Source organism: Streptomyces sp. NPDC029169, from assembly GCF_055563935.1.
Window position 1 is genome coordinate 1 of sequence record NZ_JBVHXA010000009.1, and the last position, 56004, is coordinate 56004.

The window sequence follows — 56004 nt, forward strand, 5'->3', positions numbered from 1 at the left end:
TTGTGCCCGGTGTCGACGTGCAGCAGCGTGAACGGCACCGGCGCGGGCGCGAACGCCTTCAGCGCCAGGTGCAGCATGACGATGGAGTCCTTGCCACCGGAGAAGAGGATCACCGGCCGCTCGAACTCGCCCGCCACCTCACGGAAGATGTGGACAGCCTCGGACTCGAGCGAGTCCAGGTGCGACAGCGCGAACGGGCTGTCGGTCTCCTCATGAACATGGGCAACGGTCGTCATGCCAGGCCCCTCTCGCTGAGCAGCGCGTACAGCTGCGCCGCGGACTCCTGCACGGTCTGGTTCTGGGACTCGATCCGCAGATCCGGGTTCCGCGGCTCGTCGTACGGGTCGTCGACCCCGGTGAGACCGCTGATCACGCCGGCGGCCTGCTTGGCGTAGAGCCCCTTCACATCGCGTACGGAGCACACGTCCACCGGAGTGGCGACGTGCACCTCGACGTAGGGGGTGCCCTCGGACTGGTGGCGCTTGCGGACGGCCTCGCGGCTGTCCTCGTACGGGGCGATGACCGGGACCAGGACCTTCACGCCGTTCGAGGCGAGCAGCTCGGCGACGAAGCCGATCCGCTGCACGTTGGTGTGCCGGTCCTCGCGGCTGAAGCCGAGGCCCGCGGAGAGGAACTCGCGGATCTCGTCGCCGTCGAGCACCTCGACCCGGTGGCCCGCGCCGCGCAGCGTGCCGGCGAGCTCGTACGCGATGGTCGTCTTGCCGGCGCTGGGCAGGCCCGTGAGCCAGATGGTGGCACCGGTCACGTGATTCTCCTGGGAGGTCTCTGTGGTGGTCATCAGCCGTGCAGCCCGCATTCGGTCTTGGCCCGGCCGGCCCAGCGGCCGGCCCGGGCGTCCTCGCCCTCCGCGACGCGGCGGGTGCAGGGCGCGCAGCCGACGGAGGCGTAACCGTCCATGAGGAGCGGGTTGGTGAGGACGCCGTGCTGGGCGACGTACGCGTCGACGTCGTCCTGCGTCCAGCGGGCGATGGGGGAGATCTTGACCTTCTGCCGCTTCTCGTCCCAGCCGACGACCGGGGTGTTCGCCCGGGTCGGGGACTCGTCGCGGCGCAGCCCCGTCGCCCATGCGCGGTACGCGGTCAGGCCCTCTTCGAGCGGCTTGACCTTGCGCAGCGCGCAGCACAGGTCCGGGTCGCGGTCGTGCAGCTTCGGGCCGTACTCGGCGTCCTGCTCGGCGACCGTCTGGCGCGGGGTCAGGGTGATGACGTTGACGTCCATCACCGCGTCGACCGCGTCGCGGGTGCCGATGGTCTCGGGGAAGTGGTAGCCGGTGTCGAGGAAGACGACGTCGACCCCGGGCATGGCGCGCGAGGCGAGGTGGGCGACCACCGCGTCCTCCATGGAGGACGTGACGCAGAACTGCTTGCCGAAGGTCTCGGCGGCCCACTGGAGGATCTCCAGCGCGGAGGCGTCCTCCAGGTCGCGACCGGCCTGCTCGGCGAGCGCCTTCAGGTCGGTGTCCTCGGTGATGGTCTGAGCGGTCGTCATATCTCTTCCCTTCCAGCGGAGTTGCTCGAAGTGCCCGGGGCGAGGAGCCCCAGGAACTTCAGCTGGAAGGCTCGACTGCATGCCCGGCATTCCCAGGCGCCGTGACCTGTCTCATGCGGGAACAGGTCCTCGTCGCCGCAGTACGGGCAGTGGAACGGTGCGGCGCGCTCGCTCATGAGAGGGCCTCTTCCGAGGCCCGCGACGCCCAGGTGGCGAAGCGCTCGCCGTCCTCGCGCTCCTCCTGGAAGCGCTTGAGGACCCGCTCGACGTAGTCCGGCAGCTCGGCCGAGGTGACCTTCAGGCCACGGACCTTGCGTCCGAAACCGGCCTCCAGGCCGAGGGCGCCGCCCAGGTGGACCTGGTAACCCTCGACACGGTTGCCGGCGTCGTCCAGGACCAGCTGGCCCTTGAGACCGATGTCCGCGACCTGGATACGGGCGCAGGCGTTCGGGCAGCCGTTGATGTTGATGGTGATCGGCTCGTCGAACTCGGGGATGCGGCGCTCGAGCTCGTCGATGAGCGAGGCGCCGCGCGCCTTGGTCTCGACGATCGCCAGCTTGCAGAACTCGATGCCCGTGCAGGCCATCGTGCCGCGCCGGAACGGCGAGGGGCTGACCCGCAGGTCCAGGGACTCCAGGGCGGAGACGATCGACTCGACCTGCGCCTCCTCGATGTCCAGGACGATCATCTTCTGCTCGGCGGTGGTACGGACCCGGCCCGAGCCGTGCGCCTCGGCGATCTCCGCGATCTTGGTGAGCGTGGTGCCGTCGACCCGGCCGACGCGCGGGGCGAAGCCGACGTAGAAGCGGCCGTCCTTCTGCCGGTGGACGCCCACGTGGTCGCGCCACTGGCCGGCCGGCTGCTCGGGGGCGGGGCCGTCGGTCAGCTTGCGCTTGAGGTACTCGTCCTCCAGGACCTGGCGGAACTTCTCCGGGCCCCAGTCGGCGACGAGGAACTTCAGCCGGGCGCGGGTGCGCAGCCGGCGGTAGCCGTAGTCGCGGAAGATCGAGATGACGCCCTCGTAGACGTCCGGGACCTCGTCGAGCGAGACCCAGGTGCCCAGGCGGACGCCCAGCTTGGGGTTGGTGGAGAGGCCGCCGCCGACCCAGACGTCGAAGCCGGGGCCGTGCTCGGGGTGGTTCACGCCGACGAAGGCGATGTCGTTGATCTCGTGCGCCACGTCGAGGAGCGGCGAGCCGGAGACGGCCGACTTGAACTTGCGGGGCAGGTTGGAGAAGTCCTTGTTGCCCACGATCCGGCGGTAGATCTCGTCGATGGCCGGGGTGCCGTCGATGATCTCGTCCTCGGCGATCCCGGCGACCGGGGAGCCGAGGATGACACGCGGGGTGTCACCGCAGGCCTCGGTGGTCGACAGGCCGACGGCCTCCAGACGGTTCCAGATCTCGGGGACGTCCTCGATCCGGATCCAGTGGTACTGGACGTTCTGCCGGTCCGTGAGGTCGGCGGTGCCGCGCGCGAACTCCTGGGAGATCTCGCCGATGACCCGCAGCTGCTCGGTCGTCAGCCGGCCGCCGTCGATGCGGACCCGGAGCATGAAGTACTCCGCGTCCAGCTCCTCCGGCTCCAGGACACCCGTCTTGGTGCCGTCGAGGCCCTCCTTGCGCTGGGTGTAGAGACCCCACCAGCGCATCCGGCCCCGCAGGTCGTTGGGGTCGATCGAGTCGAATCCACGCTTGGAGTAGATCGTCTCAATGCGTGTCCGCACATTGAGACCGTCATCGTCCTTCTTGAACTGCTCATTGCCGTTCAGCGGGGTGAAGTGCCCCACGGCCCACTGGCCCTCGCCACGGTGACGGCTCACCTTGCGGCGGGGCGTAGCGGGTGCGGGGTTTTCCGGGGTGGCGGCCATGGCGTTTTGTCCTTCGGGACTGCGGGAGGGCGGCTCTGACCTGCACACTCGTACGTGGGTCAGGGGATGGCGCGACGGTGCGCAGCAGGGGCGGTCTGAAAGGTGCTCGGGGCGGTGCTGGTTCTCTCAGCGCGCCGAACACATGGCGCTGGACATGCGGCCGAGGTCGACGTGCCGCCGACTCACCAAGGCAATTCCAGTTCCAGACATGACGGAAGCGTGTCACGGGACTTTGGACCCAGTCCAGCTTCGTCCGAAATGTGGACACGACTGTCCCGGATGGCGAGACGCTGTGTCGTGGGTCACGTTCCCGGGCCCTCCCGCGGGCCCGGGAACGTGAGGTGCCGTTCGAGGATCAGGCGTGCGCGCCGGGCCAGGGGCCGGGGGCCTCGGACTCCTCGATCTCCTCCACCTTGGTGTCGAAGAGCCGGAAGCCCCGGCGCAGATAGTTGTCCATCGCGTGCGGCCCGTCCAGCGAGCACGTGTGCAGCCACACCCGCCGCGTCGCCTCCCGCTCCGGCCAGCGCTCGGCCAGGTCCCAGGCGCGCTGGACTCCGTACGAGAGTAGATGCCCACCGATCCGGCGGCCCCGGAAGGCGGGGATCAGCCCGAAGTAGACGATCTCCACGACACCGTCGTCCTGCGGGTCCAGCTCCACGTACCCGGCCGGCGTCCCCTTCTCGTACGCCACCCAGATCTCGGCCCCGGGCTTCTCGACGATCTCCTGCCACTGCTTGTACGTGAGCGACAGCCGGTCGTTCCAGCGGATGTCGCCGCCGACCGCCGTATAGAGGAAGCGGCTGTACTCGGGCGAGGGCACCTCGGCGCGCCGGATCGTGACGTCCTCGCCCTCCGGCGGGGTCGCGGGCCGCAGATCGGACGGCGAGGTCTGCTCGAGGGACCAGGTGGTGAGAGTGATGCGCATGCCCCCATGCCATCACGCGCCCCCACCGACCGCCCAGGGGCCCCACCCGCCCGCCCAGGACCCCCGGGCGCCCCTGTCGCAGCTCGCACAGGAGCGTGCCCGGTATGTGGACAGGTGCTCAGTCCGTGGACGCCGCCGGTGGGAGTTCGCCCGAGCCGCGTTCGATCAGGGTGACCGGGACCGTGTGCGTCGTCGCGCGGGAGCGGTCGCCGCCGAGGCGGGCGAGGATCTGCTCCGCCGCCGCGCGGCCGATCGCCGCCGGGTCCTGGGCCACGACCGTCAGGCCCGGCTCCAGGACCGCCGCGAGCGGCAGGTCGTCGAAGCCGACCAGGGCGACATCGCGCCGGCCCGCCTCGGCCAGCGCGGGCACCACCCCGAGCGAGGCGAAGTTGTTCGCCGCGAACACGGCCGTCGGGGGGTCCGCGAGGGCGAGCAGCCGCCGTACGGCGACACCGGCGGCGTACGGGTCGTGGGCCGTGACGACGAGCGCCGGGTCGTGGCCGATCCCGGCCGCCTCCAGCGCCGACCGGTACCCCCGCTGTCGCGTCTTGCGCGTGTAGAGGGTGGCCGGCCGGTCGCCGATGAAGGCGATACGGCGATGGCCGTGCGCGATCAGATGGGCCACGCCCAGCCGTGTCCCCTCCTCGTTCGCGCTGACGACCGCGTCCGCCGCGAGCCCCGTGCCCGGCCGGTCCACGAACACCACCGGAAGACCGCTCTCGCGCTCCCGGCGCAGGAAACGGTGGTCGCTGCCCGCTGCCGGGACGACGAGCAGCCCGCTGATCCGGCGCGCCAGGAACGTGGTGATGAGCGCGTGCTCCATCGGCTCGCGCTCGCCCGACGACCCCATGAGGAGCGTGAGCCCCCGGTCCCGTACGACGTCCTCGACGCCGCCCGCGACCGTGCCGAAGAAGGGGTTGCCCATGTCCGGCACGACCAGGCCGACCGTCGAGTCCCGCGAACCGACGCGCATGTTGCGGGCCATGAGATTGGGGCGGAAGCCCAGCTCCTCGACGACCGCGAGGACCTTCTCGCGGGTCGCCGCGGAGACCGGACCGTCCTCGTTGAGCACCCGGGACACGGTCTTCGGGGTCACACCGACCCGCTCCGCCACATCGGCCAGCGTGGGCCGCCGGCTGCTCCCCATGGTCACCGTTTCTCCGTCGTTCTCCGTCGTCGCCTCAGCCTCGTTCGCTCACGACGGTACCGCCGTCCGCGCCCTCCACGGTGAGAGCCCCGGTCATGATCGCCACCACCTCCGCCATCGAGTGGTCCGAGGGCCGGATCTGCGCCACGCGGCGGCCCAGCCGCTGGACGTGGATCCGGTCCGCGATCTCGAAGACGTGCGGCATGTTGTGGCTGATGAGGACGACCGGCAGGCCACGGTCCCTGACCCGTCGGATCATGTCCAGGACCTGCCCCGACTCCTTCACGCCGAGCGCGGCCGTCGGCTCGTCCATCACCACCACGTGCCGCGCCCAGGCGACCGCGCGGGCCACTGCCACGCCCTGCCGCTGACCGCCCGAGAGCGTCTCCACGGCCTGGGTCAGCGACCGGAGCCCGATCTTCAGATCGGCCATGTGGGCGGCGGACTCCTCCCGCATCCGCTTGTTGTCCAGCATCCGCAGCACCGAGCCGAGCGGGCCGCGCCGCCGGACCTCGCGGCCCAGGAACATGTTGCTCGCGATGTCGAGCGAGGCCGCGACCGCCAGATCCTGGTAGACGGTCTCGATGCCGTGCCGGCGCGCGTCCACCGGATCCCGGAACCGTACGGGCTCCCCGTCGAGCTCGATGGTTCCCTCGTCGGGCTGGAGTGCCCCGGTGAGCGCCTTGATCAGGCTGGACTTCCCGGCGCCGTTGTCCCCGATGACGGCGAGCACCTCACCGGGCATCAGATCGAAGTCGGCGCCGTCGAGCGCGGTGACCTGGCCGTAGCGCTTGACGAGCCCGCGGGCCTTCAGCACGGGTACGGGAGTGGTCATCGGCGGACCTTCCTGCGGGAGAACTGGTCGACGGTCACGGCGAGGATGACGAGGCCGCCGGTGATCAGGGTCTGGTAGATCGAGCCGACGCCCATCAGCTGGAGCCCGTTGCGGAACACGCCCACGATGAGCGCCCCGACGAGCGTGCCGAGGACGGCCCCGCGCCCGCCGAACAGGCTCGTGCCGCCGAGGACGACGGCCGTGATCGCGTCCAGGTTGTCGGTCTGGCCGGCCTTCGGGTCGCCGACGCCGGTACGGGAGACGAGGAGCAGCGCGGCGACCCCGTAGATCACCCCGGCGAGGGTGTAGATGCCGAGCTGGAGGCGGGTGGTGCGGATGCCGGTGAGCCGGGCGACCTCGGGGCTGTTGCCGAGTGCGTAGGTGTGCTTGCCCCAGGCCGTCTGACCGAGGAGGTACGCGAAGCAGAGGAAGAGCGCGATCGTGAGCACCGAGCCGTACGTGATGTCGGTGCGGCCGAGCGGGAAGGTCTCGCCCAACCCCGTGAGCATGCCGGGGAGTTGGGTGATCGTCTGCTCGTCCGAGTAGATGTGGGTGAGCGCGAAGGCGACGTTGAGCATGCCGAGCGTCACGATGAACGGCGGCAGCCTGACGAAGGTGACGAGTGCGCCGTTGGCGAGTCCGAAGAGGGCGCAGACGCCGATGCCGGCGGTGATCGCGAGGAGGGGCGGGAGGGTCCCGTCGGCGGCGAGCTTGGCCATCACGATCGTGCCGAAGGCCATCACGGCGCCGCAGGACAGGTCGATGCCGGCGGTGAGGATGATCAGGGTCTGGCCGAGGGCGAGGGTGCCGACGACCATCACCTGCTGGACGACGAGCGAGAGGTTGCCGCCGGAGAGGAACTGCTCGCTCTGGAAGGAGAAGAACGCGCAGGCGACGAGCAGCGCGACGAGCGGCCCGGTGGTGGGGTGGGTGAGCAGACGGCCCGCTGTGCGGCGGGTCCCGGGCGCTACCGGCGGTGCGGCGGCGGGCGGTGCGGTGGTCGTGGTCAACGGTGCGTGCTCCTTGTGCGGAGGGCGGATGAGGTATGCGGCAGGCGCGGCCCGGGGGGGGGGGGGGGGGGGGGGGGGGGGGGGGGGGGGGGGGGGGGGGGGGGGGGGGGGGGGGGGGGGGGGGGGGGGGGGGGTGGCGGGGTGGTGTGTGGTGTTGGTGGTGTCTGCTTTTTTTTTTTGGGGGGGGGGGGGGCGCCCCCCCCCCCCCCCCCCCCCCCCCCCCCCCCCCCCCCCCGGCCCCGGTCCGGTGGGCGAGGGCGGTGGGTGTCGTCGGGTCTGCCTGCGGCCGGTGGGCGTGGGCGGTGGGTGTCGTCGGGTCTGCCTGCGGCCGGTTGGCGTGGGCGGTTCATGGCGTCCGGTCGGGCCGCGGGCCGGTTCGTGCGGTCTCGCGGCGCCGGAGGGCCGCCGCGTCAGCCCCAGCAGTTCTCCAGGCCGTACACCGTGTCCTTGGCCGGGACCGCCGAGGTGGGCGTGTCGGTGATGAGCGTGACGCCCGTGTCGACGTACCCCGTCGCCTTCGTGCCGTCCTTGGCGTACGCGAGGACCGCGTCGACGCCCTTGGCGGCCATGAGCAGCGGGTACTGCTGCGACGTGGCCGCGATCCGCCCGGACTTGACGGCCTCCGTGCCGGTGCAGCCGCCGTCCACCGAGACGATCAGGACGTCCTTCTCGCGGCCCTTGGCCTTCAGCGCGGTGTACGCGCCCAGCGCGGCGGGCTCGTTGATCGTGTAGACGATGTTGATGTCGGGGGCCTTCTGCAGGCAGTTCTCCATGGCCGTCTGGCCCTTGGCCTGGTCGCCGCCGGTGTCCTGGGAGCAGACCACCGCCGGGTCGCCCGCCGTGATGCCGAAGCCCTTGAGGAAGCCGTCGTGGCGCAGCTGTCCGACGGCGACACCGGGCGCGAGGTCGAGCGTGGCGATCTTCGCCGGCTTCCCGGCCGTCGCGGCCTTGGCGTACCGGCCGATCAGCTCACCGGCCTTGAGGTTGTCGGTGGCGAAGAGCGCGTCGGCCGCGTCCTGCGGATCGGTCGGGCTGTCGAGCGCGATGACGAGCACGCCCTTCTTCCGGGCCTGCTCGATCGCCGGGACGATCGCCTTCGAGTCGTTCGGGGTGATCAGGATGCCCTTGACCCCGGAGGCGACCATGTTCTCGATCGCGGTGACCTGGCCCTCGTTGTCGCCGTCGAACTTGCCTGCCGCCGTGGAGAGTTCGGCGCCGGACTTCTTCGCCGCCTGCTCGGCGCCCTCCTTCATCTTCACGAAGAACGGGTTGGTGTCGGTCTTGGTGATCAGCCCTACCTTCACCGGGCCGCCGCTGCCGCCGGCGCCGGCGGAGCCCTTGGCCCCCTCGCCGCAGGCGGTGAGCAGCAGCGCTCCGGAGACGACGGTGACAGCGAGCGGGAGTGCGGTGCGGAAGGTGCGGAAGGTGCGCTTCATGGCGCGGCTCCTCGAGGACGCAGGGGGTGTCATCGTTGACTTATGTCAACGTTGACATCGACTGGCCAGGATGATGGACTCCGCCGCGAGAAACGTCAATGCCCCCTACTCGTCACGAGTTGGCAACGGAGGCTTCCGGATGAGCCGCTGGAAAGCACCGCAACTGACCGTCATCGCGGCCCTGCTCGTCGCCGCGACCACCCCGTTCGGCGCGGTCGTCACCGCCCACGCCGCACCCCACCACCGCCTGGCCACCGGCCCGGTCAACCCCGGTTTCGACACCGGGGATCTCACCGGCTGGACGGTCACCGAGGGCACCGCCTTCGGACCCGCCGCCGTCACGACCACCGACACCTACTGGGGCGGCCCCTTCCACCACCGGGGCAGCCACCACCTCTGGGGCTTCGCCGCCGCCGGCGACGACGCCACGGGCACCCTCGACTCCTCGACCTTCGCCGCCCCTTCACGGATAAGCTTCCTCGTCGGCGGCGGCTGGGACCCCGAACGCCTCTACGTCGCCCTGGTCAGGGACAGCGACGACCGGGTGCTGCTCAAGCAGACCGGCCCCGAGGACGAGGCGTACGTCAGGATCGTCTGGGACACCTCCGCCTGGCGCGGCCAGGCCGTCCACCTTGAAGTCGTCGACCGGAAGACCGGCGGCTGGGGACACCTCAACCTCGACGACGTACGCACCGGTGACGCCGCCGTCCGGGACGACAACGGCCTCTCCTTCCGCGTCCTCGGCCAGGCCAACCAGCCAACCTCGACCTGGGACTTCGGCGCCGACCCCCTTCGGCCGCAGTTCCACTACACGCCCTACCAGGGCTGGATCAACGACCCCAACGGCGTGATCCAGTGGCGTGGCCGTCACCACCTCTTCAGCCAGCATTACCCCGATGCCCCCAAGTGGGGCCCCATGCACTGGGCCCATGCCGACGGACCCGACGCCGTCCACTGGCGCGAGCTGCCCGTCGCCTTCACCCCGCCGCCCCGCGCGACCCCCACGGACAACAGCGGGATCTTCAGCGGCAGCGCGGTCGACGACGAGGGCACGCTGACCGTCGCGTACACGAAGTTCACCGACACCGGCGCGCACCCCGGCGCGACCCCCGAGACGGTCGCGATCGCCACCAGCACCGACGGCGTGACCTTCACCTCCGGTACCGAGGTCATTTCCCAGGCCCCGCCCGGCTCGTCCGCCGGATTCCGCGACCCCAAGCTCTTCCGCGACCCGGTCGACGGCCGCTGGAAGATGGTCGTCGGATCCGGCGACGGCGGACGCGGGAAGGTGCAGCTGTACGCCTCCGACGACCTGCGCAGCTGGACGTACACCGGGGTCCTCGCCGAGGGTGACGGTACGACCGGCGCGATGTGGGAGTGCCCGGACCTGTTCCCGCTCGACGGGAAGTGGGTCCTGCTCTACTCCACCAACGAGGGCGGGCAGTCGCTCCAGCGGTACGCCGTCGGCACGTACGACGGCAGCGGCTTCCGCGCGGAGCGGCACGGGGTCCTCGACGGCGGCGGCGACGTCTACGCGGCGCAGAGCTACCGCGACGACGCCGGGCGGCGGCTGATGACCGCCTGGATGAGCGACTGGAACGTCAAGGAGCCCACCAGGGTGGGTGGTTGGGCCGGGGCCCAGTCCCTCCACCGCGAGCTGTTCCTGGGACCCGACGGGCGCCTCGGTCAACGCCCTGTCGCGGAGGCCGCCTCGCTGGCCGAGGGTAAGCCCGTCACCGTCACCGACAAGACGGTGAGCGGCGGTTGGCGACTGGGGCGGGGCGAGACGGCGCGCGTCAAGGCCGTGCTCGACCTGGGGAGGACCACCGCCGACACGGTCACCCTGCGCCTCAAGTCCTCCCCCGCGGAGGCGACCGTCCTGCGCTACGAGAAGTCGAGCGGCACGCTCTCCCTCGACACGACCGCCGCCGGTTACGGCACGCGCGCGACGTACCGCACCCATGCCGAGCCGCGCGCGGACGGCACGCTGGCCCTCGACATCTTCGTCGACCGCTCGTCGGTGGAGGTCTTCACCGGAGACGGCGCGGCCCTCACCGCCCGGGTATACCCGCGCTACCGCGAGTCCGACGCGATCGAGTTCACGACGGAGGCCGGCGAGTTGCACCTGAAGAGCGCCTCCTTGACCCCGCTGGGTTCCGCCGTCCTGCCCGACTGACGGGCAAGCACCCCCCTGGCCGCAAGGCCCCTACCGAAAGGTCTTCCGCATGACCGCGACCCGCCGCCCCGTGGCCGTACTCGGCGAATGCGTCGCCGACGCCTTCCTCGCACCCGGCGCTGCCGACGCCGCCGAGGGGCCGGGCCTCCGGCTCGACGTGCTGCCCGGCGGCGGGCCGGCGAACACCGCCGTCGCGCTCGCCCGCCTCGGCACCCCCACCCACTTCCTCACCCGGCTCTCCGGCGACGTCTTCGGCGGTCTCTTCCGCCGCCGGCTCAGCGAGTCCGGCGTACGCATCGACCTCTGCCCCGACGCCGCCGAGCCCAGCACCCTCGCGATCGCGGGCCTCGGCCCCGACGGCGCGGCCGAGTACTCCTTCCACGCCGAGGCCACCGCCGACTGGCAGTGGACGCGTCAGGAACTCGCGCCCGTACGCGGCCTCGACCCCGCCTGCCTGCATACCGGTTCGCTGGCCCTGGTACGCGAGCCGGGCGCCGCCGCCGTCGAAGACCTCCTGGCCGAGCTGCGCCCCACCACCACGATCTCCCTCGACCCCAACGTGCGCCCCCTGCTCGTCGCCCCCGAGCGCTACCGCGCCCGGCTGCCGCACTGGTGCGCCCTGGCGGACATCCTCCGCCTCAGCGAGGACGACCTGGCGCACCTCCACCCCGGCACCACCCCCGAGGCGGCCTGCGACACCTGGCACCGGGCGGGCGTCCCGCTCGTGGTCGTCACCCTCGGCGCGGCCGGCGCGCTCGTCTCGTACGACGGCGTCCGCGGCCGCCTCCCGGGCCCGCCGGTCGACGTCGTCGACACGGTCGGCGCGGGCGACGCCTTCACGGCCGGTCTCCTCCACCGCCTCCACACGGCCGGCGCGCTCGGCGGCCGACTCGACACCCTCGATCGCCGGACCCTGGACGAGGCCGTCGCCTTCGGCACCCACGTCGCCGCGGCCACCTGCGCCGTACGCGGCGCGAACCCACCGCGTGCGGAGGACCTAGCGACCGCGGTCTAACATCCCATCAGGGGGATGTGATGCGCATCACTGGAACGCCTCGGGTCCGGCGGACAAGACCGGGTGTGGATTCTTCCCTGCACGACCGCATCCGGGCGGGAGACCCCGAGGCATTCCGTGAACTGTTCGGCGATCACGCCCAACTGGTCCACCGCCATGCCGTACGGGTGACAGGCGACTGGGCCCTCGCCCAGGACATCGTCTCGCTGACCTTCCTGGAGGCCTGGCGGCTGCGGCACAGGTTGCGCGACGAAGCGGGCGGTCCGAGACCCTGGTTGATGGGCATCGCGACGAACGTACTGCGCAACACGGCCCGCGCCGCGCGCCGGCACGAGCGCGCGCTGTCCCGCGTGCCGGTACGGGACACCGTTCCGGACTTCGCCGAGGAACTGGTCGACCGCATGGCGGACGCCGAGCGGCTGGCGGCCGCCCGGCGCTCGCTCGCCCGCCTGAGACGGTCCGAGCGCGAGGTCTTCACCCTCTGCGTCTGGGCCGGGCTCGGCTACGCGGAAGCCGCCGAGGCCCTGGGCGTTCCCGTCGGCACGGTCCGGTCACGGCTCTCCCGTGCCCGCACCCGGCTGCGCAAGCTCGTCGCGGTGGAGCTGAGGGAAGCGGGCCGGGGCGGGACCGGAGCGGACACGGAACCCGTGGCCGGGAGCGGACAAGTACGGGGTGGCCGCACCGATGCGGCCCGGTCGACCGAGGAGTGGAACCGATGACGCTCAATCCCTGGCGGCGGCAGGAGCCGCTCGACCACGAGGAGTTGGCCCGGCTGCTGCCGGCCCCGGGCGACCCGGTGCTGTCGGACGACCGCCGATCCACGCTCGAGGAGCATCTGATGCGAGAGATCCAGCAGCAACAGGCCCCCCGCTCACGGCGACGCCCGGTCCTCGTCGCCGCTTCCGTCGCGCTCGTCGTCCTGACCGGCGGCGCCCTGGCCGCCACCGTCCTCCTGGAGGACGAGCCCGCCTCGGTGCGCGACAGCGTCCGCTGCTACAGCGCGGCGAAACTGGGCGACACCCCGCACACGACCACGGCGATGGCCGACCGCCCCGGCGGAGCCCCGGCCACGGACATCAGCGCCACGGTCGCCGCCGCGATCGGCGCCTGTGCCGGGCTCTGGGAGGCGGGCCTCATCCAGCACGGGAAGCTCGGCGAACCGACGGTCGCTCCGGGGGAGCCCCTCGTCATCCCCTCCGCCACACCAGGGGAGGGGAAGGTGCCGCCGCTGACGGCCTGTGTCCTGGACAACGGTGAGGCCGCCGTCCTGCCGGGCGACGACCGTACCTGCCAGAACCTGGGACTCCCGCGCCTCGCCGACCAGCGGCCCTGAGGTTCGTGTCCGGAAAGTCTGGCTAGCCGGCTAGCCGGCTAGCCGTCCGCCTGCCGCGCGCGGGTCGCGCGCACCGCGGGGGCCGTCGAGTGGGGGAGGAGGTCGGCGGGGTGGGGAGGGCGGACGAGTTCGACGGCGACCTCCTCGCTGAAGCGGTACGGGCGGTGGGCCAGCACGCTTGCCAGGTTCCGGCGGATCCGGGACATCTCCGCCCGTACCGTCACCGTCCGCGTCCGGTCGCCGAACACGTCCTCCGCCAGCTCCGCCGCCGTCCGGCCGTCGCGGTGCAGGGCCAGGACATACAGCAGTTCGGCGTGGCGCGGGCTCAACTCGTGGGTCCAGCTGCCCGCCGCCCCCGACACCGTCAGCGACCAGCGGCGCGGCCGGCTCAGGTCGAGGACCACCCGGCTCGCCGCCTCCGCGCCCGCCCGGTCCTCCTCCACCCGCAGCAGCCAGCCCCCCGGCAGCGGCTCCACCGCGCACATGCCGAGCGACGGCAGCCACACGCGCCCGGCGCGGAAGGACTTCGGCAGCGCGATCCGGTCCACCGGCGCCATCCCCGTCACCGCCGCCATCCAGCCGTGCGCGTCCACCGCGACCGCGCGTCCGCCCACCCGGCACAGGATCGGCGCGGCCACCGAGCGCAGCCGTTCGATCGACCGCCGATGGCGGTCGCGCATCTCCGCCTCCGCGAGCTGGGCCACCGAACCGACCAGCGCGAGCGTCGACGGATGGAAGCTGGACGCCGGTCCGCTCACGTCCACGATCCCGAGCAGCCGCTGGTCGCGCGGATCGTGGACCGGCGCCGCGGCGCAGGTCCAGTTGTGCAGTGTGTGGACGTAGTGCTCGGCCGAGTGGACCTGGACGGCCCGCCTCATCGCCAGCGCCGTCCCCACCGCGTTCGTCCCGGTGGTGTGCTCGGTCCAGGCCGCGCCCTCCTCCAGACAGATGCCGTTGGCCTGCCGCAGCACCGAGAGGTTGCCCTCGCGCCACAGCACCCGGCCCTGCTCGTCGGTCACCACCATGATCTGCATCGAGGCGTCCGCGATCCCCGTCAGCATCGTGCTCAGCGTGCGCATCACCTCGCCGAGGACCGTCGTGCGCCGCCGCTGCTCCAGCTCGTCCCGCTGGAGCAGCACACTGCTGGTGCCCTGGTCCGGGTCCAGGCCGAGCCGGAACATCCGCTGCCAGGAGGCGTCGATCACCGGCCGGGGCGCGATCGGCGGCGTGCGGCCGGCGAGTGTCTCCTCCCGTACGCGGTGCAGCAGCCGGGTCGCCTGGGCGGCGTCCATGGCGGCGAGCCGCTTCATGTCGAGCCGAGTGTTGTTCAGCTGAGTGTTCTTCATCGGTCTCTCCCAGCCACCCGCGGTGCTGTATCGGTTCAGCGCATCTCGGAGTCCTGGTGCACCATCGTGCCGTCCGGTGCGCCCCGGCAGAGCCCGATTCCGCTAATCCTGCAACCCTTTGCAACTCTGGAAGCAACCGCTGTCATGCGTGAGGGTGGTGCGAGCGGCGGGTGGTGCCGTGTCGGCGCAGCACCACCCTCCGCTTCAGCGCTTCAAACGCTTCAAACGCTTCAGCGCTTCAACGCGCGCGGCCCGGCTCAGACCTCCGCCCGCGCCCGCTCCACCACCGCGCCCAGATCGAGCGTCGACGGCAGCGTCCCGAACGCCGTGCCCCAGTCGCCGCCGAGCCGCGAGGCGCAGAACGCGTCCGCCACCTCCGCCGGCGCCCACCGCACCAGCAGCGACCCCTGCAGCACCAGCGCCATCCGCTCCACAAGGCGTCGCGCGCGCCCCTCGATCCCGTCCAGATCGGCCAGCTCGGTCAGCATCCCCTTGATCGCCCCGTCCAGCCGGTGATCCGCGCCCCGCGCCTTCCCGACCTCCGTCAGGAACGCGTTCAGCGCCATCGGCTCCCTCTGCAGCGCCCGCAGCACGTCCAGCGCCTGGACATTGCCGGCGCCCTCCCAGATCGAGTTGAGCCCCGACTCGCGCAGCAGCCGCGGCATCCCCGACTCCTCCACATAGCCGTTGCCGCCCAGGCACTCCAGCGCCTCCGCCACCAGCGGCGTGCACCGTTTCGTCACCCAGTACTTCGCCGTCGGCACCGCGATCCGCGCGAACGCCCGCTCCGCCTCCGTATCGGCGTCGTACGCCGCCGCAAGGCGCATCCCGAGGACCGTCGCCGCCTCCGACTCCAGCGCCAGATCGGCCAGCACATTGCGCATCAGCGGCTTCTCGATCAGCACCCCGCCGAACGCTCGGCGGTACGCGGCGTGGTGCACGGCCTGCGCGACCGCCTGCCGCATCAGCGCCGCCGAGCCCAGCACGCAGTCGAGCCGCGTCGCCGCGACCATCCCGATGATCGTGCGGACCCCGCGCCCCTCGTCCCCGACGCGGCGCGCCCAGGTCGTCCCGTCGAACTCGACCTCGGCGGAGGCGTTCGACCGGTTGCCGAGCTTGTCCTTGAGCCGCTGGATCGCGAACGCGTTGCGCGTACCGTCCTCCAGGACCCGCGGCACCAGGAAGCAGGTCAGCCCTTCGGGAGCCTGCGCGAGGACCAGGAAGCCGTCCGACATCGGCGCCGAGCAGAACCACTTGTGCCCGGTGAGCGCGTACGCGCCGTCCTCGGCCAGCGGCCGCGCCTCCGTCGTGTTCGCCCGCACGTCGCTGCCGCCCTGCTTCTCCGTCATCCCCATCCCGAAGAGCACCCCGGACTTCTCCGCCGGCGGCCGCAGCCCCTGCTCGTAGACGTGCGAGGTCAGCAGCGGCTCCCACACGGCGGCCAGCTCCGGGTCCGTACGCAGCGCGGGCACCGCGGCGTGCGTCATCGACAGCGGGCAGCCGTGTCCCGCCTCGACCTGCGTCGTGAGGACGAAGCCCGCCGCGCGCACCACATGACCACCCGGACGGCCCCACGCGTCCGTCAACCCGGCGCCCACCGCCCGGCCGAGCAGCCGGTGCCAGGCGGGATGGAACTCGACCTCGTCGATCCGGTGGCCGTACCGGTCGTGCGTCCGCAGCCGCGGCGGGTACGCGTTCGCCAGCTCACCCCACTCCTGCGCCTGCGCCGATCCGGCGGACCGGCCGAAGTCCGCCAGTTCCTCGCGTACGGCCGTGAAGACCTCCGGCGCCAGATGGCGCTCCACCGCCTCCGCGAGGGCCCGGTCCGCCGAGAACACGTCGTATCCCACCAGGGGCGGAGGCTGGTTGGTCACGGTGTGGGTGCTGGCTGCCATGCCGATACGGTAAGGAGGTGCAGGCAGCAAACGAAACACCCGAGCCTCGGCCCGGGGGCAGACTCCACCGGGCGCGAGTCCTCTACCGCAACGTCTCGAAGCGGAAGATGGTCTGGCTGCTCCTGAAGGACACCGTCAACTCGTGCATCGAGTACCGCATCCTCGGCCTCGCCGCCGAGGCCGCGTTCTTCACCCTGCTGTCCCTGCCCCCGCTGCTGCTCGGAATGATCGCCCTCCTCGGCTACGCCGACGACTGGACCAACACCGACACGGTCGCCAGCATCGAGGAGAACATCCTCAACGCCGCCCGGACGGTCCTCTCCGACCGGGGCGTCCGCGAGATCGCCAAGCCGCTCTTGGACGACGTCACTCAGGGCACCCGGCCGGAACTGGTCTCGCTCGGCTTCGCCATCGCCCTGTGGTCCGGCTCGCGCGCCGTGAACGTCTTCATCGACACCATCACGGTGATGTACGGGCTCGACGGGATCCGCGGCATCGTCAAGACCCGGCTCCTCGCCTTCCTCCTCTACATCGTGGCGCTGCTCATCGGCGCGGTCGTGCTGCCGCTCGCGGTGGTCGGGCCCGACCGGGTGGTGGAGCTGATCCCCTGGGGCACGGAGGTCGTCTCCGTCCTGTACTGGCCGGTCGTCATCCTGCTCTCGATCGCGTTCCTGACCACGCTGTACCACGTGTCCGTGCCGGTCAGGTCGCCGTGGATCGAGGACATCCCGGGCGCGCTGGTGGCCCTGGGGATGTGGGTGCTCGGCAGCTTCCTGCTGCGGATCTACCTCACCAGCCAGGTCGAGGGCCCGACGATCTACGGCTCCCTGGCCGCGCCCATCGCCGTCCTTCTGTGGATCGGCATCTCAGCCTTCGCCGTGCTCGTCGGCGCGGCGGTGAACGCGGCGATCGACCGCGTCTGGCCCTCGGTCGCCACGGCCGCGGCCCGCGAGGCCACCGACCGCGCCCGCGCCGCCCAGGCCGCCGACCTCGTCGCCCGCGTCCGCGCGGAGGCGGACGAGGTGGACGAGGACGACCCGGACATGCCGTCCGAGTTCCCCGAACGCTGGTCCCGCTTCCTCCCCCCGGACGACGTGAAGGCCCGCCTGCACTCGGGGTGGGAGAAGGACTGACCGCGGGCGCGTAGAACCGGCACGGGATCTGCGCGGGGGCGGGGAGGGGCGTCGGCGCAGGACCCCGCGCGGAGGCGGCGCCCCGGCCCCTCTGCCGCCGGTTGCTTGCCGCCGGGCAGCCCGGGGGCGAGACGGCCGGAGCCATGTGTCTCGGCGCGCGGCAGCCGCACCGTAGGGCGCTGGACACGTTCGGCTACGGGCCCAGGACCCTGGCCCGGATCCTCCGGCTCCAGCGCGCCCTCGCCTGCGCATCGGGCGCGGTCGTCGGGGGCGGACGTACGCTGAGAACGGACCGTCCCCCGACGGAGGTGCCGGCATGACCGCATCGGCCATTCCCCCGGGGCCCGGGGCCACCGCCTGGGCACCCGAGACGGTGACCACCGAGCCGTACAACGCCCAGACGCCGATGGCCGCGCTCGCCGATCCGCTGACGCCCGCGGACGCCCTCTTCGTACGCGATCACTTCGGCGTCCCGACCACGGACGTCGCCCGCTGGCGGCTGCGCGTCGACGGCGCCGTGACCGCGCCGCTCACGATCGGCTACGAGGAGCTGATCGCCCTCGGCCGCCCCGGACGCAAGGAGTTCGACGTCGTCCTGGAGTGCGCGGGCAACGGGCGCGCCCTGATGAACCCCCGCCCGCCGGGCCTGCCCTGGCGAGAGGGCGCGGTCGGCTGCGCCCGGTTCGCGGGCGTGCCCTTCCACGTCGTCGCCGAACAGGCCGGCGTCGACCCGGCCGCGGTCGAGTTCGTCTTCACGGGAGCCGACGCCGGCACCGTCCACGGGCGCCGGGCGGCCTTCGAGCGCGCGCTCCCGCTCGCCGAGGCCCTGCACCCCGACACCCTCCTCGCCACGCACATGAACGGCGAGCCGCTCGCACCCGGGCACGGCGCCCCGGTCCGGCTCGTGGTCCCCGGCCGGTACGCGGTCGCCGACGTGAAGTGGCTGGTCGGGGCGCGAGCCGTCACCGAACCCTTCACCGGCGTCTTCCAGACCGAGGAGTACGTCTACATCGCCTCCGACGGCACCCCCGACGGGCCCGTCGAGGCCATCCGCGTCAAGTCGCTGATCACCGCGCCCGAACCGGACGAGGACCTGCGCCGCGGTGCGGAGACCGTCGTACGCGGCCGGGCCTGGTCCGGCGCCGGACGGACCGTCGGCCGGGTCGAGGTCCGGGCCGAGGACCAGGACGCCATCGGGCCGGACGGGCGCGCCCCCGACGCGGAGTGGCACGACGCCGAACTCGAGCCGCCCACCGGCCCGTACGCCTGGACGGGCTGGTCGTACCGGTGGACGCCGCGCCGCCCCGGCCGCTACCGGCTGCTGGCCCGCGCGACCGACTCCCACGGTGCCACCCAGCCGGAGCGCGCCCCGTGGAACGCCCAGGGCTACGGCTGCAACCCGGTCGCCTCGGTCGAGGTGGTCGTCGTCTGAGTTCCTGTCCGCCCCAGGGGAACACCATGGACACCACGCACACGATGGACATCGAGATCACGACCACGGCCTCGCTCGGAGACACCAGTTACCTCCTCGTCAGCGGCGACGAGGCCGCCCTCGTCGACCCGCAGCGCGACAGCTGGGACCTCGTCGAGTCCTGTACGTCCAGGGGGGTACGGATCCGGTACGTCCTGGAGACGCACGTGCACAACGACTACGTCTCCGGCGCCCTGGAGGTCCGCGCCGCCACCGGCGCCACCGTGGCCGGACCCGCCCGCGCCTCGTACGCCTTCGACCACCTTCCGCTGGCGGAGGACGACGAGATCACCGTCGGGGACGTCGTCGTACGGGCCATGGAGACGCCCGGGCACACGGCGGAGCACACCGCGTACCTGATCGTCGAGAACGGCCGCGACACCCCGGCCGCCGTGTTCACCGGAGGCAGCCTCCTCGTCGGCGGATCCGGACGCACCGACCTGTCCGGCGCCGACCGCGCCCGCGACCTCACCCTGGCCCAGTTCCGCTCGCTGCGCCGCCTCTCGCTGCTGCCGGACACCACCCGCGTCCTGCCGACGCACGGCGCGGGCAGCTCGTGCGCGGCCGGGCCCGTGTCCCAGGGCCGGACGACCACGATGGGCGCCGAGCGGCGCACCAACCCCGCGCTCGGTGCGAGCGACGAGGAGGAGTTCGTACGGGACCGGCTCACGGGCCTGCCGCCGTACCCCGCGTACTACCACCACATGGCGCCGATCAACCGGTCAGGACCCGCGGTGCTCGGCGGCGTGCCCGCCGTCCGCCCGCTCTCGGTGAACGAGGTGGAGGGCCTGGTCGGGGGCGGCGCGCAGCTCGTCGACGGGCGCGACCGCCGGACGTTCGCCGAGGCCCATCTGCCGGACTCCCTCTGCGACGAGCTGGACGAGCGGTTCGCGAGCCTGGTCGGCGAGATCGTGCCGTTCGGCACGCGGCTCGTCCTCGTCCTGCCCGAACCCGCCGAGGAGGCCGCCGAGGAGGCGATGGTCCAGCTCCTGCGGATCGGCTACGAGAACGTCGCGGGTCATCTGTCCGGTGGCGTCGAGGCGTGGCGGGAGGCGGGCCGGCCGGTGCGCTCCTTCCGTACCGCCGCCGCGGCCGAGCTCGCCGGACGGCTCGACGACCGCTGGGTGCTCGACGTACGGCCGCAGCGCCCGGAGGGCGGAGTCCCCGGCACGCACGCCGTGCCGCTGGCCGAACTGCCCCGACGGCTGGGCGAGATACCCCGGGACCGCGAGGTCTGGACGGTCTGCGGGAGCGGCCGCCGGGCGACCATCGCGGCGAGCCTGCTCGACCGGGCGGGCGTTCCCGTCACGGCGGTGGTCCGGGGAGGTGCACGGGACCTGATGACGCACACGTGAGACGCACCGGCGAAGGGAACAGACGATGGGCACCAACGGCTACGCGCATCCCGAGACCCTGGTGGACACCGAGTGGCTGGCCGCCCACCTCGACGATCCGACCGTCCGCGTCATCGACGTGGACGAGGACACCACCGCCTTCGAAATCGCCCACATACCGGGGGCCGTGGGCTGGAACTGGTCCACCGACCTGCACACCCCGGTGGGCCGCGACTACGTGGACCGGGACGCGCTGGGCGAGCTCCTCGCCGCGGCGGGCGTCGAGGACGACACGACGGTGGTCCTGTACGGCGGCAACAACAACTGGTTCGCGGCGTATGCCTACTGGATCCTGCGGCTGCGCGGCTTCACCAGGGTGAAGCTGCTCGACGGCGGACGGAAGAAGTGGGAGCTGGAGAGCCGGGGCATGACCCGGATGGTCACCGAATACCGGAACACCGGCTTCACGGTGAAGGGCCAGGAGAACCCGCAGTTCCGGGCCCTGCGCGCCGAGGTCCTCGAACGCGCCGGGTCCTCGGCCGGGATGGTCGACGTACGGTCCCCGGAGGAGTACCGGGGTGAGAGGCTGGCGCCGCCCCACCTGCCGCAGGAACAGGCACAGGTGCCCGGCCACATCCCGGGCGCGGCCAACGTCCCCTGGTCGCAGGCGGCCAACGACGACGGCACGTTCAAGTCGGCGGACGAACTGAGGGAGTTGTACGCGGGGAAGGGCATCACGCCCGACCGCGAGATCATCGCCTACTGCCGTATCGGCGAACGCTCCTCGCACACCTGGTTCGCCCTCCACGAACTGCTCGGCTACCCGGACGTCAAGAACTACGACGGCTCCTGGACCGAGTACGGCTCGCTGGTACGGGCCCCGGTCGAGATGGGGTGACGTCGAGCAGCTCGGCCAGTCCGCGTCGGGTCGCGGCGACGACGACGCGGTCCTCGGGACGGAGTACGTGACCGGGGCGGAGGTCCCACAGCAGCTTGGGGCGTTCCCCGTCGTCGTGTGCCGAGGCGAGGTCGGGGCGGCGGGTCTGCGGCGTGGCGGTGTCCAGGGCGATCACGCGCCAGGCGCCGGGGCGGAACGCGTCGGCGACGGTGCGGCCCGCGAACTGGGGGTGTCCGGCCACGAGGAGAGCGGCGAAGAGGAGGACCTTGCGCTCGACGGGGATCGCGCCGAGGATCTGGCGGCCCATCATGGCGCCGGCGAAGGCGGGCGCGGCCAGATGGGTGACGCTGCGGCTCCGGGTGAGGGCGTCGGGGTGCGCGGTGCGCAGGGTCCGGTAGACGGCGGTGGCGAAGTCGTCGTCGTACAGCCGGAGCGCGACGCGCAGGTCCGGCTTGACGGCGCGCGCCGAGAGCGTGGCTTCCAGGTTGGTGGTGTCGGCGCTGGTCAGGGCGAGCAGGGCGTGGGCCCGGTGGATACGGGCGGCCTCCAGGACGCCCTCCTCGGTGACATCGCCGAGGACCACCGGCACGCCCAGTCCACGGGCGAGGGGAATGCCACGCGCGTCGGGGTCCTCCTCGACGCACACCACCGGGATGTCGAGTTCCCGCAGCCGGGCGAGGACGCGGGCGCCGACCTTGCCCAGGCCGAGCAGCACGACGTGGCCGGACAGCCCCCGGGGCGGCCGGCGCAGCGCGCCCACTCCCCGGAACGTACCCAGTGCCTCCAGCGCGCCCGCCACGAGCAGGGGCAGCAGAGCGAGGCCGGCCAGACCGGAGAGGAGCTGGAGGATCTGGCGGGAGGTGGGTTCGCCGACGGCCGGGTCGCCGATGGAGAACAGGTCGAGCAGGGTGAGGTACGCGGCGTGCAAGGGGTCCGCCTCGGTGGCGACCGTCGCCGCCACGGTCAGCGCGAGTACGGAGGCGACGATCCCGGCCAGGGACCAGCGCAGCCGCCTGGAGAAGAGCTCACCGAGAGACGCGCCCGGGCGGGAGAGGCGTCGCGCCGGCAGGGTGGGACCCGCGTGCCGGACCGTCTCCAGGACGACGCTGCCGCGCCCCGACGAGGCCCGCACCGTGCGGTCGTCCGGGAGGAGCTGGGGGCCCTGCGTGCCGCTGGAGTCCGCGCCCTCGGCGCCGGCGGGGTCGGTGGTGGTCGACGACAGCAGGGCAAGAGTGCACAGCCCGGACTCCGTCACCTCTCCTCGCCCGGGTGGTGTGCGCTCGGCGGCGCGCAGCAGTAGCCCGTCGGCCTGGACCACCTTGCTGGTGCCGGCCACGGCCGTGGCGGCGAGCGCAGGAGCGGCGGTGTCCGCGTCCGACAGGACGGTCGTGGAGGCCTCGAGAAGCGACCGCTCCATGCCCGGTGCGGCGACGAGCGCCGCCTGGTCGAGGAGTTCTTCCAGATGCTGCCCGAGCTTGCGGTTGTACATGCGGACCACGAGCCGCAGACCGGGGCTCAGCCGGCGGGCGGCGAGTGCGGCGCGGAGGTTCGTCTCGTCGTCCTCGTACAGCAGGGCCAGGGCGGCCGCACGATCCACCCCGGCCCGCAGGAGCGCCTCGTCCGTGGGTGCGCCGGGCGCCACGAGGACGACCCGCTGACGGTAGACGTCCCGTAACTCCGCCGCGAGGCGGTGTGCGAGCCCGTCGTCCCCGCACACCACCATCAGAGTCACTGTCTACTTGCTGATCTCGACGGGTTCGCCGGCCGAGGCCGCGGGCGTCTTCCGTGTGAAGTCCTGGAGCAGCTGGGCGAGGTCGACTCCCGTGGTGGAGCTGAGCAGTTCCATCCCCTGGGCGACGTTGTCGGTGACCGTACGGGTGAGCCGGCTCGCGCCGTCCGTGGAGATGACGGTCATCTTGTCGACGGCCGCGAGCGGTTCGGACGCCTTCGCGACGACCTGGGGCAGCACCTCCACGAGCATCTGGAGGACGGCCGCGTCGCCGTACCGCGCGAACGCGTCGGCCTTCTGCCGCATCGCCTCGGCCTCCGCCGCGCCCCTGGCGGCGATCGCCGCGGCCTGCGCCTCGCCCTCGATGCGTACGGCGTCGGCGAGGGCCGCACGGTGGGCCTTCTCGCCCTCGCCGGTGAGGCGTGCGCGCTCGGCGTCGGCCTCGGCCTCCTTGACCAGGGCGATCCTGCGGGCCTCGGCCTCCTGCTCGGCCTGGTAGCGCGCGGCGTCGGCCGGCTTGCGGACCTGGGTGTCGAGCTGGCGGTCGGTCAGCGCCGCCTGACGGGCGGCGACCTTCTCCTGCGCGGTGAGGATGTCCTGACCGCGGGCGGCCTCGGCCAGCGGACCGGCGGCGTTCGCCTGGGCCGCTGCCTCGTCGGTCTGCGCCTTGATCTCGGCCTGCTTGAGGTACAGCGTCCGCTGGGCGATCGCGATCTCCTCCTCCGCCTTGAGGCGGGCCTGCTCGGCGGCGCGGCGCGCGACGGCCTCGGCGATGTCCGCCTCCTGCTTGGCACGGGCGGCCTCGGGACGGCCCAGGTCCTCCAGATAGGAGCCCTCGGTGGTGATGTCCTGGATCTGGAAGGCGTCCAGGACCAGGCCCTGGCCGGAGAGGCTCGCCTCGGCCTCCTCGGCGACCTGCCCGGCGAACGCGGCCCGGTCGCGGATGATGTCCTCCACCGACATCCGGCCCACGATCGAGCGCAGCGCGCCGGAGAGCACCTCCTGCGTGAAGCCGACGATCCCGTTCTGCTGCATCAGGAACCGCTGGGCGGCGGCCCGGATCGAGTCCTCGGTCCCGCCGACCTTGACGATCGCGACGCCCTCCAGGTTCGCCTTCACACCGCGCAGCGTGACCGCTCCGCGCACGGCGACCGGAATGTGCCGGCTGGACAGGTCGAGCGTGAACTTCTGCTGGACGAAGGGGACGACGAAGACGCCGCCGCCGACCACGACCTTCTGCCCGCTGTTGTCGGTGAACACCCGACCGGTGGCCGGGTCGGTGGCCTGCTTGCCGCGCCGGCCGGTGATGATGAACGCCTCGCTCGGCCCGGCGACCTTGTAGCGAGTGATGACGACGAAGGCGAGCAGCACGACGAGTACGCCGATGCCCACCACAGCCGTGAGTACAGCTCCCATGACCGACTCCCCTTGATGGTGCGAAGTGATGTGAGGCGAATGAGACAGACAGAGCCCGGTGGCCGGGAGGTCAGTTGTCGACCGGGCGTACGGCGACCGACGTCGGCGAGAGCACCGACTCGACCCACACCTCGGCGCCGCGTGGCACGGGGGCGGCCGACCTGGCCGCGTACTTCACGGGCTGACCGGCGAGGAAGAGCAGCACCTCGCCGTAGCCGTCGGCAGGGATCGCGGTGACCACCGAGCCCGAGCTGCCCGTCAGGTCCTCGCCACACGGTGCGGCCGCGGCGTCGTCGCGCATCAGCACCCGGCTGAACCGCCAGGTGAGCCAGGCCACGACGCCCCCCGTCAGCACGCCCGCACCCGTGGCGACCCCTGCCCCCGTGCCGGTGACCTCCCAGGTGATCGCGCCCGAGAATCCCAGCGCGGACACGAACCCGGTGATCACCGGCAACGACAGAAACCCGTCCAGTCCTCCGTCGACACCGTCGAGGACCCCCTCCAGCACCCCGTCGAGGGCCAGGGACAGGACGAGCAACGCGAGGCCGACGATGCCGAGACCCGGAAACCAGGCCATGCCCCCGCCTCCCTCGTACCGCGTTGTTTCCGCCGTCCGGGGGATGGTTCCACGCGACCGCTCATCGGTTCATTGCCGGATGTCGGCAATCTTTACGCGTTGTTGATGCCGTCCCTACGCGGCTTCGCGCCCGCACCGGTCCGCAGGGGCCCGGACGTGGCACTCTTGCTGCGGCGCACGACCTGGGACGTAAGAAACGCGTCATGGGGGTGTCAGGACCGGGGGAGGCGGCATGGGCCGGCAGACGGCGGACGAGTATGTGGCGGGGTACGCCGAGATCCTGCTGGACGCCTGCGCGACCGGGCGCCGGCTGACGCGCGCCGAGCTCGAGTCCCGCCGGGCGCACGGCGAACGGGCCGCCGAGGCGGGGCTCGGCCTGCGGCCGCTGATCCGCGAGCACCTGGCCGCGGCCCAGGACGTCCTTCCCCGGCTCTCGCCCGCCGACGCCCGGCTGTTGCTCGCGGTGGTCGAGCAGGTGGTGGACGCGTTCGCCGAGGGCTACGAGCGGGCCCAGCACCAGGCGGTGCGTCAGGAGGAGGCGGCGCGCCGCGAGTTCATCGACGATCTGCTGTACGGGCGCAGTGACCTGGGCCGGCTCGCCGAGCGGGCCGAGCGGTTCGGCCTGCGCCTCTCGCAGGCCCACGCGGTCGCGGTGGCCCAGGGCCCGGAGCCGTACGGGGACGGCTATCCGGTGGCCCGCGGGATAGAGGAGTCGATGCTGGCCCGGTTCGGCAACCGGCGGATCCTGCTCACCACGAAGGACGGCCGGCTGATCTGCGTCGCGCCGGGCGACGAGCCGGACGTCCTGGAGTACTTCGCCAAGCAGGCGTACGCGGTCACCGACGGCGGCCGGGTGGCCATCGGCCGGTCGCACCAGGGCGCCGGGGGAGTGGTCCACTCCTACGAGGAGGCCCTCAACGCCCTCGACCTGGCCGGGCGCATGGGCCTGGAGGGACCGGTGCTGTACGCGGCCGACCTGCTGGTCTACCCCGTCCTCACCCGGGACCGGCAGGCGATGGCCGACCTGGTGGAGAGCGTCCTCGGCCCGCTGCGCCAGGCCCGCGGCGGCGCGCAGCCGCTCATCGACACCCTCGCCGCATACTTCGACAGCGGGTGCGTGGCCACCGAGGCGGCGCGCCGACTCGCGCTGAGCGTCCGGGCCCTGACGTACCGACTGGAACGCATCCACGCCCTGACCCACGCCGACCCCGCGGACCCCGGCCACCGCTACACCCTGCAGACCGCGGTGATCGGTGCCCGCCTCCTGGACTGGCCGGGCACCCAGGCCTGAGCGGGCGGCCTCCGGGAGCGCTCAGCGGCGATGGGCACGCTCGAAGTAGGCGGGTGGGAGCGGTGATCGGGAGCATCGGATTCGGACAGCTGCGCCACTGGCAGCCCGACCGAAGGAGGGATCCATGGCCGGTTCATGGCGCGCGCTCCGGCGCCGCATCCTGACACCGAGTCATTCGGCCACGCGGCTCTCGACGCGAGGCTTTCACGAGAAGAGCCCCGCCGCGCGAGAGCTCCTCGAAACCGTGGGCGGAACGTTTCTCACCGGCTACGCGTACGCCGTGGAGGCTCGCACCAAAGCCGAGGCCGAACAGCGACTGGAGCAGATACCACGGCAGTTCCGCGGCTTCGCCTACGAAGGCGCCGGAATGGGCTGCGCGATGCTCGACGGACTGCCGTTCGGCACGGGCCGCAAGGTCGAGGAGCTCCTCAGCGGCCGGGGCGTCCACCACAGTTACATGGTGCACGTGGGCGTCGGCTGGGCCATGGCCCGGCTGCCCCGGTTCCGCTGGAAGGCGATCGCCCCCGCGGACCCGCTGCTGCGCTGGCTGGCGCTCGACGGCTACGGCTTCCACCAGGCGTACTTCCAGACCCAGAAGTACGTCCACCAGCAGTACCAGGAGCCGAACTTCCCCTGGCCCGTCGACGGACCCTCCTGGTACTCCTCTCGCGTCATCGACCAGGGAATCGGCCGCGCCACGTGGTTCGTCGGAGGCGCGGCACCGGATGTGGTGGCCGACCTGCTCGACCGCTTTCCCGAATCCCGGAGGCCCGATCTCTATGCCGGTGCGGGGCTCGCCGCGTCGTATGCGGGCGGCGGGGACGAGTCGGAGCTCGAGGTGTTCTGGAAGCGCGCAGAGAAGTACCGCCCGCAGGTGGCGCAGGGCGCCGCGTTCGCCGTGACCGCACGGGTGGAGGCCGATCTGGTCGTCCCCCACACCGCGCTGGCGGCGCAGTTCTTCTGCGGCATGGAGCCCGAGCAGGTGGCACAGCTGTGCGACGAGGCGTGGCCGGATCCGGTTGTCGACGGCGAGGTGCCCGCGTACGAGGTGTGGCGCCGGCGCATCTCCGAGCAGGTCATGGAAGAGCGTGGGGCGCAGACATGACCGGCGCGCCGGCGACAGACACTGTGCCCACACCGGGCACCCGGCCCCGGCGGCTCCCGCCGGGGCCCTCCCGTGCGCTGACCGCACAACTCCTCGCCAGGATGGCCCGGGACCGGCTCGCCGTCATGACCTCGGTCGCCGGCACCTACGGGGACGCGGTACGGCTGCCGCTCGGGCCCAAGACGCTGTTCTTCTTCAACCACCCGGATCACGCCAAGCATGTCCTGACCGACAACCACACCAACTACCACAAGGGAATCGGCCTCGTGCACGCCCGGCGGGCGCTCGGCGACGGCCTGCTGACCAGCGAGGGCGAGCTGTGGCGCAGCCAGCGCAAGACGATCCAGCCGGTCTTCCAGGCCAGGCGGATCGCCCGGCAGGCGGGCGTGATCGGGGAGGAGGCCGTCAAGCTGGTGGCCCGCCTGCGGGCGCGGGAGGACGGCGGCGGCCTCGTCGACATCCGGGAGGCGATGACCGGTCTCACCCTGGGTGTGCTCGGCCGTACTCTCCTGGACGCCGACCTGGATGCCTTCGACTCGATCGGGCAGTCCTTCGAGGCCGTCCAGGACCAGGCCATCTTCGAGATGATGTCGCTGAGCACGGTCCCGGCCTGGCTGCCACTGGCCCGGCAACGGCGTTTCCGGCAGGCGCGGGCGGACCTGGACCGGATCGTCGCCCACCTGGCCGCGGAGCGTGCCGCGCACCCGAGCGCGGACGGCGACGACGTCCTGTCCCGGCTGATCGAATCGACCCGGCAGGACAGGGATCCGGCCGTCGGCCGGCGGCGGATGCGGGACGAGCTCGTGACCCTGCTGCTCGCCGGCCACGAGACGACCGCCTCGACCCTGAGCTGGGCCTTCCATCTGCTCGATGACCACCCGCTCGTCTGGGAGCGGGTGCACAAGGAAGTGGTCGAGGTGCTCGGCGACCGGTCGCCCACGATCGAGGACCTGCACCGCCTCACGTACACGACCATGGTCATCGAGGAGGTCATGCGGCTCTATCCGCCCGTCTGGATCCTGCCGCGGGCAGCCCAGGAGGCGGACGAGATCGGCGGCTATCGGGTGCCCGCCGGGGCCGATGTGCTGATCTGCCCGTACACGCTCCACCGGCATCCCGCGTTCTGGGACGCGCCGGACCGTTTCGACCCCGAGCGCTTCGCCCCGGACCGCGCGGGCGGGCGCCACCGTTACGCGTACGTTCCCTTCGGCGCGGGACCGCGTTTCTGCGTCGGCCAGAGCCTGGGCATGCTGGAGGCCACCATCGTGCTGGCCACCGTGGTGCGCGAGCTCAGACTGACCAAGGCCCCCGGGTATGTGGTGCGGCCCGAGCCGATGCTGACGCTGCGGGTGCGCGACGGGCTGCCGATGACGGTGCGATCGGTCGCCTGAGCCTGACGGACGCGAAGGAGCCCCCGGCCGGTCGGCCGGGGGCTCCTTCGTCGTACGGGTCAGGCGTAGGGGTCAGGCCGACAGGCGGTGGAAGCCGCCGCCGAAGTACAGCAGCGGATCGTCCGTCTCCTCCCGCCCGACGTCGAGCACCGAGCCCAGGAAGATCGAGTGGTCGCCCCCGTCGTAGACCGCCGCGAGGCGGCACTCCAGCCACGCCTGCGCGCCGCTGAGGACGGGAGTCCCGGTGTGCTTGCCCGGCACGGTGTCGACGGCCTCGAACTCGCGTCGGCCGCGCGGCCTGCTGTGGTCCGCGAAGTACCTGGCCACGCTCTCCTGGTTGCCGGCGAGGACCGAGACCGCGAAGGCCCCTTCCTCCAGGATGACGTCGTGAATGGCCGCCGTACGGATCACGCACGCCAGGATCAGCGGCGGCTCCAGCGAGACCGAGGTGAAGGAGTTGGCCGTCATGCCCCGAGGGGCCTCCTGGCCGGCCGTGAGCACGGTGACGCCGGTGGCGAAGCGGCCCAGTACGCCGCGCAGTTCACGTGTGTCGTACGTCGTCACCCGATCGGTGGCGGCCATCTCTCAGCCCCCGCTCGTCACGTCGGCGAGCTGCCCCGCCGCCGGCTGCTGCCGCGTCACGTACGGCGCCAGCGCCTTGCGCAGCGATTCGGGCACCTTCGCCGGACGGGTGTCGGTGTTCGGACCGCGCATGCACGCGATCCGCTGCCGCCCCCGCGCCACCAGTGCCTCGGATCCGTCCTTGCCGACCCGTACGTAGTCGAAGCTGAAGCCGATCTGAGTCTGCGTCAGATCATCCAGCCGCATCCGGATCGACAGCTCGTCGAAGGCCGTGATCTCCGCGAAGAACTCGCAGTCCACCTTCAGGGTGAAGAGCTTCAGGTCCTCGCGGATGTCGGCGAGCACCTCCGGCGCCCGCTCCAGCAGGAACATCTCCCGGCAACGCCCCTGCCAGCGCAGGTAGTTGACGTAGTAGACATTGCCGACCAGGTTCGTCTCCTCGAAGCCGACCAGGTGGCGGTATTCGTAGTACGGCGGCATGGTCAGTCGTTCCTCTCCGTCGTCCGGGCCATCAGGGCGAACACCACGGGCTCGTCGACGCCGTGCAGAGCCGTCGGGAAGGTGGCGATCCGTGCGTCTCCGGAGCGGAGCATCACCCAGCGCTCCGCCGTGCCGGGCACGCTGTCGGCCGTGAGCCCGGTCAGCGCCCGGCCGTCCTTGCGCAGACACTCGACCGCGCTCCAGACCCGGGTGGCCGCGAGGGACAGCTCCTCCCCGTGCTCGGCGGAGAGCAGCCGGGCGAGGGCGACACCCTCCGGGCCCAGCAAGCCCGCCCACTCCTCGTCCGAACGGGCCTCGGCCGGCTGCACATCGCAGGCCACCGGCACCGCGCCGGCCACCGCGAGCGTCACACCCGCGCCGTGCGAGGCGGAGATGTACGGTCCGCCCTCGACCTCGGGCCTGCCGTCCGGGCGGTAGGTCACCGAGGTCTCCCGGCCCAGCGCCCAGCCGACCGCCTTCGCGGTCTGCGCCCGCCGTGCCGCCACGCCTTCGGCGGAGCCCTCGTCGTCGGGCCGGACGACGCAGCGTACAGCGGTGGACAGCGCCTGCTCGGCCCGGCGCTCCAGGTAGGGGCCGAGCAGAGACGGCTCCCACGGACCCGTACCGTCCTGCTTGCGTACGGCCTGCAGGCGCAGCCCCTCCCAGCGTTCGACCAACCGGCCGGCCTGGTCACGGACATCGAGGTCGTAGACGTACGTGTCGCCGTCCCGTGAGCGTTCGGCGGCGTGCAGCGTCACCTTCTTCTCGCCCCGCACGGACTCGGGGTCGGCCAGATGGAGCCGCTCGACACTCACCGGGAGCAGGGTGGCGTCCGGGACGCAGCACTGGATCGAGTGCATCAGCGCGTCGCGGGTTCCCGGGTCGGCGAGCACCAGATCGGCGGGCAGGTGCCGCGCGAACCAGGGGGCGACGGCGTTGTTCGAGATCTCGCCGACGCACTCCTTCGCCGCCAACTGCCGGTAGCCGGTGAGGCGTTGGAAGCGCAGACCCTGGAAGAGAACCGGTCCGTACAGGTCACGAGCCGGATCCAGCGAAATCCGCGGCGCGTCCTCGGCGATCGGCGAGGGCCCGTCGTCCTCGGCCTCCGGCCGGTCGTAGCGGAGCACGGCACGGAAGTGATCGGCCTGGAATCCGGTGTCACTGCTGCGGATCACCGCCTCCACGGTGCCGACACTCCGGGCCAGGACGGCGACCCGGATCGTGGTCTGTCCCTCCTTCGGTACGACGATCGGCCGCAGGAACTCCACGTCCTCCAGCGTGGGGGCACCGTCGAATCCGGTGAGCGCCGACGCGGCCTGGGCCATCGCCTCCATGCCGAGGACGGCGGGGAACAGCAGATCCCCGTCGAGCTCATGGTCGGCGAGATACAGGTCGCCGGTGGCCGAGAGATCCGAGTCGACGACCAGCTCGATCCCCGGATAGTGCGCTTGGGGCCGGTCCACGAAGCGCAGCAGCGGTAGCTCGGAGTCTTCGAGGGTGAGCGTCGGCAGACCACCGGCGCGCCCCATCACGACCAGGGCCGTCGGCGCCTGCGGATCCGCGATCAGCTCCTTGAGCAGGGCCACGCCCTCCTCGGTGGGGATCGGTTCGATGCCCTCGCGGATCAGCGACTCGAGCACGCCGAGCCGCTCGCCCATGCCGGCCCCGGACCACACCGACCACTCAAGGGCCAGGCACCGGCAGTCCGGATAGTCCTCCTGGACCCGGTACGTCAGGTCCGTGAGCCAGTCGTTGGCCGTGGCGTAGTCGGCCTCACCGCGCAGCCCGGCCCGCCCGATGATGCTGCCGAAGGTGACGAGAAGACGCAGCGAAGCCGGGTCGGTCGCGGCGAGCACCGTCTCCAGGCCGGTGATCTTCGGGGCCAGGGTGCGGCGGAAGGACGACTCGTCCAGGTTGGCGAGGGCGTGCGGTTCGTTGCGGCCCGCGCCGTGCAGCACGGCGGTGACCGGGCCGAGGGCGTCGCGGATCTCGTCGACGGCCGCCTTCACCTCGTCGGCGGAGGTGACATCGGCCCGTACGTAGCGGAAGTTCACCCCCGCGGTGGACATCCGCTGCAGGTTCGCGGCGAGTTCGGCATCGTCCGCCGGGTCCGACCGGCCGAGCAGGCCGACCCCCGCTCCGGTGTCCCGGGCGAGCGCGAGGGCGCACTCGGCGGTGATGCCCTTGCCGCCGCCCGTGACGAGCAGGACGTCCTGGGCGTCGAGGGTCGACGGGCTGCCGACAGTGGAACCCGGGCCGTCGGGTGTCGCGGCGACGGGCAGCGGGCGCAGTACCGGCACGGTGCGGCGGTCGTCCGTCCCGTACACGATCTCGCCGAATCCGCTGGTCACCGCCACATCGGCGACGATGCGGGCGGTCAGCTCCCGCACCCGCTCCTCCGGCAGCCGGTCCGGCAGCGGCAGGGTCACCACGGTGGTCGCGATGCCGGGTGCCTCCAGATGGAGGGTCTTGGCCAGGCCCGCCGCGCCGCGCCGGTCACCGACGGCGACGAAGCGGGACGCGCCCGTGTGGGACAGCGAGGCGCGGGCGGCGGCGATCATCAGCGCCGCGTGCTCCTCGGAGCAGTCCCGGGGGAGGCAGAGCAGCACGCCGTCGCCGAGACCGGCCGTGGTCAGCGCGTCGCGCAACGGCGCCGCGAGCGGGTGCCGTTCGGGTGCGAAGAGCTGCCAGTCCCCGCCGCCGGCGGTGGCGACCGCCGCGCCTCGCTCGGTCGGTACGAGGTCGACGGCGAAGGCACGCACCCAGGGACCGACACCCTGGACCGCTCGCGCCGGCTCGGCGCGGCCGTCCTCGGTCTCGGCCAACTCATCGAGCAGCTGGGCGAGTTCGGCGAGCGTGGAGGTGGCGAACGCCGTGGTGACCAGCGGCGCCGTGAGTCCCAGCTCCTGGGAGGCCTGGTTCATGATCTGCCCCACCGTGATGGAGCTCAGATGCAGTTCGTCCAGGGGATTGCTGTCCGGGTTCACCGCCTCGATCGGCAGCTCGGCCCGCTCGGCGGCGAGCCGGAGGAGCACCTCGAGGCTGCTCTCGGCGCCCGTCGCCACCGCGTCGGAGGAAGGGCTCGGGCCGGTCGTGGCCTCACCCTGCGCGGCTGCCGCCGAGGGCAGCGTGTCCCTGCGTACGCCCGCGAAGGAGAAGTCGCCCTCCGGAGTCGACTCGCACGGGCTGGCGAAGAACTGGAACTCCTTGTCCAGCGGCAACGGGCGGGTGAAGCGGTCCTGGAACAGCTCCGCGTGCCGTACGGGCGCGCCCAGCGTGTACGCCGCCGCGACAGCCGTGAGGAGGCCGGACAGCGAGCCGCTGTCCGCGTCGAGCGAGACGACGGGCACGGCAGGAGCGATCTCCGAGGCCAGGCCACGGAGGATCCGCCCGGGACCGACCTCGAGCAGCAGGTCCGTGTGCGCCGCCAGCGTCCGTACGGCCTCGCTGAACCGCACCGGATCCAGCACCTGGCGCGTCAGCAGAGCCGGTACGTCGGTGTCCGCCGGGAGGACGTCCGCGGTCACCGTGGACACCATCCGGCGCTCCAGCGGCGCGAACGACTCGGTCGCCAGGTACGCGCCGAACGCCTCCGCCGCCGGGGCCACCGCCTCGGAGTGGAAGGCGTGCGAGACGTTGATGGCGGCCGTGCCGATGCCCTGCGCCGTCGCCGCGGCGCAGACCCGCCGCACCGCGTCGGCCGGGCCGGAAATCACGGTCTGCTGGGGGCTGTTGTACCCGGCGATCACGACCGGCTCGCCGCTGAGCAGGGGCTCGACGCGGGCCGCGTCCGCGGCGATCCCGGCCATCGTCCCGTTGCCGTCGCTCGCCTCAGCCATGACCCGGCCACGCTCACCGGCGATCCGAAGCAGCGACGACTCGTCCATCGCACCGGCCCAGTGCAGCGCCGTGAGCTCGCCGAGGCTGTGCCCGGCCGCGCCCACCGCCTCGACGCCCAGCGCGGAGAGCACCCGGAGCCCGGCGATCGAGGAGGTCACGATGCGCGGCTGCGCCACGGCAGTGGCGACCAGATCGCCGTCGGTGGGCAGCGGGTGCGTACGGTACAGCTCGTCCACCGCGGCGAAACGCCGCCGTACGGCCCCGCCGTCGCCCCGGCGGCCCGCCCCCTGACCGGGGAACAGGAAACCGATGCGCGGGCTCGTCGCAGCGCTGCCGAGGAACACCCCGCCGGCCGTGTCGAGGACCGAGCGCACGCCGCTGTCGAGGTGGCTGAGCAGCTTGGTGAAGCGCTGTTCCGTCTGCTCCGGGTCGGCCGCGACGATCGCCGCCCTGATCGGCCGGTCGGCGAGTTCGCGCTGCATAGCGGCGGCGAGGTCGCCGACCTCGGCGAACGACAGCTTCGAGCTGAGCGCAGCCGCCTGGGCCACCTTGCCGCGCAGCTCGGCCATGCTGTCGGCGTCGAGGAGCAGCAGCTCCACGTCCTGGCGCGACCGGACCAGCTTCCGGGTGACCCGGCCGACATCGGACTTGCGCACCCCGTCCGCGTGCTCCACCACGATGTGCGCGTTGATGCCGCCGAAGCCCATGGAGGAGACACCGGCGCGGATCGGCGCGCCCTGCGGCCACATCTCCGCCTCGTGGGGGACACGCAGCGCCGGACGCTCACCGGTCAGTTCGGGGTGCGGGTCGACGTGACTGGTGCCGGGCGGGATGACCTGGTGACGTACCGCGAGAATGGCCTTGAGCAGGCCCGCGACGCCGGCGGCCGCCTTGGTGTGGCCGATGTTGCCCTTCACCGTACTGATCGCGGCGGGCGCCGCGTCCGGGTCGGCGGCGCGGCGGGCCTCCGAGAAGGCGCGCAGCTCGGTGGCGTCGCCGACCTGGGTGCCGGTGCCGTGGCCCTCCAGGTAGGACACCGTCTCGATGCCGAATCCGGCGGCGGCGTAGGCGCGTTGCAGCGCGAGCCGGTGGCCGCTCGCCTCGGGGCGCGTGATGCCGCCCTTGCCGTCCGAGGAGTAGCCCCAGCCCTGGATGCTCGCGTACCGGAACCTGCGCTGCTCCAGGGCGTCCTGATCACGCATCAGCACGAGCATGCCGCAGCCTTCGCCGGGCCAGAAGCCGTTGGAGCCGCGGTCGTAGACGCGCATCTCGCCCGTGGCGAGTGCCCCGGTCTTGGCGAAGCCGATCACTTCGAAGGGGTCGATACTGAGGTCCACGCCACCGACGACGGCGACATCGAGCCGTCCGTCGGCCAGCGCGTCGCACGCGGTGGCGACCGAGAGCAGGGAGGAGGAGCAGGCTCCGTCGACGGTGAACCCGCCGCCCTTGAAGTCGAAGTGGTTGCAGATCCGCCCGGCGATGGTGTTGGCGAGACCGCCGGCCAGGGTGTCCTCGCCGATCGGCGGGAACGGGCTCTTGTAGCGCTCTTCGAGCTGGTCCAGGAACCCCGCGAGGGCGGTGTCGTCCCAGCCCTGCTCGCGCAGCGCGGCGCCGACGGTGCGGCGTACGTACGGCCAGCGCAGCCGCATCAGGTTGGCCCGGCTGAACTCGCCGGTGAGGGTGTTGCCGATGATGACACCGGTGTTGACCCCGCCGAGACCCTCGCCGAGCGGGAAGCCCGCGTCTTCGAGCGCCCGCGCGGCGGTGTCGAGCGCGAGCCAGTGCGTCATGTCGGTGGAGCGGAACGTGCTGCCCGCGACCCGGTACTTGACCCGGTCGAACTCGAAGCCGTCGATCACCGCGGCCTTGGCGGAGTAGAAGCGGTCGGGCGCGGAGGGGTCGGGGGAGTAGTAGTCCTCCGCGCGCATCCGTTCGTCGGGCAGGCGGCGGAAGGCCCGCCGTCCGGCGAGGACGTTCTGCCACAGATGGCTGGGGGATTCCGCATCGGGGTAGCGGCAGGAGATGCCGACAACGGCGATCTTGGATGAGGTCACGCGGCCACCGCCTCGCTCGGGGTGCTCTCACCGAGCGCCGTGGACCGGCCCTCGGTCCTGTCTCGTCCGGATGCCTCCGGGGCGCGCCGCTTCTGGACCAGGTGGGCGACCCACCAGCCGATGCCGCGCACCGCGCAGACCACCGTGACCGCGAAGAACAGCGTGTAGACGACGTTGAACAGCATCAGGACGCCGTACACGATGGCCACCGAGGCGCCGAAAATGAACTGGTTGCGGGGCTTGAACGGGGTGGTGCCCGGGTCGCTGATCATGTAGTTGGTGAACAGTACGAAGGCGACACCGCTCATCGGTCCGAGAGCGGAGGCCAGGGCGACGTCCCAGAACTCGTGCCGGATCAGCGCCTGGATCACGAAGCCCCCGACCCAGCCGACGATGAGCGGGATCTTCTTGGTGAGCATGGAGTTGATCACCGTGCCGGCCATGACGATGATCAGCGGGATCGCGACGCGGAAGAAAGTGTCCGCGTTCTCGGTGAACTCGTACGGCGGGGCGATGCTCACCCAGGAGCCGAAGCACACCAGCGCGAGCGTGATCCCGAAGTTGGACGGGTTCATGTAGTGCCGCATACGGCCGGCGATGGGGGCCTGGAGCACGTGCTTGCCCGCGACGCCCGCGAACACCCCGAAGAGCACCGGCAGGATCTGGTTGTTCGCGTACAGCAGCATGTTCACGGCCATGGCCGTGATGTGCGAGGGCAGCAGGAACTCGTAGACGCCACGTACTCCGTTGCCCAGGAAACGCGGGGTGCGCCGCTGGGCCCACGCGCTGAGCATCTCCAGGGCGATCTCCGTGCCGTAGGCGGCGAGGGCGGCGATGATGGGCCAGAGCCAGGGCTGTTCGAAGCCCAGCACGGTATATCCGAGGATGTTGAACACGCTGATGGAGATCGCGAAGTTGCGCAGCGCGAGATAGCGCGGGTCGCGCTTGGCCTCCGCCTTGGCCTCCGGCGTGGGCTTGGCGCGGGTAGCGGTGATGGCGGTCATCGGCTCGCAACCTCCTGGGCGTCGTCGGTCAGCATGAGCGAGTGAGTGCCGGGGCTGAGCTTCTTGGTCGTCCGGTGCCGTTCGCCGTTCGCGTCCCGCCACGACACCTCCACGGTCACCGGCTCCTGCTGTTCGCCGAGCCCGAAGTGCACCTCGAAGCTGCGGAATCCACTGTGACCGCCACCGCCGTCGAGCTGCGAGACCTGGGTGCCCGCGGCCGAAGTGACCTTCACCGTGGCGCCGTACGCGGGCGAGCCGGTGTTCATGAGGCCCTTGCCCGCCTCCTGGCCGCCGTCGGTGGACGGGCGGTACAGCTTCAGCTCCAGGTGGTTGCCCCGCTGGGGCGACTTGTTGGCGTAGAAGGCCGGCGGGCCCCACTGCCGGGCGACGGCGAAGTCGAGCACGCCCGTTCCGGTGGTGTCGCCGGTGGCGATCGCCCGGGTGGGGATCTTCACGTCGAGCCCCAGCTGCTTGCCGACGTTGGCGTACACACCGCTCGCGGTCTTCGCGTAGAAGGCGAGCGAATCGTCGCCCGCGATGTCGTCACCAGGCTGGGCGTTGGGCCACATGGCCGGGTTGGAGAGCAGGTTGTCGTTGGTCATGGCCATCTCCTGGAGCCAGGGCCAACGGTCGATCTCGCCCTTGACGAATCCGCTGGTCTGGAGGATCGACAGCTCGCCGGAGTTGAGGAAGTCGGCCATCTTGGTGTCCCAGCCCCAGCCGGTCCACGCGACGCCGTGCTCCTGCGCCTCCTGCGTGAACGGGGCCTCGCCGGCGTCCAGCTTCCGGCGCATCTCCTCGGTGTCCTTGGCCTTGTTGATCCAGAGGAAGTTGCTCTCCTCCAGGCCCCACGCGGCGGTGATGTTGCTGACCATCATGTCGAAGCTGCCGTTGTGGTCGATGTCGGCGAAGTCGACGCCCATGCCCTTGAAGGAGCCGTTGCCGAGCACGAAGGACTTGGGGGTGGTCGGAGTGCGCTTGCCGACGGCCGCGGTGAACCTGATCTGCCCCGGCTTCGAGCGGTTGTACAGCAGGTGGTCGTGGCCGAAGTCGTTGGCGATGTACAGCTCGGGCAGGTCGTCGCCGGTCAGATCGGCCCCGGAGATCGCGAGGGTCCATCCGGTGGAGAGCTCGTACGGGATGGCGCCCTTCTCCTCCACGAAGGAGACGTTCGGCTCCGTGCCGGTGGTCGCGCCGGTCCAGCGCAGCACATGGTCGCCGCCGGCGTTCTTCGAGGTGGACAGCGAGTCGTTCATCACGACGTTGTCGAGCCCGTTCGGGTCGAGCACGTCCGAGTCGGGGAAGTAGTTCCCGACGACGATCGACGGGTGTCCGCTGCCGTCCAGGTCGCCGACGTGGACCGCGTCGGTGTTCCAGCGGGGGCCGTGGTACCTGCCGTCGGTGGACTGCGAGGGCACCACCTCACGCGGTACGTACGAGGCGAGCGACGGCGTCGTGGCGTCCGACCTGGCCATGAACGCGACGGGGGTGCGGCCCCAGTACGAGACGAGCAGGTCCGTCCTGCCGTCGCCGTTGTAGTCACCCGGCGTGCAGCCCGTGGGTGCCATGGCGGAGTCCATCGGCAGCGGTGCCGCGTCGAGGACGAACGGGGTGAACCGGTCGGCCTGCGGTGCGGTCGGCGTGTACGTCACGACGACCTTGTCCGTGCGGGTGTCGACGATGCACATGCCGTCGGCCCTGCCGTGCCCGGTCAGGTCGTTGATCGCGATTCCCGCGCCGACCGATGAGACCCAGGAGCGCAGCTTCTCGTACGCCGGATTGACCTTTCGAACCGTGTTCATTCGCTGCGAGTTGTAACCGGGCGGCAACGCGATCGGCATTTCCTGGAACTTGTACTTCGTCGCAGCCTGATCGCCGCCGGTCACGGCGACCGAAGTACGGACCGCAAAGAACAGCGACGCGGCCACCAATATCGTCACCAGACCTGGTGTGAGCCTGCGAAATCGCTCGCGGTGGATCACCGCACACTCCTCACTTTCGACCAAATAGGGCAATTGTTCGGCACTGAGTTCGCGTTCCGAGAATGGGTGACGGCGGGACGCCTTGCTTCTCTGACGTTGCCCTCCGCCGTCCGCCGGCCGTCGGCGGCCCGGAAGACCGTTGAGGGCAGGGCAAGTTCGGAGAAGTCGCGAGGTCAGGTGGCTGTGATGCTCGACAGGAACGTGTCCACAGCGGAATCTGAGACTCCGAAGGTGTTTCATGACGCAGACGTACGACGACATAGTGGTCGGCTCGGGTTCGGCCGGGGCAGCGCTTGCCGCGCGGCTCAGTGCGGATCCGTCACGCAGCGTTCTCCTGTTGGAGGCGGGGCCGGATTTCCCCACGATCGAAGAGACTCCACAGGACATCCGCAACGGCAGCGCGATGTCGCTGAGCGCGCACGACTGGAAATTCCGTGCGGAGATCAGCGACGGCCGAAGGATTCTTTATCCGCGTGGAAAGATAACGGGCGGATCCTCCGCCGTGGGCGCCACGATCGCCCTGCGCGGCGTACCCGAGAACTTCGCCGAGTGGGTCGCCGGCGGAAACCCGGAATGGGCCTGGGACAACGTCCTGCCGTACTACCGGAAGCTGGAGGACGACCTCGACTACGGCGGCAGTGAGCTCCACGGCAAGGGCGGCCCCGTTCCCATCCGCCGGTGGCAGGCCGGGGAGCTGACCAAGGTCCAGCAGTCGTTCGTCGAGGCGAGCCTGGCCATGGGATTCCCCGAGGTCACGGACCACAACGACCCCACGGCCACGGGCATCGGCCCGATCCCCTCCAACCGCCGGGACACCACCACCCGGATCTCCACGGCCATGGCCTACCTCACCGCTGAGGTGCGTGGCCGCGAGAACCTCACGATCCGCGCGCACACGCTCGTCCACCACCTCCTCGTCGAGGGCGGCCGCGCCACGGGTGTGGCGGTCTCCACGAACGGCGGCGGGGCCGAGGAGGTGCACGCCAGGCGGGTGATCCTGGCGGCGGGCGCCGTGAACTCGCCGGCGATCCTGATGCGCTCCGGTATCGGTCCGGCTGAGGATCTCCGGCGCCTGGGCATCGACGTCCGCGTGGACCGGCCCGGCGTCGGCGCCAACCTGATCGACCACCCGCGCACCGGCGTCTTCATGAAGCCGAAGCCGGGAGGGGTGGACACCACCGACCCGTTCCTGCAGACCATCGTCCGGACCACGGCGAAGGGCTCCACCGACTTCAACGACCTGCAGTACTACCTGGTCAGCCACTTCGATCTGACCATGTTCCCCGACCTGCAGATGCTGGCCCGCGGCAACACCATCCTGGGCGTCATGGTGGTGGACCAGAAGCCCGAGTCCCGCGGGCGGCTCCGGCTGAGCACCACCGACCCGGCCGCCGCACCCGACATCGACCTCAACTTCCTGGCCACCGAGCGCGACCTGGAGAAGCTCGTCGACGGCGTGCGGACCTGCTGGGAGCTGGCCGGCCACCCGGGCATCCGCAGCCAGGGGGAGGAGTTCATCGTCCTCGACGACACCCTGATCCAGGACGACGACATGGTGCGCCAGTACGTCCGGGTGAGCCTGGACAGCGGCTACCACCCGGTCGGCACCGCCCGCATGGGTCAGGCCTCGGACGAAGGAGCCGTGGTCGACGAGCGGCTGCGCGTGCACGGCGTCGAGGGCCTCTACCTGGCCGACGCCTCGGTGATGCCCACCATCGTCAACTGCAACACCAACCTCACCTCGATCATGATCGGCGAGCGTCTCGCGGACTGGCTCCTGGAGAGCTGAGCACGCGGACCGTACGGAAGCAGCGACCCGTCAGGAGGGACGAATGGACCTGCCCAAGGTGGCCACGCGCGAGGAATGGCTGCGCGCCCGGAAGGAATTGCTGGAGAAGGAGAAGGAGCTGACCCGGCTGCGCGACGAGGTCGTCGCCGCCAGGCCCCAGCTGCCGATGGTGAAGGTCGAGAAGGAGTACGTCTTCGACGCCCCGCAGGGAAAGGTGACCCTGCTCGATCTGTTCGAGGGCCGACGGCAGCTGATCGTCCGTCACTTCATGTTCGGGCCCGACCAGGAGGAGGGCTGCATCGGCTGCTCGATGCAGGCCGACTCCGTCGGTCACCTGGCCCACATCCACAACCGGGACACCACGTTCGTGATGATCTCCCGCGGCCAGCTCCCCAAGCTGGAGGCGTTCAAGGAGCGGATGGGCTGGAACATCCCCTGGGTGTCGTCCTTCGGCACCGACTTCAACCAGGACTACAACGTCACCACGGAGCAGGGAGAACTGCCCGGCGTCAGCGTCTTCTTCCGCCACGGAACGGATGTCTTCCACACCTACTCGGTCTTCGACCGGGGTGGCGAGATCTTCAAGAACTTCTACAACTACCTGGATCTGACCCCCCTGGGCCGCCAGGAGGCGGAGCTGGAGCACCCGTGGGACTGGTGGCGTCACCACGACAAGTACGACGACGCCACCGCGGCGGCTCCCGGGCAGAACTGGTGGAACGGTACGGACAAGTTCGCCGGCTGATGCGCCGGCTCAGCTGGCTCGCCCAGCCGCCCGCACTCGCCGCCCTCGCCCTGTTGCCGCTTGCGGGAGGAGCGGTGGCCTGGCGCCTGCTGGACCTCCACGGCGTCTGGGTAGGAGCACTTGTGGGCCTGGCGGCCGGAGTGGCGCTGATCGCACTCATCGAGCGCGGCTGAGTCCGGAGCGGATGCGCACGCCATATCAGGGGCGGCACCCAGCAATTTTGGCTGGGTGCACGCCCCTTCGGCATGCCGGGGCCGCTTTTCCCGCGCAGAGCAATTTAGAAGATAGCCCGCATGGAGCCCTCTGCGACCATCGTCGGCAGACCCGCCCGCGGCGCGGCGGAGTACAGGGCACATTCCTGAAAGAAACAGGAGTCAGGTTCATGGGTAATCAGCAGATGCCGGGAGTTCGTGTCCCTCTGGTCGAAGAGGCTGAAGCAGTCGGAATGACCGCGGAGCTCTATGAGCGGATCAAGAAGACGACCAGCCTTCCCTTCGTGCCCGACATGTTTCGGCTCATGTCCACCAGGCCGGACCTTCTGGAAGTCGTCCTGACCGGATACACCGGGGCTTTCGGAGACGGCGTCCTGCCGCGTGCGACGCGCGAAATGATTTCGGCGTGGAGCTCGAAGATCAACGGCTGCCCCTATTGCGTGGGGACCCACAACTGGTTCCTGTCGCAGTTCGGTGGCAGTGAGCAACTCACCCAGGCGATCGCCGCGGCGAACGAGCCGGAGGAACTGCCCGTCGACGCACGGACGCTGGCGCTGATGCAGCTGGTGACCCAGGTGAGCAGGGCGGCGTACAAGGTCACGGACGAGGAGTGGGACCGGGTCGCCAAGGCCGGCTGGAGCAACGAGGAGATGCTGGAGGCCGTCTTCACGTCGGCGCTGTTCGCCTTCATCAACCGTCTCGTCGACGGTCTCGGGCTCGGCTCGTCGGTGACCCACAGCCGGATCTCGCAGCAGCCGGACGTCGACTCGGAAGCCGACGGCTGATGGCGGCGCCTCGGGCGATCCTGTTGACCGGCGCCTCCTCGGGCACCGGTCTGTCCTCCGGTACCGGGCGGGCCGCGGCTCTGCGCCTGCACCGGGCGGGCTGGCCGGTGTACGCGACCGCGCGCAACGTCGACGCGCTGGGCGAGCTGGCTGCCGAGGGCATCCAGGTGCTTCACCTGGACGTCACCGACGAGCAGTCGATGGTCGACGCCGTCGACAAGATCACCGCCGAGCACGGCGGCGTCGGCACGCTCATCAACAACGCGGCCTACAGCCTCAACGGAACCATCGGAGAGACTCCGATGGAGGAGGTGCGCCGGCAGTTCGAGACCAATGTGTTCGGCCTGTCGAGACTCACTCAGCTCGTCCTGCCGGGGATGCGCGAGCACGGGCAGGGCCGGGTGGTGATCATGTCCTCGATCTTCGGGCAGTTCGCGACGCCCGGCCGTGGCTACTACCAGGCGACCAAGCACGCCCTGGAGGCCATCGGCGACTCGCTGCGGCACGAGAACGCCCGCTTCGGGATCAAGGTGGTGCTCATCGAGCCGTCCCCCGTCCTCGGCGGCTTCGTGCCCACCACGGTCGCCGATCTCGGGATGTCCCGACAGCAAGGCTCCGAGCTGTACGACGAGTTCTGGGAGTACTTCGTCGACTGGCACGGCGCCTATCGGGAGACCGACCGTCCCACGGGGCGAGGCCGGATGGCCGTGCGCGCCGAGACCGTGGCCAAGGTGATCGAGAAGGCGGTGACCAGCGACAACCCCCGTATCCGCTACCGGATCGGAGTGCCCTCGCGGCTGCTGCCTCGGATGCGCTGGACCATCGGCGACCGTCTCTTCGAGAAGTTCGTGCGCTTCTTCTTCCCGATTCCCTAGAAGCGATTCCCTGGAAACGACGTCCTGAGCGGCCCGGAGCAACTGGAGCAGTCGGAGCGGAGGGAGGGTGCGCCATGCGCCGAAAGCTCGTCCAGTCCTCGTTGCGAGGTCTTTCGTTGATGCAGGTCCGCCACGTCACACCGGTGGGCTTCGACGCGGCGCAGGGCACCGTCGCCCGCGTCTACCGTGAGCTGAGCGGGATTTCGGCGTGCTCGCGCCGCCCATCGCGCTGCACTCGCCCGCGCCCCGACTGCTCTCCGGGAGCTGGTTGATGCTCCGGGAGACTCTGCTGGTCCCCGGTCTCGCGTCCCGAGCGGCGAAGGAGGCCGTGGCCGCCGCCGTCTCGGCCGGGAACGAGTGCCCCTTCTGCGTACGGATGCATGTCTCCACCCTGCGCGGCCTGGTGCACGGTCGCGATGCCATGGCCGTCGAGGAGGGCCGGATCGACAGCGTCTCCGATCCGCAGGTCCGAGCGATTGCCTCCTGGACGAAGGCGAACGCGGTCCGGCACACGCCCGCTCCGGTCGGGGCGCCGTTCCCCCTGGAGCGGGCCCCGGAGCTGGTCGGGGTGGCGGTCACTCTGCAGTACCTCAACCGCATGGTGAACATCTTCCTGGGGGACAAGCCCCTTCCGCCCGGTGCGCCCGACAGGTCACTCGGCCCGGTTCTGGGCGTCCTTTCCTGGCTGATCCGTTCCGCGGCCCGTTCCGTCGGGGAGCCGGGCGTCTCGCTCGATCTCCTCCCGGCGGCGCCGCTTCCCGAGGATCTCTCCTGGGCGGCGGACAGTCCTGTTGTCGCGGAGGCGTTCGCGAAGGCGGCACACGCCGTCGACGAGGCGGCCGAGCGGTCCGTACCCGACTCCGTACGCGCCCTGCTTCGGATCGAACTGGCCCGGTGGGACGGGCGACCGCGGGGGATCAGCCGAGCCTGGGCCGAGGACGCCGTCACGGCTCTGCCCGCCGCCGACCGCCCGGCGGGGTACCTGGCTCTGCTGGCCGCGTTCGCCTCGTACCAGGTCGACGAAACGGTTGTCGCGCGCTTCCGGGAGCGCCGGCCGGAGGACGGCGCCCTCGTCGATCTCACGTCATGGGCAAGCCTGGCGGCTGCCCGCCAGAGCGGAGAGTGGATGCGGAACAGCCTGGGCGCATAGCGGCGGACAAAAGGCTGCCCGCATTAAAGGTGCCGTTGAAGGCTGCATGACATGCCGCTAGTATCGAACGGTTGTCGCAGGCCCAGTGTCGTAGCCTGTTCTCGTTCCGATGGCTCCATCTGCTCTTTCGTTCGCGATGAGGGGGATGTTTTGCAAGCCGCTGTTGAACGTGCAATAAAAACCATGTGGGACCGCTACGAAGAGCCGCTTTCGCTCGATGAGATGGCGAACACCGCCATACTCAGCAAGTTCTACTTCTCCCGAGTGTTCCGGTCATTGACCGGCACCTCGCCGTGCCGGTTCCTGTCCGCGGTCCGAGTCCACAGCGCCAAGGGTCTTCTTCTGGAGACCTCGCTCAGTGTCACCGACATCTCCTACAAGGTGGGATACAACAGTCTGGGGACGTTCACCAGTCGCTTCACCTGGAGTGTCAGTGTCTCGCCCACGCGCTATCGCGCCCTCGCGACGGCGGGCATCCCGGTCAGTCGGCCGCCTCGATTATCCGCTCAGCGCGCGGACGGCGCTCTCCCCGGGTCGGTGCGGGGAACCGTGCGTATCCCGTGGACGGAACTGCCCACGCGTGTCTACGTCGCCGCCTTCAAGGACCCCATCGCGCAAGGGACTCCGGCTGCCTGCGACATCCTCGACTCGTCCAGGGAGTACCGACTGGACGGTCTGCCCGACGGCAAGTGGTACCTGCGTGCGGCCGTGGTCCCCAAGGGTGGCATCGATCCCCGTCCGTGGAACCGCCAGCCCCTGTTCGTCGGCGCCAGTGAGCCGGTGACCGTCCGATCGGGACGGGTCGTCGAAGTCGACCTCCAGACCCGGGAGTTCTGCCCCTTCGACCTGCCCATCCTGTTGGCTCTTCCCGAGCTGGACAGCTGGCAGCTGCCCGAGTACGAACTGGCGGGGATGACGGGCTGACGCCCCGCCCCGACAAGGCGCCATCACCGACCAGAGGCCGCGGAGTTCCGCGGCCTCTTGGCGTTTCCACGGGTGCCGGCGTCCCGTCACGCCCCGCCCGACGGTCCGCCTCGCTCGTGCGTCCGCATGAGCGAGGCGATCGCGTCGTCCCGGTCCGCGCCGGCGCTCACGAGAAGTCCGAGCACCTGCGCCTCGAAGCAGGCATCGGCGTCGTACGGCTCGACGAGATAGCCGCCGAGCTCCAGGGTGACAAGACCGTGCAGCGCGATCCACATCTGATGTGCCATCAGCTGAGCGTCGCCCGCGATGAATCGGCGCATCTCCATGCCTCGTTCCACGGCACGGATGAGGAACCTGAGGGTGTAGCGGCCGTGTTGGCGGTCTTCGTCGGTCAGTGAGAAGCCACCGAGGCTCGCTCCGCCGAACATCACGCCGTAGAGATGACGGTGCTCCAGCGCGTTGCGCCGGTAGGCCCAGCCGAGGGCCCCGATGTCCGCGACGGGGTCGGCCGTCTCACCCACCTCGCCGAGGCGGCGGTCCAGCAACGCGAAGCCGTCCCGCACCATGGCCCGGACCAGGTCCCCCTTCCCGCCGAACCGCGTGTAGACCGCTGTGGTGGAGGCGCCCACCGCGGCGGCCAGGCGGCGCGTCGACAAGGCGGCAGGACCCTCCTCCGCGAGCAATCGGGCGGCCGCCTCGACGAGTTGGGTGCTGACGGTCGGATCTGCTTCTCGTGGGCTCACCCTTGACATCCTTGCACGCCACTGCGAGCCTTCCGTAACGACGTTACGTAACAGTGATTCGCGAGGATGGACAGCGATGCCCACTCATCACACGTACCGCACGTCACACCTCTTGAGCAGCGGATACCAGCCGGTGTCCGACGAGGTCACCCTCTTCGCCCCGCCCGTGCACGGGCGGCTGCCCGCGGAGCTCGACGGCACCTTCCTGCGGATCGGCCCCAACGCGCTGGGCGGCCATGACCCGGCCCGTGACCACGCGTTCGCGGGCGACGCGATGGTGCACGGTCTGCGGCTGCGCGACGGCCGGGCCGAGTGGTACCGCAACCGCTGGCTGCGTACGGACCGGATCGCCCGAGCCCTGGGCGAACTCCCCACGCCGGGGCCCCGCCGCGGACTCTCGGACAACGCCAACGCCAACATCGTCTGCCACGCGGGACGCCCGCTGGCGCTCGGCGACGGCGGAGTGCTGCCGACACAGCTCGGGCCCGAGCTCGACACCCTCGCCCGGATCGACTTCGAAGGCACTCTTCCCGGAGGCTTCAGCGCCCACCCCCTGCACGACCCGCTCACACGGGAGCTGTACGCGGTGACCTACGAGCCGGGCCGGCCCGGAGTCGACTACCTGACGCTGGACGCGTCCGGCCGCGTGCGCCGGCGCGAGGCCATCACGGTGAAGGGCACCCCGATGATGCACGCCTTCTCGCTGACGGAACGTCATGCCATCCTGTACGACCTCCCGGTCACCTTCAGTGCCCGCGAGGCGGCCGCGGGCTCACGTGTCCCCTACGCGTGGGACGACGGCCACGGCGCGCGACTGGGCGTACTGCCTCGCGACGGCGGCGACGCCGACGTCCTGTGGATGGACATCGACCCCTGCTTCGTCTTCCACCCCGTCAACGCGTACGAGCAGGGCCGGGACATCATCGTCGACGTCATCCGTCACCAGCGTGCCTTCGACCGCGACCCCTTGCACCCCAGCGAGTCCGCGCCGTGCCTGTGGCGCTGGACCGTGGACCCCGTCAGCGGCACCGTGACCGAGACCCGACTCTCCGACCACGTCGAGGAGTTCCCTCGCATCGACGACCGGTACACGGGCTCGCCGTACCGCTATGCCTTCGGCGTGGGCATGCGGCCGGGCGAGGGCGCCTCCCTCGCCGGTCCCACACTCCTGCGCCATGACCTCCTGACCGGCCAAGTCGACACGCACCACTTCGGGCCCGGGCGCGAGAGCGGTGAGGCGGTCTTCGTCCCGCGCGATGCCGGTGCCCCCGAGGCGGACGGCTGGCTGCTCAGCCTGGTGCACGACCGTGGCACCGACCGCGGCGAGCTGGTCGTCCTCGACACCGCCGACTTCGCCGGCCCGCCCGTCGCGGTCGTCCCCCTGCCGGTGCGGATCCCGCACGGCCTCCATGCGCAGTGGATCGAAGGCCCCTGAAACGGAGCGACACGCAGACCGGCAACCTGCGAGAAGTCACCGACGGGTGCGGGGCCGCACGATGGCAGGGCCGCCGACGATCACGGCGGCGGCATCCCGTCAGTACGCGACTGAAGGATTCCCCATGCCCCGCGCAGGACACAGAGCCCGCAAGGCCGAAACCGCCCATCGGGGGTTCGAGCACCCGGTCGCCTTCTGGAGCGGCGCGCTCGCCTGCACCCTCGGAGTGCTGCTGCATCTGCCGATGTACGTGAGCGCCCGGCACATGGGGTACCACATGCACGGCATGGAGGCGGACGCGCCGATGATCGCCGGGATGGTGCTGATCGTCGTCGGGCTGCTCGCGACGCTGTACGGCCTGGTGCCCCGCCGCGGAAAGGAGATCCAGCGCGAGTCCGCGCGGATCCGGATCCGCGCACTCGACGACGCCCCGCTCCGAGGCCCGCACATCGCCCTGCTGATCGTGATGGCGATCGCCGTGACCATCGACGTGATGAAACCGACGGCGCTGGCCTTCGTCGCACCCGGAGTCGCGCACGAATACGGCCTGAAGTCGCCCATGAACCCGGGCGGGGACATCCCCGTGTCCTGGCTTCCGCTGGCCGGTATCACGGGCACCGTGATCGGATCCCTCGTCTGGGGATGGCTCGGCGACCGCATCGGACGACGGGCCTCCCTGCTCTTCGCCGGAATGCTCTTCGTGACCACCTCCATCTGCGGCGCCATGCCGGGGTTCACCTGGAACCTGGTGATGTGCGGATTCATGGGCATCGGCGCCGGCGGCATGCTGCCGATCACCTTCACCCTGCTGGCCGAGACCATCCCGGCCCGGCACCGCGGCTGGCTCATGGTGCTCATCGGCGGCGACATCGCGGGCGCGTACATCATCACGAGCTGGCTCGCGGCCGAGCTCACCCCGACGTACAGCTGGCGGATCCTCTGGCTGATCGGCCTGCCCACGGGGCTGATCTTCATCGCCCTGAACCGGTGGATCCCGGAATCCCCGCGCTTCCTCCTGGCGTCCGGCCGGCGCCGGGAGGCCGAGCTCGTGATGGCCCGCTACGGCGCGGTCGCCGAGGAGCGGGACGAGCAGGAGCAGGCCATCAGCGCCGATGTCGGACGTGGCGGCTATCTGACACTGCTCCGCGGCCCGCTCCTGTGGCCCACGCTCGCGATCGGGATCCTCGGCATCGGTGTCGGCCTGATGACCTTCGGCTTCCAGCTGTGGGTCCCCACCAACCTCCGGCATCTCGGCTACTCCGACGTGAACTCGGACTACGTCGTGCGCAACGCCGCGGTCCTCGGCCTCCCGCTGACCGTGGTCGCCGCGTGGATGTACGGGGTCTGGGGGAGCCGGAAGACGCTGGTCACCGTGTGCGCGGTCACGGGGCTCTCGCTGCTGGGGTTCCTCGTGGCGGGTGACTCCCTCGCCGAGGACCGCCTTCTGCTCTCGCTGCTTCTCGTGGTGCCGCTGACCGGCGTCAGTACGGTCGTGGCCGTGGTCGCCGGGTACGCCGCCGAGGTCTATCCGACGCTGGTGCGCTCACGTGGCACGGGACTCGCGGCGGGGATGACCAAGATCGGCGGAGTGCTGATCCTCGCGCTCACCGTCGCCGCCGCGGCCGTCCCCTCCATCGGCATGACCGCGGTCATCGGCGCGGTGCCGCTGCTGCTGGCGGCGCTCTTCTTCCTGCGGGTCGGACCGGAGACCAAGGCCCGGGGCCTGGAGGACATCAGCCGGGAGCTGATGGCTTCCCGCTCGTGAGTGACGACTCCGCACTCCTCGACGGAAAGGTGGGACCGACCATGCTCGTCTCCGTGACGGGTGGGACCGGCTTCGTGGGCGCGCACTCGGTGGCGGCCATGGTGCGGCGCGGCGCCCGTGTGCGTCTGCTCGTCCGCGACCCGGCCCGGGTGGAAACGGCATTGGGCCCCCTGGGGGTGGGACCGGACTCCGTGGAGGTGGTGGTGGGTGATGTCACCGACGCGGGCGCCGTGGCCGAGGCCGTCGACGGCGTGGACGCGGTGCTGCACGCGGCGTCGGTGTACTCCTTCGACAGCAGGCGGCACGCGGAGATGCGGCGGACGAACGTACGAGGCACCGAGCTGGTCCTCGACACCGCGGTGCGCGCCGGAGTGAACCCGGTCGTCCATGTCTCCACCGTGGGCGCGATGTTCCCCGCCGCCTCCCCGACGATCGACGAGAACTCCCCGGTCGGCAGCCCCCGCGAGACGTACCTCAGGAGCAAGGCCGCCGCGGAGGTGATCGCCCGCCGGCATCAGGCGGCGGGCGCACCCGTAGTGATCACCTACCCGCCGGCCCTGCTCGGCCCGCACGACCCCCATCTGGGCGACCAGAACGCCCGGCTGCGCGGAGAGCTGCGGGGCCTGATGCCGCTCTGGCCGCTCGGCGGCTTCCCGGTCGGCGACGTCCGCGACACCGCCGAACTCCATGCCCGCCTCGTCACGGCCAGGGCCGGAGCAGGCGAACGGCACTTCGGCCCGAACCACTATCTGACGACCCGGAGTTACGTCCAGGCGGTGCGCACGGCCACGGGCCGCGCCCTCCCGGCGGCGTTCCTCCCCGCTCGCGCCATGCTGCCGTTCGGCAAGCTCGCGGACCTGCTGCAACGCGTGTGGCCCTGGCACATCCCGGCGGAGTACGGCGCCGTCTACACCTGCGCGTACGCCACGCGTGTCGACGAGAGCGCCTCCACGGGCGGCATCGTTCCACGCCCGGTCGCCGAGACGATGGCCGACACGATTCGCTGGCTGAACGAAGCAGGGCATGTGACCCGACGACAGGCCGGCGCGGCGGCGGACCACCGTCCCCCTGCCCATGACCACGAGGATGCACTCACGTGACGACGACACAACAGCCCCGTACTTTCTACTCCGACGCCTATCGCGGCGTCCGCGTCTCCCTCGCCCGCCTCATGCGGGAACACCCCGACGGCGCGGAGCTGCCCGTGCCCGCGTGCCCCGACTGGACGGTGCGCGAGCTGGTCGGGCATCTGCTCCAGGTCTGCCGGACGGTCATCGCCGAGGACCCCCGTGACCTGCCCGACATCCCGGCGCCCGAACAGGGCCTGTCGGTCGACGAACTCATCGTGGAATGGGCGGAGTTGGACGGGGCGGTGACCGACGCTCTGGTGCGCGCCCCGGGCCTGCGGCCGCGCATCGCACACATGGACGCCCTCTCCCATGAACTCGACATCCGCCGTGCGCTGGACGTTCCACCGACCACCGATCAACCCGCTTTCCCCGACGCCCTCGAACTGGTCGCGCTCGGCTTCGGCCTCAAGGTGGGCGAGCTCGGCCTGCCGACGCTGCGCATCGAGACACCCCACGGTGAGTGGCTGCTCGGTGAGGGCGAGGCCACGGCCACGGTCCGCGGGGCGAGCCTGGACGTGTTCCGCTCGCTGACGGGCAGGCGGACGCTCAGTCAGATCGGCGAACTCTCCTGGAGCGCATCGCCGGAGACCTGGTGGCCGGCCTTCACATGGGGTCCCTTCACTCCGCCGGAGAAGCCCGCCGAGAAATCGACCCCCGCCTGATCTGGAGCGCATGTGCGTCTGTCCGAACTGAACCGCCGCAGCGGGGTCTCCAGCGCGTCCATCAAGTACTACCTGCGTGAAGGACTGCTCCCGCCCGGCCGGGCCGTCGCCGCGAACCAGGCCGAGTACGACGAGTCCCACCTGCACCGCCTGCGACTGATCCGCGCTCTGCTCGGCGTCCGGGGACTGTCGGTGGGCGACGTCAGGCAGGTGCTCGGCGTCATGTCCGCGTGCAAGGGTGAAAGCGACCAACTGGCCTCGCTCTTCGGCCTGTTGCCGATCCCCAGCGCCGGAGTATCGGACCGGGACGACCTGGCGGACAGGGTCGGGGCGAGCGCCCTGATGAAGGAACTCGACTGGAAGGTGCCGGAGGGCCATCCTGCGATACGTGCCCTCGGCCAGTCCCTTCACGCCCTGCGCTCCTTGGGCCTGGACTGCGACTGGGAGTCACTCCTCCCGTACGCCCGCCTCGCCCAGCAGACCGCCGCGCTGGATCTGGACCGGCTCCGGCCGCCGATGGACCCGGGTGACATGGCCGAGCGCGTCGTCCTCCTGACCCTTCTGCTCGACCCGATGCTGCTGGCCCTGCGCCGGCTCGCCCAGGAATCCGAATCCGCTGCCCGGTACGGGTGTTGACGGCGGGTGCGCACGTTGGAAGAAGCGGCTTGTCGAGGCACACGGTTGTACTGATGCGAAACCTGATGACGAGAGGAGTCCAGAGTGAGTCCGGAGATTGGTGTCGCACTTCCGGTCCGTGAATTCTCGATGATGACGCCGGAGAACGCCGCAGCTCCGCTGATCAAGCTGGCGCAGCAGGTGGAGGAACTCCGATTCGACTCGGTATGGGTCGGCGATTCCTTCGTCACACGGCCACGTCTGGAGCCGCTCGCCCTCCTGGGGGCGATATCGATGGTGACCAGGAATGTCACCATCGGTACGGCAGCGCTGACGGCCGTGCTGCGTGAGCCGCACGCGCTCGCCCACGCGATATCGACCCTGGACCAGCTCAGTGGCGGCCGGCTGCGCATGGGCCTCGGCATGGGTGAACCGCTGCCCGTGAACAACGAGAGCGATGCGGTCACCATGTCGTACACCGAGCGGATCACTCGGGTCGACGAGGCGGTGAAGGCCTTCAAGACGGTGTGGCGAGGCGAGGACGACGACCTGAAGGGCGCGTACTACGACCTGTCCGAGCTGCGACAGCAGGGCCCCCCGATGACGCACGGAGGCCCCGGCATCTGGTTGGCCAGTAACGGCAAGCCGAAGGCCGTGGCGCGCACGGCAGCGCTCTATGACGGATGGATGCCGGTCCATATCGAACCCGAGGAGTACCGCGCATCGCTGCAGCGCATCCAGGACGCCGCTCGGGCCGCCGGTCGTGACCCGGAGCGAATCGTCCCGTCGCTGTATCTGAACGTCAACGTCGATCGGGACGCCGTGACCGCCGAAGCGGCACTCAACGACTACACGACGCGTTACTACCAGCTTCCCGTGACGACGATGAAGAAGTATCAGGGGTATTTCGGCGGCACGGAAAAGGAAATGATCGCGTTCCTCCGCGAGTACGTCGACGCCGGATGCCGGCACATCATCCTGCGTATCAACACGTTCACCGATTACGACAGGATCCTGCGGACCATCGGCGAGAACGTCGTCCCCGCCGTCCATGAGATGAACGTCGACTGACATGTGACGGTCAGGACGCTGGACAGGCCCGGGTGGGGCCCTCAGTACGGACCCCACCCGGGCCTCGTTCTGCGCCAATGAGCCTCAACAGCCGAGATGTTGACTCTCCGTCAGGGTTGCAGGTGTTCGACGGGTTGCGTACACTCCTCGGGTGTTCGTGTTTGGTTGAACAGTCTGGGCCCTGCGTCGGGCGTCCCCACCTGAAAGCGGTGTGAATCCATGTCCAGTAGCGTGAAACGAGCCGACGAACCGGCTGCCGACGCGCCCGGAGCAGGCGCTCCCACCCCCTACGCCCGGCGCTGGCTGATGCTGCCCGTGCTGCTCGCGGCCATGTTCATGGTCCAGTTCGACCTGTTCGTAGTGAACGTCGCCGCTCCCTCGCTGGAGCAGGACCTCCACGCCAGCCAGGCCGCCCTGGAGCTCATCGTCGCCGGGTACGGCTTCACCTACGCCGCCGGCCTCGTCACCGGCGGCCGGCTCGGCGACCTGCTCAGCCCGCGCGTGATGTTCCTCGGCGGCACCTTCGCCTTCACCGCTGCCTCCCTGCTGTGCGGCCTCGCCCAGAGCGACGGCCAGCTCGTCGCGGCCCGCCTTCTCCAGGGCCTGACCGGAGCGGCGATGGTGCCGCAGGTACTCGCGCTGATCACCGCGGTCTTCCCGCCGACCGAGCGCGCCCGCGCGATGGGCTGGTTCGGAGTCTCCATGGGCATCGGCGGCGTGGCCGGCCAGGTGCTCGGCGGCGCCCTGCTCCAGGCCGATGTGCTGGACCTGGGCTGGCGGATCATCTTCCTGGTGAACGTGCCGATCGGCCTCGCCGCGGTGGCCCTGGCCCTGGGCCTGCTGCCGAAGACGGCCTCGGGCGCACGGCCCAAGCTGGACCCGCTCGGCGCCATCGGTGTCTCCGGTTCGCTGGCGCTGGCGCTGGTCCCGCTGGTCCTCGGCCGCGCCCAGGGCTGGCCGCTGTGGACCTGGCTCAGCCTGATCGCCTCGGTGCCCGTGATGGTGCTCAGTCTGCGCTGGGAGTCGGCGCTCGCCCGCCGCGGCGGCCAGCCGCTCCTCGACCTCGCCCTGTTCCGTAACACCGTCTTCAACCGCGGCCTCGTCGTGAGCCTCGGCGTCTTCGCCGCCTTCTACAGCTTCATGTTCGCCCTGACCCTGGTCCTGCAGTCCGGACTGGGCCTGAGCCCGCTCGAAGCCGGCTACACCTTCGCCCCGCTGGCCGTGGCCTTCGCCGGCGCCTCCCTCATGGCGCCGCGCAAGGTGGCCACGTACGGCGGCCGGCTCGTCACCATGGGCATCGTCATCGCCGCGGTCGGCATGCTCGCCCTCGCCGCCGTCCTCCAGCTCTCCGGATCCGACACCAGCGCTCTGCTGCTGATCGCACCGATGATCCTCATCGGCTTCGGCAACGGCCTGGCCGTGCCGGTGCTGGCCGGTGTGGTACTCGCCGGCGCACGGCCGGCCAACGTGGGCGCCGCGGCCGGTGTGCTCACCACCATCCAGCAGTTCGCCAGCGCGGCGGGCGTGGCGGCGATCGGCACCATCTTCTTCGCCTTCCTCGGCAACCAGCGGGACGTCGCCGGATACGCCCAGTCGCTCGAGTGGGTCCTCGGGATCGGCCTCGTCCTCATCCTGATCGCCGGCGTCACCAGCCTGAAGCTGCCCCGGCCGCCCAAACCCGCCAACTGACGTCCACCCTCTGACCCGCCGTTCCATAATCCCCCGTTGGAACGGCGGCGGGGGGGGGGGGGGGGGGGGGGGGGGGGGGGGGGGGGGAGGGCGGGGAGGGGGGGGGGGGGGGGGGGTGGCCCCCCCCCCCCCCCCCCCCCCCCCCCCCCCCCCGCGCCCACGCCATGTGGGCCGCACGGATGCTCACATCCGGTTCCAGGCCGACCGATTACACTGTTCAAGAACCAACGAACAGGCGGGCAGGCCCGCCGACCGGGCTTCGAAGGGTCGGGTCCCGGTGTCCGGCGGAAGCTGATCCGGGAGGGCCACGTGACGACGACTCAGACAGGAACAGGCCGTGTCGCACCCAACCACACACATCCCCGGGACGTACCGCTGACAGCGGCGTTGGCCGCTCTGGCGGACCCGATACGCCTGGCGATGGTCCGTGAGCTGAGCGGCGTTCACGACTGGGAGATCACCTGCGGTGCCTTCGACGTACCGGTCGGCAAGGCCGCGCGCAGCCACCACTTCTCCGTGCTGCGGGAGGCCGGAGTGATCGAGCAGCGTGACGAGGGCCCCTGCCGCGTCAACCGGCTGCGCCGCCCGGAGTTCGACGAGCGTTTTCCCGGCCTGCTCGATCTGGTGCTGCGCCCCGAGCTCGCCTGACCGGAGACGTCGCCGGCGGCCGGTCGAGTACGACCCGACAACTGAATAGATCTCAGTGCCACCCCTCATGACCTGCCCTTCTTTCGACGTGGAGGATATCGATGGCCGCTGACATGACGGATCTGAAGGATCGCGCCGACAGGCTCCGCAAGCTGCACGGCGAGGAGATGCTCGTCCTGCCCAACGCGTGGGACGCGGCCAGCGCGGCGGCCGTGGTCGAAGCGGGGTTCCCCGTGGTCGCCACGACCAGCGCCGCCATCGCGGCGATGCTCGGTCATCAGGATGGTGAGCGTGCGCCGTGGCAGGAGATGTTCGCCGCCGCCGGGCGGATCGCCGGGGCGGTGTCGGTCCCGGTCACGGTGGACGCCGAGGCGGGATACGGCATGGAGCCGCGCCAACTGGTCGACCGGCTGCTGGAGATCGGAGCCGTCGGCTGCAACCTGGAGGACACCGATCACCGGGCGGGTGGCCTGACCGAGGCCGGTGCACAGGCCCAGTGGCTCGCGGACGTCCGCTCCGCGGCGGACGAGGCCGACGTCCCGATCTTCATCAACGCCCGCGTCGACACCTTCCTCCCTTCCGGTGGAGTGCCTGAACCGGAGCGGGTTGCCGAAGCGGTACGACGGGGCCGGCTCTACCTGGACGCCGGCGCCGACTGCGTCTACCCGATCGGCGTGCGCCAGAAGAGCGACATCGCCACCCTCGTCGCCGAACTGCCCGGCCCGGTCAACGGCAACACCGGTGAACACCTGGACCTGGCCACGCTCAAGGAGCTGGGCGTGGCGCGCGTGTCCTTCGGGCCCCGCTTCTACCGCGTGGCCATGGCCGACCTGAAGGCGAGCGTCCAGAAGCTGCTGGCCTGACCTGCGAATCGGCCACGCAACGGAGCGGGGGGGGGGGGGGGTTCCCCGGGGGGGGGGGGGGGGTTGGTTTTTTTTTTGTTTTTTTGGGGGCGACACCTCAAAACTGCCCCGGTGGGCCC

49 protein-coding genes are annotated in these 56004 nt (G+C 71.1%); 27 read left to right on the forward strand and 22 right to left on the reverse strand.

Translation table 11 applies throughout. The features are described from left to right. From ACZ4VI_RS18510 to ACZ4VI_RS18560, 11 genes are all read right to left on the reverse strand, one after another. A partial coding sequence (locus ACZ4VI_RS18510; RefSeq protein WP_468000339.1) for a phosphoadenosine phosphosulfate reductase domain-containing protein occupies positions 1-236 on the reverse strand: 236 nt, incomplete at its 3' end. Continuing rightward, on the reverse strand, positions 233-817 hold the full coding sequence (cysC, locus tag ACZ4VI_RS18515; protein ID WP_468000341.1) for an adenylyl-sulfate kinase: 585 nt from the start codon (positions 815-817) through the stop codon (positions 233-235). The genes cysC and ACZ4VI_RS18510, both read right to left, overlap by 4 nt. After that, positions 799-1509: a phosphoadenylyl-sulfate reductase gene (locus ACZ4VI_RS18520; RefSeq protein ID WP_468000343.1), complete on the reverse strand. Its 711-nt coding sequence runs from the start codon at positions 1507-1509 to the stop codon at positions 799-801. The genes cysC and ACZ4VI_RS18520 overlap by 19 nt, the downstream gene beginning before the upstream one ends. Continuing rightward, positions 1506-1685: a hypothetical protein gene (locus ACZ4VI_RS18525; RefSeq protein ID WP_468000344.1), complete on the reverse strand. Its 180-nt coding sequence runs from the start codon at positions 1683-1685 to the stop codon at positions 1506-1508. Before ACZ4VI_RS18525 ends, ACZ4VI_RS18520 begins: the two co-directional genes overlap by 4 nt. Next, entirely contained in the window at positions 1682-3379 is a 1698-nt protein-coding gene (locus tag ACZ4VI_RS18530; RefSeq protein WP_468000346.1) for a nitrite/sulfite reductase, read from the reverse strand. Before ACZ4VI_RS18530 ends, ACZ4VI_RS18525 begins: the two co-directional genes overlap by 4 nt. 126 nt (positions 3380-3505) lie before the next feature. Next, positions 3506-3589: a putative leader peptide gene (locus tag ACZ4VI_RS18535; protein ID WP_352077884.1), complete on the reverse strand. Its 84-nt coding sequence runs from the start codon at positions 3587-3589 to the stop codon at positions 3506-3508. A 145-nt stretch (positions 3590-3734) separates the two neighbouring features. Beyond that, a complete protein-coding gene (locus ACZ4VI_RS18540) occupies positions 3735-4304 on the reverse strand; it encodes a GNAT family N-acetyltransferase (protein WP_468000348.1) in 570 nt (189 codons plus the stop codon). Positions 4305-4422: 118 nt separating this feature from the next. Continuing rightward, on the reverse strand, positions 4423-5451 hold the full coding sequence (locus tag ACZ4VI_RS18545) for a LacI family DNA-binding transcriptional regulator (protein ID WP_468000350.1): 1029 nt from the start codon (positions 5449-5451) through the stop codon (positions 4423-4425). Positions 5452-5485: 34 nt separating this feature from the next. Continuing rightward, positions 5486-6286: an ATP-binding cassette domain-containing protein gene (locus ACZ4VI_RS18550; protein ID WP_468000352.1), complete on the reverse strand. Its 801-nt coding sequence runs from the start codon at positions 6284-6286 to the stop codon at positions 5486-5488. Then, complete coding sequence (locus tag ACZ4VI_RS18555) at positions 6283-7296, reverse strand: ABC transporter permease (protein WP_468000354.1); 1014 nt, start codon at positions 7294-7296, stop codon at positions 6283-6285. Before ACZ4VI_RS18555 ends, ACZ4VI_RS18550 begins: the two co-directional genes overlap by 4 nt. A gap of 410 nt (positions 7297-7706) precedes the next feature. After that, the gene (locus tag ACZ4VI_RS18560; RefSeq protein WP_468000356.1) at positions 7707-8732 is read right to left on the reverse strand and encodes a substrate-binding domain-containing protein; all 1026 of its coding nucleotides are present in this window, start codon (positions 8730-8732) and stop codon (positions 7707-7709) included. A 139-nt stretch (positions 8733-8871) separates the two neighbouring features. Here ACZ4VI_RS18560 and ACZ4VI_RS18565 point away from each other — a divergent pair, with 139 nt between their 5' ends. The 4 genes from ACZ4VI_RS18565 (at position 8872) to ACZ4VI_RS18580 (ending at position 13256) form a co-directional block, all read left to right on the forward strand. Further along, positions 8872-10908 (forward strand): glycoside hydrolase family 32 protein, encoded by a 2037-nt coding sequence (locus tag ACZ4VI_RS18565; protein WP_468000357.1) that lies wholly within the window; start codon positions 8872-8874, stop codon positions 10906-10908. A gap of 49 nt (positions 10909-10957) precedes the next feature. Beyond that, positions 10958-11923 carry a carbohydrate kinase family protein gene (locus tag ACZ4VI_RS18570; protein ID WP_468000359.1) on the forward strand — a complete coding sequence of 322 codons (966 nt, stop codon included), beginning with the start codon at positions 10958-10960 and terminating at the stop codon, positions 11921-11923. A gap of 65 nt (positions 11924-11988) precedes the next feature. Continuing rightward, entirely contained in the window at positions 11989-12642 is a 654-nt protein-coding gene (locus ACZ4VI_RS18575) for an RNA polymerase sigma factor (protein ID WP_468000361.1), read from the forward strand. After that, positions 12639-13256, forward strand: a complete 618-nt coding sequence (locus tag ACZ4VI_RS18580; protein ID WP_468000363.1) for a hypothetical protein — start codon at positions 12639-12641, stop codon at positions 13254-13256. Before ACZ4VI_RS18575 ends, ACZ4VI_RS18580 begins: the two co-directional genes overlap by 4 nt. A 38-nt stretch (positions 13257-13294) precedes the next feature. Here ACZ4VI_RS18580 and ACZ4VI_RS18585 read toward each other — a convergent pair whose 3' ends face one another. Together ACZ4VI_RS18585 and ACZ4VI_RS18590 are read right to left on the reverse strand one after the other, a co-directional pair. Then, a complete protein-coding gene (locus ACZ4VI_RS18585; protein ID WP_468000365.1) occupies positions 13295-14602 on the reverse strand; it encodes a helix-turn-helix domain-containing protein in 1308 nt (435 codons plus the stop codon). Between the two features lie 257 nt (positions 14603-14859). Then, positions 14860-16497 carry an acyl-CoA dehydrogenase family protein gene (locus ACZ4VI_RS18590; protein WP_468000367.1) on the reverse strand — a complete coding sequence of 546 codons (1638 nt, stop codon included), beginning with the start codon at positions 16495-16497 and terminating at the stop codon, positions 14860-14862. Positions 16498-16514: 17 nt separating this feature from the next. On the opposite strand from ACZ4VI_RS18590, the gene ACZ4VI_RS18595 reads away from it, so the two are divergent. The 4 genes from ACZ4VI_RS18595 (at position 16515) to ACZ4VI_RS18610 (ending at position 21333) form a co-directional block, all read left to right on the forward strand. Continuing rightward, on the forward strand, positions 16515-17630 hold the full coding sequence (locus ACZ4VI_RS18595) for a YihY/virulence factor BrkB family protein (protein WP_468000369.1): 1116 nt from the start codon (positions 16515-16517) through the stop codon (positions 17628-17630). Between the two features lie 316 nt (positions 17631-17946). Further along, positions 17947-19062, forward strand: coding sequence for a sulfite oxidase (locus ACZ4VI_RS18600; protein ID WP_468000371.1), 1116 nt, complete (start codon positions 17947-17949; stop codon positions 19060-19062). A 26-nt stretch (positions 19063-19088) separates the two neighbouring features. After that, a complete protein-coding gene (locus ACZ4VI_RS18605; RefSeq protein ID WP_468000373.1) occupies positions 19089-20456 on the forward strand; it encodes an MBL fold metallo-hydrolase in 1368 nt (455 codons plus the stop codon). Between the two features lie 25 nt (positions 20457-20481). Next, a complete protein-coding gene (locus ACZ4VI_RS18610) occupies positions 20482-21333 on the forward strand; it encodes a sulfurtransferase (protein WP_468000375.1) in 852 nt (283 codons plus the stop codon). Here ACZ4VI_RS18610 and ACZ4VI_RS18615 read toward each other — a convergent pair. The 3 genes from ACZ4VI_RS18615 to ACZ4VI_RS18625 all read right to left on the reverse strand — a co-directional run bounded on the left by ACZ4VI_RS18615 (position 21266) and on the right by ACZ4VI_RS18625 (position 25055). Continuing rightward, entirely contained in the window at positions 21266-23056 is a 1791-nt protein-coding gene (locus ACZ4VI_RS18615; RefSeq protein ID WP_468000749.1) for an NAD-binding protein, read from the reverse strand. The genes ACZ4VI_RS18610 and ACZ4VI_RS18615 overlap by 68 nt on opposite strands. Positions 23057-23068: 12 nt before the next feature. Further along, positions 23069-24478 (reverse strand): flotillin family protein, encoded by a 1410-nt coding sequence (locus tag ACZ4VI_RS18620; protein WP_468000377.1) that lies wholly within the window; start codon positions 24476-24478, stop codon positions 23069-23071. A gap of 70 nt (positions 24479-24548) precedes the next feature. Further along, a complete protein-coding gene (locus ACZ4VI_RS18625; protein ID WP_468000379.1) occupies positions 24549-25055 on the reverse strand; it encodes a hypothetical protein in 507 nt (168 codons plus the stop codon). Between the two features lie 232 nt (positions 25056-25287). Here ACZ4VI_RS18625 and ACZ4VI_RS18630 point away from each other — a divergent pair, with 232 nt between their 5' ends. The 3 genes from ACZ4VI_RS18630 (at position 25288) to ACZ4VI_RS18640 (ending at position 28842) form a co-directional block, all read left to right on the forward strand. Beyond that, entirely contained in the window at positions 25288-26346 is a 1059-nt protein-coding gene (locus ACZ4VI_RS18630) for a PucR family transcriptional regulator (protein ID WP_468000381.1), read from the forward strand. Positions 26347-26470: 124 nt separating this feature from the next. After that, positions 26471-27451, forward strand: a complete 981-nt coding sequence (locus tag ACZ4VI_RS18635; RefSeq protein WP_468000383.1) for a DUF1702 family protein — start codon at positions 26471-26473, stop codon at positions 27449-27451. Further along, the gene (locus ACZ4VI_RS18640; RefSeq protein ID WP_468000385.1) at positions 27448-28842 is read left to right on the forward strand and encodes a cytochrome P450; all 1395 of its coding nucleotides are present in this window, start codon (positions 27448-27450) and stop codon (positions 28840-28842) included. Before ACZ4VI_RS18635 ends, ACZ4VI_RS18640 begins: the two co-directional genes overlap by 4 nt. Positions 28843-28914: 72 nt before the next feature. Here ACZ4VI_RS18640 and ACZ4VI_RS18645 read toward each other — a convergent pair whose 3' ends face one another. The 5 genes from ACZ4VI_RS18645 to ACZ4VI_RS18665 are packed head-to-tail and all read right to left on the reverse strand — an operon-like array spanning position 28915 to position 38742. After that, positions 28915-29424, reverse strand: a complete 510-nt coding sequence (locus tag ACZ4VI_RS18645) for a flavin reductase family protein (RefSeq protein WP_468000386.1) — start codon at positions 29422-29424, stop codon at positions 28915-28917. A gap of 3 nt (positions 29425-29427) precedes the next feature. Continuing rightward, positions 29428-29904, reverse strand: coding sequence for an acyl-CoA thioesterase (locus tag ACZ4VI_RS18650; RefSeq protein WP_468000388.1), 477 nt, complete (start codon positions 29902-29904; stop codon positions 29428-29430). A gap of 2 nt (positions 29905-29906) precedes the next feature. Further along, positions 29907-35798: a type I polyketide synthase gene (locus ACZ4VI_RS18655; protein WP_468000389.1), complete on the reverse strand. Its 5892-nt coding sequence runs from the start codon at positions 35796-35798 to the stop codon at positions 29907-29909. Then, positions 35795-36802: an enediyne biosynthesis protein gene (locus ACZ4VI_RS18660; protein WP_468000390.1), complete on the reverse strand. Its 1008-nt coding sequence runs from the start codon at positions 36800-36802 to the stop codon at positions 35795-35797. Before ACZ4VI_RS18660 ends, ACZ4VI_RS18655 begins: the two co-directional genes overlap by 4 nt. After that, entirely contained in the window at positions 36799-38742 is a 1944-nt protein-coding gene (locus ACZ4VI_RS18665; RefSeq protein WP_468000392.1) for a CRTAC1 family protein, read from the reverse strand. The genes ACZ4VI_RS18660 and ACZ4VI_RS18665 overlap by 4 nt, the downstream gene beginning before the upstream one ends. A gap of 280 nt (positions 38743-39022) precedes the next feature. On the opposite strand from ACZ4VI_RS18665, the gene ACZ4VI_RS18670 reads away from it, so the two are divergent. The 7 genes from ACZ4VI_RS18670 (at position 39023) to ACZ4VI_RS18700 (ending at position 45264) form a co-directional block, all read left to right on the forward strand. Then, on the forward strand, positions 39023-40573 hold the full coding sequence (locus ACZ4VI_RS18670) for a GMC family oxidoreductase (protein WP_468000394.1): 1551 nt from the start codon (positions 39023-39025) through the stop codon (positions 40571-40573). A 43-nt stretch (positions 40574-40616) separates the two neighbouring features. Next, positions 40617-41318: a DUF899 domain-containing protein gene (locus tag ACZ4VI_RS18675; protein WP_468000396.1), complete on the forward strand. Its 702-nt coding sequence runs from the start codon at positions 40617-40619 to the stop codon at positions 41316-41318. Then, positions 41318-41491, forward strand: coding sequence for a hypothetical protein (locus ACZ4VI_RS18680; RefSeq protein WP_468000398.1), 174 nt, complete (start codon positions 41318-41320; stop codon positions 41489-41491). The genes ACZ4VI_RS18675 and ACZ4VI_RS18680 overlap by 1 nt, the downstream gene beginning before the upstream one ends. A gap of 224 nt (positions 41492-41715) precedes the next feature. Next, on the forward strand, positions 41716-42315 hold the full coding sequence (locus ACZ4VI_RS18685; RefSeq protein WP_468000750.1) for a carboxymuconolactone decarboxylase family protein: 600 nt from the start codon (positions 41716-41718) through the stop codon (positions 42313-42315). Continuing rightward, positions 42315-43190, forward strand: a complete 876-nt coding sequence (locus ACZ4VI_RS18690) for an SDR family NAD(P)-dependent oxidoreductase (RefSeq protein ID WP_468000400.1) — start codon at positions 42315-42317, stop codon at positions 43188-43190. Before ACZ4VI_RS18685 ends, ACZ4VI_RS18690 begins: the two co-directional genes overlap by 1 nt. A 208-nt stretch (positions 43191-43398) precedes the next feature. After that, positions 43399-44340: a carboxymuconolactone decarboxylase family protein gene (locus ACZ4VI_RS18695; protein WP_468000401.1), complete on the forward strand. Its 942-nt coding sequence runs from the start codon at positions 43399-43401 to the stop codon at positions 44338-44340. Between the two features lie 183 nt (positions 44341-44523). Beyond that, the gene (locus tag ACZ4VI_RS18700; protein ID WP_468000403.1) at positions 44524-45264 is read left to right on the forward strand and encodes a helix-turn-helix transcriptional regulator; all 741 of its coding nucleotides are present in this window, start codon (positions 44524-44526) and stop codon (positions 45262-45264) included. Between the two features lie 86 nt (positions 45265-45350). Here ACZ4VI_RS18700 and ACZ4VI_RS18705 read toward each other — a convergent pair whose 3' ends face one another. Continuing rightward, positions 45351-46007, reverse strand: coding sequence for a TetR/AcrR family transcriptional regulator (locus ACZ4VI_RS18705; RefSeq protein ID WP_468000405.1), 657 nt, complete (start codon positions 46005-46007; stop codon positions 45351-45353). Between the two features lie 76 nt (positions 46008-46083). On the opposite strand from ACZ4VI_RS18705, the gene ACZ4VI_RS18710 reads away from it, so the two are divergent. The 9 genes from ACZ4VI_RS18710 to ACZ4VI_RS18750 all read left to right on the forward strand — a co-directional run bounded on the left by ACZ4VI_RS18710 (position 46084) and on the right by ACZ4VI_RS18750 (position 55885). Beyond that, positions 46084-47442, forward strand: coding sequence for a carotenoid oxygenase family protein (locus tag ACZ4VI_RS18710; RefSeq protein WP_468000406.1), 1359 nt, complete (start codon positions 46084-46086; stop codon positions 47440-47442). Between the two features lie 124 nt (positions 47443-47566). Then, on the forward strand, positions 47567-49207 hold the full coding sequence (locus ACZ4VI_RS18715) for an MFS transporter (protein WP_468000408.1): 1641 nt from the start codon (positions 47567-47569) through the stop codon (positions 49205-49207). Next, positions 49204-50307, forward strand: a complete 1104-nt coding sequence (locus tag ACZ4VI_RS18720) for an NAD-dependent epimerase/dehydratase family protein (protein ID WP_468000410.1) — start codon at positions 49204-49206, stop codon at positions 50305-50307. Before ACZ4VI_RS18715 ends, ACZ4VI_RS18720 begins: the two co-directional genes overlap by 4 nt. Next, positions 50304-50999: a maleylpyruvate isomerase family mycothiol-dependent enzyme gene (locus ACZ4VI_RS18725; RefSeq protein WP_468000411.1), complete on the forward strand. Its 696-nt coding sequence runs from the start codon at positions 50304-50306 to the stop codon at positions 50997-50999. The genes ACZ4VI_RS18720 and ACZ4VI_RS18725 overlap by 4 nt, the downstream gene beginning before the upstream one ends. A 12-nt stretch (positions 51000-51011) precedes the next feature. Then, positions 51012-51635, forward strand: a complete 624-nt coding sequence (locus ACZ4VI_RS18730; RefSeq protein WP_468000413.1) for a MerR family transcriptional regulator — start codon at positions 51012-51014, stop codon at positions 51633-51635. Between the two features lie 84 nt (positions 51636-51719). Further along, the gene (locus ACZ4VI_RS18735; protein ID WP_468000415.1) at positions 51720-52685 is read left to right on the forward strand and encodes an LLM class flavin-dependent oxidoreductase; all 966 of its coding nucleotides are present in this window, start codon (positions 51720-51722) and stop codon (positions 52683-52685) included. A gap of 219 nt (positions 52686-52904) precedes the next feature. Continuing rightward, a complete protein-coding gene (locus ACZ4VI_RS18740) occupies positions 52905-54374 on the forward strand; it encodes an MFS transporter (protein WP_468000417.1) in 1470 nt (489 codons plus the stop codon). Positions 54375-54683: 309 nt separating this feature from the next. Next, a complete protein-coding gene (locus ACZ4VI_RS18745) occupies positions 54684-55022 on the forward strand; it encodes an ArsR/SmtB family transcription factor (RefSeq protein ID WP_468000419.1) in 339 nt (112 codons plus the stop codon). Positions 55023-55123: 101 nt separating this feature from the next. Beyond that, positions 55124-55885: an isocitrate lyase/PEP mutase family protein gene (locus ACZ4VI_RS18750; protein ID WP_468000420.1), complete on the forward strand. Its 762-nt coding sequence runs from the start codon at positions 55124-55126 to the stop codon at positions 55883-55885. Positions 55886-56004: the final 119 nt, after the last annotated feature.

Coding starts and splice junctions, on each gene's coding strand:
- cysC (WP_468000341.1), bottom strand. CDS start 817: ATGCGGGCTGCACGGCTGATGACCACCACAGAGACCTCCCAGGAGAAT.
- ACZ4VI_RS18520 (WP_468000343.1), bottom strand. CDS start 1,509: ATGACGACCGCTCAGACCATCACCGAGGACACCGACCTGAAGGCGCTC.
- ACZ4VI_RS18525 (WP_468000344.1), bottom strand. CDS start 1,685: ATGAGCGAGCGCGCCGCACCGTTCCACTGCCCGTACTGCGGCGACGAG.
- ACZ4VI_RS18530 (WP_468000346.1), bottom strand. CDS start 3,379: ATGGCCGCCACCCCGGAAAACCCCGCACCCGCTACGCCCCGCCGCAAG.
- ACZ4VI_RS18535 (WP_352077884.1), bottom strand. CDS start 3,589: ATGTCTGGAACTGGAATTGCCTTGGTGAGTCGGCGGCACGTCGACCTC.
- ACZ4VI_RS18540 (WP_468000348.1), bottom strand. CDS start 4,304: ATGCGCATCACTCTCACCACCTGGTCCCTCGAGCAGACCTCGCCGTCC.
- ACZ4VI_RS18545 (WP_468000350.1), bottom strand. CDS start 5,451: ATGGGGAGCAGCCGGCGGCCCACGCTGGCCGATGTGGCGGAGCGGGTC.
- ACZ4VI_RS18550 (WP_468000352.1), bottom strand. CDS start 6,286: ATGACCACTCCCGTACCCGTGCTGAAGGCCCGCGGGCTCGTCAAGCGC.
- ACZ4VI_RS18560 (WP_468000356.1), bottom strand. CDS start 8,732: ATGAAGCGCACCTTCCGCACCTTCCGCACCGCACTCCCGCTCGCTGTC.
- ACZ4VI_RS18565 (WP_468000357.1), top strand. CDS start 8,872: ATGAGCCGCTGGAAAGCACCGCAACTGACCGTCATCGCGGCCCTGCTC.
- ACZ4VI_RS18570 (WP_468000359.1), top strand. CDS start 10,958: ATGACCGCGACCCGCCGCCCCGTGGCCGTACTCGGCGAATGCGTCGCC.
- ACZ4VI_RS18580 (WP_468000363.1), top strand. CDS start 12,639: ATGACGCTCAATCCCTGGCGGCGGCAGGAGCCGCTCGACCACGAGGAG.
- ACZ4VI_RS18585 (WP_468000365.1), bottom strand. CDS start 14,602: ATGAAGAACACTCAGCTGAACAACACTCGGCTCGACATGAAGCGGCTC.
- ACZ4VI_RS18590 (WP_468000367.1), bottom strand. CDS start 16,497: ATGGCAGCCAGCACCCACACCGTGACCAACCAGCCTCCGCCCCTGGTG.
- ACZ4VI_RS18600 (WP_468000371.1), top strand. CDS start 17,947: ATGACCGCATCGGCCATTCCCCCGGGGCCCGGGGCCACCGCCTGGGCA.
- ACZ4VI_RS18605 (WP_468000373.1), top strand. CDS start 19,089: ATGGACACCACGCACACGATGGACATCGAGATCACGACCACGGCCTCG.
- ACZ4VI_RS18610 (WP_468000375.1), top strand. CDS start 20,482: ATGGGCACCAACGGCTACGCGCATCCCGAGACCCTGGTGGACACCGAG.
- ACZ4VI_RS18615 (WP_468000749.1), bottom strand. CDS start 23,056: ATGGTGGTGTGCGGGGACGACGGGCTCGCACACCGCCTCGCGGCGGAG.
- ACZ4VI_RS18620 (WP_468000377.1), bottom strand. CDS start 24,478: ATGGGAGCTGTACTCACGGCTGTGGTGGGCATCGGCGTACTCGTCGTG.
- ACZ4VI_RS18625 (WP_468000379.1), bottom strand. CDS start 25,055: ATGGCCTGGTTTCCGGGTCTCGGCATCGTCGGCCTCGCGTTGCTCGTC.
- ACZ4VI_RS18630 (WP_468000381.1), top strand. CDS start 25,288: ATGGGCCGGCAGACGGCGGACGAGTATGTGGCGGGGTACGCCGAGATC.
- ACZ4VI_RS18635 (WP_468000383.1), top strand. CDS start 26,471: ATGGCCGGTTCATGGCGCGCGCTCCGGCGCCGCATCCTGACACCGAGT.
- ACZ4VI_RS18640 (WP_468000385.1), top strand. CDS start 27,448: ATGACCGGCGCGCCGGCGACAGACACTGTGCCCACACCGGGCACCCGG.
- ACZ4VI_RS18645 (WP_468000386.1), bottom strand. CDS start 29,424: ATGGCCGCCACCGATCGGGTGACGACGTACGACACACGTGAACTGCGC.
- ACZ4VI_RS18650 (WP_468000388.1), bottom strand. CDS start 29,904: ATGCCGCCGTACTACGAATACCGCCACCTGGTCGGCTTCGAGGAGACG.
- ACZ4VI_RS18660 (WP_468000390.1), bottom strand. CDS start 36,802: ATGACCGCCATCACCGCTACCCGCGCCAAGCCCACGCCGGAGGCCAAG.
- ACZ4VI_RS18670 (WP_468000394.1), top strand. CDS start 39,023: ATGACGCAGACGTACGACGACATAGTGGTCGGCTCGGGTTCGGCCGGG.
- ACZ4VI_RS18675 (WP_468000396.1), top strand. CDS start 40,617: ATGGACCTGCCCAAGGTGGCCACGCGCGAGGAATGGCTGCGCGCCCGG.
- ACZ4VI_RS18680 (WP_468000398.1), top strand. CDS start 41,318: ATGCGCCGGCTCAGCTGGCTCGCCCAGCCGCCCGCACTCGCCGCCCTC.
- ACZ4VI_RS18685 (WP_468000750.1), top strand. CDS start 41,716: ATGCCGGGAGTTCGTGTCCCTCTGGTCGAAGAGGCTGAAGCAGTCGGA.
- ACZ4VI_RS18690 (WP_468000400.1), top strand. CDS start 42,315: ATGGCGGCGCCTCGGGCGATCCTGTTGACCGGCGCCTCCTCGGGCACC.
- ACZ4VI_RS18700 (WP_468000403.1), top strand. CDS start 44,524: ATGTGGGACCGCTACGAAGAGCCGCTTTCGCTCGATGAGATGGCGAAC.
- ACZ4VI_RS18710 (WP_468000406.1), top strand. CDS start 46,084: ATGCCCACTCATCACACGTACCGCACGTCACACCTCTTGAGCAGCGGA.
- ACZ4VI_RS18715 (WP_468000408.1), top strand. CDS start 47,567: ATGCCCCGCGCAGGACACAGAGCCCGCAAGGCCGAAACCGCCCATCGG.
- ACZ4VI_RS18740 (WP_468000417.1), top strand. CDS start 52,905: ATGTCCAGTAGCGTGAAACGAGCCGACGAACCGGCTGCCGACGCGCCC.
- ACZ4VI_RS18750 (WP_468000420.1), top strand. CDS start 55,124: ATGGCCGCTGACATGACGGATCTGAAGGATCGCGCCGACAGGCTCCGC.